The sequence below is a fragment of the Enterocloster sp. genome (assembly GCF_057861365.1).
On record NZ_DBMACH010000002.1, the window covers coordinates 1 to 56,706 of the forward strand.

Consider the following 56,706-nt stretch of genomic DNA (forward strand, 5'->3'; position numbering starts at 1 on the left):
ATTACTTTTCGCTATCTACTTCCAAAGACCGATTTTTTACTGTTTAAAAAGCAATTATTGCATATTTTTGACCGATATGAAAAGCAGAATTCAAATTTGAAATTAAATGATCTTTTTGAATATATGGGTTTTCCGATTAACTGGAAAAAGATAACAAAATTTCGCAAAATATAAGTGGAGATATTAACAAAATATTTCCACTTATATTTAAAGCTATTCTATTTGTTGCGACTTCTTCGCACTATTCAATCCATCCACCCAATTACACAAAATCACAATCGTCTCATAATTTACATTGATATATGTACGCCACCGGCTCTTCCTCCCAGCACCGTTTTACCCCTCAGATCCTGCCATTTAAAATCTTCCTCAGCCTGCCTTCCTACCAGAAAATTCCCGGCTCTCTGGGTCAGCTGGGCAAAGTTGACGGCAGGATCATCCGAACCTTCCTGATAAACATAGATGCTGGCTTCTGAACCCATAAAACCGATCTGGGCGTCTCCGGAGATTAAGGAGGTCATCACCTTGTCAGCGCCTCCGGCATTTACAAGAGTCAGATCAATGCCCTCCTCTTCAAAATAGCCCAGTTCAATGGCAGCGTACTGGGGGGCGTAGAAGATGGAGTGGGCTACTTCGCTGAGGGTGACGGCAGTCTGTCCGTCTGGGGAGAGGGAGGACTGGCAGCCAGAGAGGGACAGCGCAGCAAGGATTCCGGCTGTGAGAAGAGGCCAGAGTTTTCGGGTATGAGTTGCATACATAATGGAATCTCCTTGGATATGGTTTTATACTGTTATTGTATTGCATGTTTTGCATTAGGGTGAATCCGTTTGAGTTTCCGCATTTTGCACCGCACCCTGGGGTCTGGTGTGCAGGGCTCCGGTTTCCGGTCATAAGAAAGCCTAAGAGTCTGAAATTTTTCTAAAAACAAAAGCCATATCAAAAACTCGCTGCGCTCAAACAGGTTTGATATGGATTTTAACAAAAAATTTAATCTTCTAAGGTTTTCTAATGACCTTCAAAGTCGCCCTGCACACCAGACCCCAGGTCACATTGCAAAAAGCGGAAACTCAAGGGTGAATCCGGGCTTTTCTTACAGATGGTTATCTGGTAAAATAAAACGAATACAGCGGTTTCAACCGGCAGTTTAAATGAAAAATCAGGAGAATTTATAAAATGGAATATAAAATGATCGTCCTGGATCTGGACGGAACCCTCACAAACAGGGATAAAATTATTACTCCCAGAACGAAACAGGCTCTTATGGAAGCCCAGAAAATGGGAAAGATCGTGGTTCTGGCTTCCGGGCGGCCCACAGCAGGGATCAAGCCGCTGGCAGAGGAGCTTGAGCTTGCAGCGTACGGAAGCTATATTTTATCCTATAACGGCGGTATGATCACAAACTGCGGCACCGGGGAAGTGGTATTTTCCTCCCTGCTTCCCGTGGATTCAAATGAGAAAATCATCGGTCTGGCAGAGGAGTACGGAGTGGATATCCTGACCTATGAGGGGGAGGAGATCATCACAAACAACAAGGAATGTCCCTATGCTGTCAAGGAATCTAATATCAATCACCTGCCTCTGCGCCAGGTAGAAGACATGAAAGGCTATGTGTCCTTTCCGGTTCCAAAGTTTCTGATGCTGGATGACGGAGATTATCTGGTAACGGTGGAGCCGCGGGTAAAGGCTGCCATGGGCCGGGATTTCAGCGTCTACCGTTCAGAGCCATTTTTCCTGGAGGTTATGCCAAAGGGAATTGACAAGGCCCAGTCTTTGGGGCGGCTTTTAGAGCGGATCGGCATGAAACGGGAAGAGATGATCGCCTGTGGAGACGGCTATAATGACCTGACTATGATCCAGTATGCCGGTCTGGGAGTGGCCATGGAAAATGCGGTTCTTCCTGTGCGCAATGCAGCGGACTATATCACTGCTTCAAACAATGAGGACGGGGTGGGGCTGGTCGTAGAGAAATTTATGCTGGGAGGTTGAAATGAGGCTGCCGCAATCCCACTGGCTTTAGACGGTGGGGTAAGGCAGCGAGGTCTATGAAGCAGGAAGTTCATTGGCTTCAGACAATAGGTAGTTCACAATGCCCGCAATCTATGGTAAAATTAGGTAGAAGAAATGAAGGAGGTTTTATTACATGGAACAGTATAAGCAGGAATTTATTGAATTTATGGTAGAGAGCAATGTACTTAAGTTTGGAGATTTTACATTAAAGAGCGGACGTAAGTCCCCGTTTTTTATGAATGCAGGAGCATATGTGACAGGAACACAGCTGCGTAAGCTGGGCGAATATTATGCAAAGGCCATCCATGACAATTTTGGCCTGGATTTTGACGTGCTGTTTGGACCGGCTTATAAGGGTATCCCCTTAAGCGTGGCAACCACTATGGCGATCAGTGAGCTTTACGGAAAGGATATCCGTTATTGCTCCAACCGTAAGGAGGTAAAAGATCATGGCGATACAGGTATTCTTTTAGGAAGTCCTATTAAGGACGGAGACCGTGTGATGATCATCGAGGATGTAACCACCTCCGGTAAGTCTATCGAGGAGACCTTCCCCATCTTAAAGGCTCAGGGCGATGTGGAGATCAAGGGTCTGATCGTATCTTTAAACCGTATGGAACGTGGCAAGGGAACAAAGAGTGCTTTAGACGAGATCAAGGATCTCTATGGTTTCCCCACAGCAGCCATTGTTACCATGGCAGATGTGACCGAATACCTGTACAATAAGGAATGCGGTGGAAAAATTGTGATCAATGATACATTAAAGGCAGCCATTGACGCATACTATGCAGAGTATGGAGCGCAGGCGTGACCATTCGCTTAGAATGGAACCTGGCTGTACAAACCATGAAAGGCAGTAAAAATATGGAAAGAGTATATAAGACCATGCGCAATACCGGCGCCGGCTGTATTGCTGTGGGTATCATCATTGCAGTGATAGGACTGGCTGTGGGAATTATTTCAATCGTAAACGGTGCGCTGCTTTTAAAGCGCAAATCCGAGATTGAATTTTAACAGGCGGGCTGTGATGATCCGACATACCACCCCGCGCCAGAAGGCAGGATGGGTACTGTTTATACTGTATCTCTGCCTTCTGGCCTACTTTATGTTTTTTTCAGAATCCTTCGGACGAACGGAAACGGATCGGGAATATGCCTACAATCTGGTGCTTTTTAAAGAAATCGGCCGTTATTTCCGTTATTATGAGGTTCTCGGCTTCGGCCTTTTTATGATCAATATTGTAGGTAATATCGCAGCCTTTATCCCTTTTGGTTTCTTTCTGCCCATTATCAGCAAAAGAAGCCGCCTGTGGTATAATACAGTGATGTTCGGCTTTATATGGAGCCTGATGTTAGAAACCCTTCAGCTGATCCTGCGGGTGGGAAGCTTTGATGTGGACGATATGTTCCTGAATACGCTGGGAGCCGGTATTGGCTTTTATATTCATGGGATCGCTCATTATGTGAGGGTTCTCATCCATTACAGGAGGTGGAAGCGTTGAGACAGGTGGGAAATAAAATATCCTATGTGAGAAATCCCTTTGCAAGACAGAGCTTCTTCTGTCTGGGACTGGGAATCCTGGCACTAGGGCTGGGAACTTTCAGCATTTATCTTTCCTTAAAGGGAGCCGGACAGGGAGGATTAAATACAGGAGCCTACGGGTTTTCCAGCATTGTGGCTGCTGCGGCAGGCCTGTGGTATGGTATCCTTTCATTTACGGAGGATAACTGCAACTATATCCTGGCTAAGATCGGAATCGCCCTGGAGGGCATTCTTATTATTATCTGGGCTGTGATTCTTATCATAGGATTTACAGGACGGTAGAGTAGGAGTTTTCTATGGATTACAGAATATTATTACGGGAAGAGAATGAAGCCGTAAGGGAACGCCTGGAGCTTTCTCTGGATCGTATCCGTTCGATTAAGGAGGAGGATGCTCGTCTGCCATACGGCCTTTATTTTAAACGGACCGCCGGATTCTTAGGCATGATCCGTGAGCTTTTAACTGCCAGGGGAATTGGGGAGAAAGAACTGCCGGAGAGCTGGGAGAAGCTTTCCTTAGAGGAGCTTTCAGACTGGAATCACCGCCTTTATGAGGATATTCTCCCTGAAAATTATGGGGAGAGCTTTGCCAATCCTGATTATGCGGCAGACTGTCTGGGGAAGGAATTTGGCCCTCTTTTATCCTTTCTTTATACAGAACTCAGGGGCTGCATTGTGTATGCCTTTGAAATGCGCCTGGAATATATTGCGATTTTGTGCGAGACCTTTTTAGAGGTTTATAACCTTTTTACCCAGGCATGGGAGGAGGAAAATGAGACTCCCAGGGAGCAGGCGGTACGGGATGCGCTGTACTGGTATGTGAGCGATTATGTAGATCTGCATCTGCCATGGCGGATCAGAGAAGGGCTGGATCCTGCTTTAAGCTTTGCAGCAGATATCATTATGGATTCAGACCTGACAGATCTGCGCTATCTGTATCAGTACGGAGAGTATGTTTCTGATTCAGAGCGTAGGCTGGCAGCGTTTATGGCTTCGCTGCCGGAGGAAACCATTGAAAAAATGGCCCATACCTATACAGAAGGCTACCGCCGCGGCTTTGAGGTAATGGGCAGGGATCTTTCAAAGAAAAAGACAGTGGTAGTGGAATACCAGCTGGGATTTGAGTGCATGATCCGCCGTGCAGTGGAGCAGTTTCGCAGCCTGGGGCTGGAACCGGTCTGCTATCGTGCCGCAGTGGAGTCATTAAACCGCCGTTCAAACGGCAAAAGGGGATATTACGGTACGTCTGCCAACCGCCAGTATGATTATGACCACCGCTATGACAGCGCCCTGTATATGGGAAATGCTTTTAAGGAGCGCAAGCTGTCTATTTTAAAAACCGCTTATGAGGAATATAAAGACCTGGCAGCTATGTGTGCCGGTCCGGCTGTGGTGGAAACCTTTGGGGAAGAGGAATTTGAGCCGGTAAATAAGAAGACTGCGTTTTCTTTAAATGATCACCAGCAGGAGCTGACTCTTTCCTATGCCACTGCATCCAGGCAGATCGTGAACCAGTATATGCCCGGAGATGAGACCAGTTTTACCATCATCGCATTTCCAAGACCGGAGATCGGGCCTGATTTTGAGGAGATTTTTAAGGAAACTATCCGGATCAATACTTTGGATTACGATACCTACCAGAAAATCCAGCAGACGCTTATTGATGCATTGGATCAGGCGGAGTATGTGCGGATCACAGGACGGGAGGGTAATGAAACCGATCTGACTGTTCATCTGCACACTTTAAATGACCCTTCCAGGGAAACAAACTTTGAAAACTGTGTTTCCGATGTAAATATTCCTCTGGGGGAAGTCTTTACTTCTCCGGTATTAGAGGGAACAAAGGGCCTGCTTCATGTGAAGGAGGTCTATGTGAGGGAGTATCTCTTTAAGGATCTTCGTCTGGAGTTTGAGGATGGAAGGGTGACGGAGTTTTCCTGCAGAAATTTCGATTCAGGAAAAGAACTGGTAAAGCAGGTAATCTTAAACGGTCACAGTTGGCTTCCCTTAGGCGAGTTCGCTATTGGAACCAACACCGCAGCTTATGCCATGGCAAAAAAATACAACATCGGCAGCAAGCTTCCTATCCTGATCGCAGAAAAGACAGGGCCTCACTTTGCAGTGGGAGATACCTGCTACAGCTTTGCCGAGGATTCACCCATGTACAATCCTGACGGAAAAGAAGTGATTGCCAGGGACAATGAGATTTCCCTTTTAAGAAAAGAAGATATGTCCAGAGCCTATTTCAGCTGTCATACAGATATTACCATTCCTTATAATGAACTGGGGGATATCACGGCTGTAAAGGCAGACGGAAGTGAAATTCTGCTGATTCAGGCCGGCCAGTTTGTGTTGCCTGGAACAGAGGAATTAAACCGGGCGCTGTAATGCGCCCTTTTTTAAGCTTCTTTTTTAAAAGAATAGTATTGACGTTGCCAGAGTTTCTTAGTATTATAATTATAAGTAACATTAAGATATAAAAAGATACTTATTAGAAAAGCTAATATTTATTATTAGAAAAGGAGATTGAAACATGGCAAAAGTAGGAATTGTAATGGGCAGCGACTCAGATATGCCGGTTATGGCAAAGGCAGCGGAGATCCTGGATCAGCTGGGAATTGATTATGAGATGACGATTATCTCTGCCCACAGAGAGCCGGATATCTTCTTTCAGTGGGCAAAGAGCGCCGAGGAAAAGGGCTTTAAGGTAATTATCGCAGGAGCTGGAAAGGCAGCCCATCTGCCGGGTATGTGTGCAGCTGTATTCCCCCTTCCCGTGATCGGTATTCCTATGAAGACCTCAGACCTGGGCGGCGTAGATTCCCTTTATTCCATCGTACAGATGCCAAGCGGCATTCCCGTTGCCACTGTAGCCATCAACGGAGGAGCCAATGCAGGCATCCTTGCGGCAAAGATCCTTGCTGCTTCTGATTCAGGGCTTCTTGAAAAGCTTAAATTGTATTCCGAGGGCCTTAAAAATGATGTGGTAAAAAAGGCGGAAAAGCTGGAAAAACTGGGTTATAAAGAATACCTTGCACAGATGTAAAGGAGAGGATGAGATGATGATGGATTATAAGAAAGCCGGAGTAGATATAGAGGCGGGTTACAAGTCCGTAGAGCTGATGAAAGAGCACGTAAAGAAAACCATGCGGCCGGAGGTATTAGGCGGTCTGGGCGGATTTTCAGGGGCGTTTTCCCTGTCAAAGATTAAGGACATGGAGGATCCAGTGCTTTTATCCGGTACAGACGGATGCGGTACCAAGGTGAAGCTGGCGATCATCATGGATAAGCATAACACCATCGGTATTGATGCGGTGGCCATGTGCGTAAACGATATTGCCTGCGCCGGAGGCGAGCCTTTATTTTTCCTGGATTACATTGCCTGCGGAAAGAATTATCCTGAAAAGATTGCCGACATCGTAAAGGGAGTGGCTGAAGGGTGCTTACAGTCTGAGGCTGCCTTGATTGGAGGCGAGACGGCAGAGCATCCGGGACTGATGCCTGAGGATGATTACGATCTGGCAGGCTTTGCAGTCGGTGTCTGCGACCGGAAGGAAATGATCACAGGAGAGAGCTTAAAGGCAGGAGACGTGCTCATCGGTATGGCATCCACCGGCGTACATTCTAATGGTTTTTCACTGGTGCGCAAGGTATTTGAGCAGGAGATGACCGCAGAAGGATTAAATACCTATTATGACTGCCTGGGAAAGACTCTTGGAGAAGCCCTTTTGGCGCCTACCCGTATCTATGTAAAAGCATTAAAGAGTATTAAAAAGGCCGGAGTGGCCGTAAAGGCCTGCAGCCACATTACCGGAGGCGGTTTTTATGAAAATGTGCCCCGTATGTTAAAGGACGGCGTCCGTGCAGTGATTAAAAAGGACAGCTATGAGGTTCCGGCAATCTTTAAGCTTTTACAGGAAAAGGGAAATATTGCGGAAGAAATGATGTACAACACCTTCAATATGGGAATCGGTATGATCGTGGCAGTTGACCCGGCAGATGCAGAGAAGGCTATGGAGGCCATCCGGGCGGCCGGAGATACTCCTTATGTGATCGGCTCCATTGAAGAGAGCGAAAAGGGAGTGGCCTTATGTTAAGAACAGGGATAATGGTATCCGGCGGAGGCACTAATCTGCAGGCAATTCTGGACGCCGTTGACAGCGGGAAGATCACAGACACGGAAATCAGTGTAGTGATCAGCAACAATCCCGGCGCTTATGCCTTAGAGCGGGCCAGAACGCACGGCATTGAGGCTGTATGTATATCTCCGAAGGAGTTTGAGAGCAGGGAAGCCTTTAACAGGGCCTTTCTTGAAAAAGTAGATAAATATAAGCTGGATCTTGTCGTGCTGGCGGGCTTTTTGGTAAAAATTCCTGAGGCTATGGTGAAAAAATATGAGGGAAGGATCATCAATATCCATCCGTCCCTGATCCCATCCTTCTGCGGTGTAGGCTATTATGGACTGAAGGTTCATGAGGAAGCGCTGAGAAGAGGCGTAAAGGTCACAGGTGCAACGGTACATTATGTGGACGGCGGTATGGATACGGGGCCGATCATTCTGCAGAAGGCAGTAGAGGTGGAAAAGGGAGATACTCCTGAAATCCTGCAGAGACGGGTCATGGAGCAGGCAGAATGGATTATTCTTCCAAAAGCAATCCAGATGATCGCCCATGGGGAAGTATAGGAGAGGAAGAGTTGATATGAAGATTCTGATCATAGGAGGCGGCGGAAGAGAGCATGCCATTGCATGGAAGCTTTCAAAAAGCCCCAGAGTAGAAAAAATTTACTGTGCTCCCGGAAATGCGGGAATCGCAGAGATTGCAGAATGCGTCAATATCGGCGTGATGGAATTTGACCGGCAGGTGGCCTTTGCAAAGGAGCATGGGATTGACTTAACCGTAGTAGCTCCGGATGATCCTCTGGCAGCAGGAGCCGTAGATGCCTTTGAGGCGGCAGGACTGCGTGCCTTCGGCCCCAGAGCAAATGCAGCGATTCTGGAGGGTTCCAAGGCATTTTCAAAGGATCTGATGAAAAAATACAATATCCCCACAGCGGCTTACGAAACCTTCACAGACCCGGAGGAGGCCATCAAATACCTGGAAACTGCCAGAATGCCCATCGTATTAAAGGCAGACGGCCTGGCTCTGGGAAAAGGCGTTTTAATCTGCAGTAATCTGGAAGAAGCAAAGGAAGGGGTACGCACCCTGATGCTGGATAAGCAGTTTGGCTCTGCCGGAGACGAGATCGTAATCGAGGAATTTATGACCGGACGGGAGGTTTCCGTCTTATCCTTTGTGGATGGAAAGACCATCAAAATCATGACTTCTGCTCAGGATCACAAGCGGGCAAAGGATGGGGATCAGGGATTAAATACAGGCGGAATGGGCACATTTTCCCCAAGTCCCTTCTATACCTCCGAGGTAGATGCATTCTGCAGGGAAAAGATCTATCAGCCTACGGTGGATGCCATGAGAGCGGAGGGCAGAGAATTTAAGGGGATCATTTTCTTTGGTCTGATGCTCACTGAAGATGGCCCCAAGGTGCTGGAGTACAACGCCCGCTTCGGTGATCCGGAGACCCAGGTGGTGCTCCCAAGGATGAAAAACGATCTGGCAGATCTTTTTGAAGCCTGCATTGACGGCACTCTGGATCAGGTGGAACTGGAATTTGAGGACAATGCAGCCGTATGCGTAGTCCTGGCATCGGACGGATATCCGGAGCACTATGAAAAGGGCTATCCTATTTCCGGCCTGGAGCGTTTTAAGGATGCAGACGGATATTTTGTATTCCATGCAGGCACAAAATTAAACGATCAGGGCCAGATCGTCACAAACGGCGGCCGGGTGCTGGGCGTCACAGCCACAGGAGGCGATCTCAAAGAGGCCCGTGCCAATGCTTACAAGGCAACCGAGTGGGTGGAATTTGGGAATAAATATATGAGAAATGATATCGGTCATGCCATTGATGAGGTTTGAGGTTCGTTTGGGGGATTTGTTAATTCCCATTATAACGGAAACAAAGAGCAAAAACACATATGTCATAATAAATTGGAAAAGACCACGGACAGTCGGTAAACCCTGACTGGCTGTGGTTTTTTCTTTTCTGCAGCAAAAACATATTGTGCCGCAGCAGGTACGAAAAATGGGAAAAGTATTTTCAAACGGTCGCTTATTTCTTTTTTAATAGAAAAAGCCAAAAATCCAGAAAACGCCTGTTTCCTTTTGTGTTCCTGAACATGTGAAATTACCTCCTGAAAACGAATATAAAAAAGCCCGGATCTTCTCCGAGCCACCTAAAAGGCACCTGCGTATATAATTTTATTTTATTCCGGACATTTCTTTTCTATACTCAGTATTCTGAAATATACTCAGAACCTGTTTATGTCAGCCTGCATTGCTACCACCTCATATTTACGCTCATCGTTCGATGAAAAAATCAGAAGAAGAGTAAAAGAGAGACAATATGGCTACTTTGGAAGAAAAGTTAAGATGGGCGGAGGAAGATTTCAGGGCACAGGTCAGGGAAGAACGATTGGCGTATGCATCGCTGACCTGGCTGATCGGGAAGGTGTGTAAAAAGGCATTAAAAGGCAAGGATGCAGTCACGATTGCAAATGAGCTGGAGGAAGATGATGTGGGAAAGGTGCAGAGAATCATGGATGTGGCAAAATCGTGTGCTCCAGACTATGATGTGGAAGAAATCTATAAAAAGCTGATGGAGTAATGGGAATAGTAGTATGGGATTTTAAGGTGTTCGATTTGTCGGATCAGTTGAACATGGGATTATAGTTGTGATATAATCCTGTCAGGAATCCGTAATTTTTAACATATAAAATGGGAGTGGATAAATGAGCATGAGCGACATGGAGTTTAGAGCGGTTTTGTTAGATCAAATGAAGGACTATCTGGACGGAAGAATCACGAAAGAAGAATATTACGATCAAGCAGAACCCTTTTATACGGAATATGCAAATACTTATGAAAATCCGCTGTTTCACAAGTGCTTTATGGATACAGTACCGGAAGCCTGTTTATTTTATATTGATGAGCCTGGTCTGACTTCGGAAATAAAAGAATCAAAATTCCATGAAGCATTGCAGGAAGCGTATGTGGCATTACAGAAACTTTGATTTAGAGTCTGACGCTAATAGAATTGAATGAAATCATGAGGAGATCAGATGACACAAGAGGATATTATATTAAAATTCCGCATAGATGAATTAGAAGAGTGTTTAGATTTAATAGAAGACGAGATATCGGATAAGATAAATCATGGCCATTATAAGCAGGAAGAATCGTATATGAATCTTGTTTTAAACTGCACGGGAAAAAGTCTTTTGACTCTCCGTGAATTGATTTTATTATGTAAAAATGGTTTTCCGGATGGAGCCCTTGGCCTGGCCCGTAATTTGTTTGAACAGTTCATTATTATCTCTGTATTTGAAGCACAGTGTGAAGGTGTTGATAGAGACAGAATGGTAGAGAAATATTATGCTGATTATAATGTGCAAAGATATAAAAATTTAAAAACAATGTGCAGGTACGCAGGACAAAAAGAAAAAATGCAGGACTACGAGAACGAGCTTGCGAAATTGCGGAAACAATTTTCTGTAAGCAAATTAAAAGATTATTGGTGGTCAGGTCATTACTCTTTTACAGATATGTGCGAATATGTCATCGAACATACAGATGGAAATTACAAAACGATGGTTATAAATTTATACTTCGCATATAAGAGAGCCTGCTGTTCTTTACATGCCAGTAATTTTGGAAATACAAACAGGCTTGGTAACTGCTTAGCAACAATTGATCTCAGTCCTTTGGATGAAGGACAAGAGTATGCATTAGACTTAGCAATAAAGTCATTCATTATGGTTGTGGCAGTTATGTATAGAGAGTTAGGAATGGACTATAAGAAATCAAATAAAAAACTAAATCAACTGGCGACATTTTATCAGAGTATTACTCAAAAAGAGTGATAGAAATAGCAAGTAAAAATACTCTTTTTTAGGTTCATAAATTGGGATTTGTGGAGAGATTTCCTGAACTTTCCTTATTTTACAGGCTTTTCAGCCCATTAGATAGTGAAATGATATGTATTTTCCCTTATTTTTGCCCTTATGCGGAATCCGTAAGGGAAATAAGGGAAATTTTTGTTTAAGCGTTGCTCGCTACTTTATCAAGAAGTCTTGCGGAATCCCGTTTTGCTTTTCTTGTTGAGTGAGCGTAAATATTCATTGTGGTACTGACATCAGAATGTCCTAACAGTTCCTGTACATCTTTCGGAGCCGCCCCGTTGGAGAGCAGGTTGCTGGTGTAGGTGTGACGTAACTGGTGGAAGTGAAAATCTTCAAATCCTTCCAGCTTCTTTGACACTGACCTGCAAGCAATGCCGAGTGTACTCGGCAGTTCCAGACTACCATCCGGTCTGAGGCAGACAAAGGATATTTCTTTATAATCTGCCGGGACTTCCTGCGTTCCGTCAAGGTGATAGTATTCATAATACACCCTGTTTTTTACATGCACCTCTTTGTAGTAGTTGCGGTGGTAAAGTTCCCCGTACTGCATCCGGCTTTTCAGTTGTTCCCGTCTTGCTGCTTTCAATATTTCAGTCAGTGTATCTCCAAAATCAACAATCCTTACTTTCTTTCGCTTGGTTGTTCCAATCACATTTTTATGCTTCGTTCCGTCATAACGGATACTGCGTTTTATGGTCAGGCATTGTTCTTCAAGGTTGATGTCCTGCCATGTAAGACCACAGGTTTCCCCGATACGAAGTCCTGCATAATATGCGATCTGAATCGGCAGAATTGCAGGTGGATTTTTCTTTTCCAGATACTTGATAAGCCGCTCGTAATCCTCATGTGAAATCGGCTGTGTACCTTCTTCTACCTCATCATCAGAAAAGAGGTCAACTTCCTCTGCCTGTCGTTTCAGCTTGATATATTGCATTGGATTGAAACTGATTAACTGTTTTGGAAATACTGCAAAACGGAAAGACTGCTGTAACACTGCGGAAAAAGAATGGATATAATCTTTGCTATATCCTTTTCGCACTTTTCCATCCGGAAACTCGCCACCGAATGTAAGCAGGTCGAGAAAACTCTGTAAATGTTCAGCGGTAACTGTTTTTAACTTTCGGTCTGCAATCGGGTGTTTTTTGATACATCGGATTGCACCAAGATAATTTTCCACTGTGCCATTGCTGAGTGTTCCGGCTTTCAGTTCTTCTTCCGCCCACATATCCAGAAGTTCTCCTACCGTAAGGCTTTCTGCCCTTGCGACAAACTTCTTATTTTCATAATCTTCCAGTGCTTTGCGGAGAAGCTTTTCCGTCTCACTTTTACTTTCGGTTCCGGCGTATTCTTTCTGAACCATTTTTCCGCTTGCGTCCTCTACATAGAAGCGATAGTACCATTTCTTTCCTTTTTTTCTAACAGATCCTTTTGCCATAACCGTATGTCTCCTTTCGATATCAGACAATCGGAACTGCTGAAATGCTTCTTGCGTGTAAGTATATCACAACTCCGGTTGTCTTACTATACCGATTCAGAATCCTCATACATAACTTCGGATAAAAGATTTGCAAGCCTTTGTTCTGCCGCTTCCGGTTTCTTTGAATAGAGCCTTACAACATCTGCCATATCGTTAAATGCGTTGACAGTATGCGTGATCTCCCTGAGAAACATAATCTCATTATATTCATCTTTCGATTCAAATCCCATTACTTTAGCAATGTCCGCATCTTTGGTACTGCCTTTGTAATTTTTACAGGCGAACTGAAACGAATCCAGAAACAGTTCATATTGCTTTAACATTAACAGCAGTAAGTCTTTAGAAAAAGCGTCTTCTGTTTTATTAAGATCAAGAGGTAACTGTTTGAGAATATCGCCCATCACATCACGAATCTGCAATTCTTTCTTATCCGTAATATCAGTTTCATATTCATCGGTTTCCCCTTTGAGCCATTCAATCGATACATGAAGTGCTTCCGAAAGACCTTCCAGTACCATCTTTTTGGTATTGTCAATCGAACCATTCTCATAACGCAGGATTGTGGAAGCGGTAACTCCCATCTTCTCTGCGACATAAGGCTGTGTCAGATTTAATTCGAGACGGCGCTGTTTTGCCCTGCTGCCGATCAGCTTGCGTAGTTCTTTATCTTTCATGCTGATGTGCCTCCTTTTTCGGTATGTCATTACTATACCACGCAATAAAATATATTGCAATATGCAATTAATAGAAAAAGAATAAAATTTCATAATGCTTGACAAAGAAATATAAACACGCTATACTGACAGCACAAATTAAATTGCATAATGCAATCAATAAGGAGGTGGTCATATGACGCAAAGAAAGATCGCCTTATCTATTGAGGAAGCTGCTGATTATACGGGAATTGGCAGGAACACCCTGCGAAAGTTGGTAGAGTGGAAGAAACTTCCGGTATTGAAGGTTGGGAGAAAAGTCCTGATCAAAACAGATATGCTGGAACTTTTTATGGAAGCCAACGAGGGCAGGGACTTGAGGGATAAGGGAAATGTGAAAGCCGTCACAAGAAACGGTTCCACTTAAAAAGGCGGTTCCCGAAGAAACCGCCAAAGGTTCTATCAGACCGGAGCCATGATATACCTACACGCAAGCAGATTATACCATGTACTTCGTCTGACAGACAACAGGAAACTTATGTTTGGTAGAAAAAAGAAAGGACGATGATATTTATGGCAAGATCAACAAAGAGTTATGAGGAGCGTATGCTCCAGTTGGAAAAAAGAGAACAGGAAAGCCTTGAGAAGGCGAAACAGTACGCAGCACAGAAACGGGAACTGAAGAAACGTCAGAAAGATGTGGAAACCAAAAAACGGACACACAGGCTCTGCCAGATTGGCGGTGCGGTGGAATCCGTGCTTGGATGTGCGATTGAGGAAGAGGATATTCCAAAGCTGGTCGGCTTCTTAAAAAGGCAGGAAGCAAATGGGAAATTCTTCTCAAAGGCAATGCAGAAAGAGCCAGTTGCAAATACGGAGGAAGTGTAATGCCGGAGGGAGTGGAGTTTCCATTCCCTTCATTGCTTTTTCATGAAGGGCGCACTTATGGACAACCAGAGGTCGTCCGTATAAGTTTGCCACAGGTGGCAACCGGTCTGCGCTTACGCTTGCCGGGCTCGTTCCGTCGGCGGGGCTTTCAGCCAGACCTGCTCATGCCGCAGGAGGCACTCTTCGCCAGAGGGGCACATTCCATGCAGGCTGTTATGCACAGGGCACTCTTACGCAGAGGGTGCTCCGGCAGATACCATTTTCTTTTAGGAAAAACGTTACCTGCCGGAAATCAAAGCCGGATACGGCAGAATGGGGGAAACGGAGCATGGCGATTTTTCATTATACAGTAAAGATTGTTGGACGCAGCAAAGGAAAATCCATCATATCGGCGTCTGCTTATCTCAATGGCGATGTGATGAAAAATGAAGAAACAGGCAGGATCAGCTACTATACTTCAAAAAAAGAAGTCGTTTATACCAGCCTGCTGATGTGTGAAAATGCACCACAGGAATGGCAGAATGTACCTGCTGAAAATATCAGACGGTTCCAGAAATCTGTCCGATATAAAAGGGCAGATAACCAAAATGCTGCACTGGAAAAATTCAAACTTACTTTTCAGAAGCAGCGTTTATGGAATGAAGTCTTGAGGATAGAAAAAAGTTCAGATGCACAACTCGGCAGGTCATTTGAGTTCTCACTTCCGAAAGAATGGAGCCGACAGGAACAGATTGATTATACAACTGAATATATTCAAAAGACCTTTGTAGATAAGGGAATGTGTGCGGATTGGAGTATCCACGATAAAGGAGATGGTAATCCCCATGTGCATTTACTGGTGACGATGCGACCATTCAATTCAGACCACTCATGGGGTAACAAAGAAATCAAGGATTGGGAGTTTGTCAGAGATGAAAATGGAAATATTGTGGTGGATGAATCCCATCCGGACTGGTGGCAGGATAAAAAGAACCCTGACCGTCATGGAATCCGAATCCCCGTACTTGATGAAAATGGAGTCCAGAAAGTCGGGACAAGGAACCGCAAACAGTGGAAACGTGTATTAACCGATGCTACCGGGTGGAACAATCCGAAAAATTGTGAGCTATGGCGGAGCGAATGGGCAAACGTCTGTAATGCACATTTGAAAACGGAAAATCACATTGACCACCGTTCTTATGCAAGGCAGGGGAAATTAGAGATACCGACGATCCATGAGGGCGCGGATGCCAGAAAAATTGATGAGAAATTTCAAAATGGGCAGACACAATCAGCGTCATGGAAAGTGGTAGAAAATCAGATCATAAAAAGACAAAATGCACTGCTGGATAAAATACAGATTTCTTTCGGAAAGGTATCCGGTGCATTGACACAATGGAAGGAGCGATTGGATGACATTAGAAGAAAGCCGGGAAGTCATTCCCATGATGGAGACAATGATAAACCAGATCGAGGAACAGCAGAATCTTATGGCAGCGATGGTACAGGAATTGCAGGAACGGGACAGGCAACTCCTGTCTTTTCAGGAGCAGAACCAGAGTTTAAAAAGCTTAAACAGCGAATTATCCAGGCTGCTAAATCTTTTGCCAGATACAGAAGAACTGCTCTCACAGATCGAGCAACAGAAAACCAGAATCGAACAGTTGGAAAACGAGAATCAGCAATGGCAGGAATTAACGCAGAAGCTGAACAACGAGAACAGCTTATTGCAGAAACAGAACAGCGAATTGCTGACCTTAAACAGCAGATAGAGAAAGCGAGGGAGATCGATGAGCGAATGCAGAAACTTAGAGAACGTCGGGCAGGTGGAAGAACTTCTGCTGATGACCGAACAGATGCAGGACGAACTGGATCAGAAAGACCAGACAATCCAGGAACTAAACAGGCAGCTAAGCGAATCGCTGACCTTGAACGAGAAATTGAACAGCGAAAACAGAGCCGAGAATATCGAAGCATTGCGGACAAGATTAAGGCAAACAGAGGAACGATTGACCAGCGAGACAGACAGCAGGAAAAGAGCCGACGCAGAAGCCGTGGCATGGAAATTTAAGTATGAAAAAGCAGAGCAGGAAAAACTTTATGCACAGACACACCAAAAGACGGTAGAGGTAGCTGTTGAGAAAAAAGTGCCTTATGAGAAATGTGAAAAATGTGACCGTACTGCTTACCGGAAAGCAAAAGAAAAATGCGATAGCCGTAAAAGCCAGTTAGAAAAGAAATATAAAAATATGACGATTGGTTATGAAAGTATCTTGTTTCTACTGGCATGGTACAGCATAACAACAACACTGTTTACTGCGATTCTTTCGCCGGTTTTCCTTAACGACTGTATCGTCTTTTTCGGTGCGTTAGGAAAAGGAATGGGAAGTTTATTTCGGGAGTTTGTGACAGGTGCAGACTCTTTCGGACAGTTAAGCAGTGGAATACCTAACAGTATTCTTTCCGGGATTGTGTACTGGCTGATTGCCGGTACTGTCATGGCAATTTTATTCGTAATAACCGGGTGGCTGATAATCGGGATTGGTTATCAGGTAGGAAAAATCTACCGGAAATATTGTTGGGATATCATCAGTATCGTGGTAGCGATAACGAGTACAGCTGTTGTAATTTACTTTGGAGAATGGATTAAAAACGCTAATCCGATAAATCTTATTGTATTGCTATTACTGTCGCATATTATTTATATTGGAATCAGATGTTATGTGAAAGACTGGATGGAAGAACGAGGATATTATTAAAAGAGGACAGGGAAATTTCATAATCTTCCTGTCCTTAGTAAGGGACTATTGATTGTTTATATAAAGAAAAAGTATATAAATAAATCTTGACAATTAGTACGAACTCGGACTATAATATAAAAGTCCGGATTCGTACTAGTTTAAGGAGGAAAAAGATGAGAAAAGATAATAATATGATAATACAGTTGCAACGATATTATGCTTTATGGAAAGAATGTACAGCAATGTATGAGGAATGGTCAAAGGATCAGGGACTGTCTTCAAATGGAATTTTTGCTTTGTATTCATTTTATGAAAGTAATGGAAGATGCACGCAGAAAATGATAAGTGAAGAATGGAATATACCTAAGCAAACGGTAAATACGATACTAAAAGATTTTCAGAAAAAAGGATACATCAATATGGTATCTGATGATTCAGACAAGAGAAATAAGCTGATATGCCTCACAGAATCAGGAATGGAATATACGAAAGATATCATAGAAAAACTGCACTCAAAAGAAATATATGTAATCGAAAAAATGGGATTAGAGAATATAGAAAGTCTTAATGATAATACAGAGCTGTTTATCAGACTTTTCAAGGAAGGAGATTGTAAGAAAAATGAATCATAAATCATTATTTTTTAAATATGTTATTCCATCTATTATAGCATTTGCATTATCAGGAATATATGCGATAGTGGATGGATATTTTGTAGGCAATACCATAGGAGATGCTGGACTTTCGGCTATTAATATTGCATATCCGATTGATGCTTTGATTCAGGCTCTTGGAACAGGAATTGGTATGGGAGGAGCTGTTTATTACTCAATTAATGCAGCAGAAAAGAAAGGAAAACGGGCAGAAGAATTTATTGCTACAAGCTGGTGGCTTCTTGTAATAGTAAGTGTTATCAGTACCATAATTATTTACTCCTTTTCGTCTAAAATTTTAGGATTGCTTGGAGCAGATGGAATTATATTAACAAATGCGACAGATTATATCAAAATTATAGCACTTGGAGCAATATTGCAGATTCTTGGAACTGGAATGATGCCATTCATTAGAAATTATGGAAACTCTTTCTGGTCAATGTTTGCGATGGTTGGTGGATTCATAACCAATATTGTTCTGGATTTTATCTTTGTATGGATATATGAAATGGGCATGAAAGGTGCAGCCACAGCTACAATAGCCGGACAGGGTGTGACTGCAGCAATTGCAATCATATACGCATTATATAATAAAAAGTTTTATGTGTATGTATCCTTAAAAAATGTAAAAGAAATGTGTGGCGCTATATTCAGAGTAGGTCTTGCACCATTTGGGCTAGCATTGACTCCTAATATTTCATTGGTGTTTATAAACCGATTCTCCGCTTCTTATGGGGGAGAAAAAGCTATTGCAACTTATGCATGTGTATCCTATATTATCTGTATCATATATCTCATATTGCAGGGCGTAGGTGATGGAAGTCAACCTTTAATGAGCCGTTTTTATGGTGAGAAGGATCAAGAAAGCCTGAGAGGAGTTCAGAGAATGGCATACATTTTTGCAATAATTCTTGCTGTTTGTGGTGGAATTATCATGTATGTAAACAGAGCAAATATTGGAGGGGTTTTCGGAGCTTCTTATGAAGTAAGTATTGAGATTTCTAAAATTTTACCTATATTTTTAGTGTCATTACCATTTGTTGCGATTACCAGAATAGCGACAGCTGGATTTTATGCTACTGAAAAAAGTGGATTGTCATACATTCTTACATTCATTGAACCAGTATTGATGCTGATATTTATGCTTGTTTTACCACCTTTATTTGGTGGACAGATTATGATATGGTGGAGTACGGTATTGGCACGTGTTTTTTCAGCGATTCTGGCATTCATACTAATAAAATATTGCGAAAAGGGAGATTTGCAATATGGAATACAGAAAATTTAACAATCAGATAGTAGCAAGAATAATCTAGGTTTATCTATTGTATTTTTAAGGACAGCCTCATAGCAATAGGGCTGTCCTTTTAAAATTATGAAGCTAATTTTTAATAAATTCTAGTAGATTTTGATTGGAATAATCATAACTCTAATGAATCTTCAGCATCTACCCACATCTGTAAATTCCCATCAAGATATAACCTTGCATATTCTAATGGCTCATCGATTGCAAGCGATGTCAAAGCACAATCAGATCCAGGTGTGGTTCTTAAATTTTTTTCTGCTTCCCAACAATCAATACGGAGTATATAGCCCGTATTAGTATATACATCAATGCTGTTGCACTGTGGATTGTATTCTGCAAATATTGTTCTCATCGTATCCCATCTCCTTATCATTTAATCAATCAGTAGTAGCAAAAATTAAGAAGCATTTCAATCAGTTCACCATGTCACTTTTATTTTGTGTTATACTGTCTTATAGATTTTTCTTGCCCTTGTATTTGCCCTTATCAGAGTGCATAAACACTGATGGGACGATATAACACAAGGGAAATAATAAGGGAAAGCTCACCTGCGACAAATCCAGTGTTTTCAAGGGGTTGCGAAGAATTTAATAATAAAATATAACAGTTATTAAATTTCTTAAAACAGGTGAAATCTCAATTGGAATTGTTATTTAGGAGTGACGAATATGCTTTTTGAATTTATGCCATGGCAATTAGATGTTGATATAGAATCGACGAAGTTATTTTATGAGTCAAATGATTATTCAAAAGATAAAGCTTTGAATCAAGATTTTATTGACAGCCTTACTAAAGAACAAAAATATTTTTTTGATTCACTTGGTGTTGATTTGTTAAAAATTGAAATTGATGAGGCAGTATATGATATACCAGAAGATGGGGAAATGCCCTCTTTGAAAATTAAGCGGTTATCCGTTGATTTTCTTATGAAAGGCGAGATTTTAGCGTTACCTCAGTACCAAAAAGATTTATATACAGATGAGGAAGTATTTTGGAAAACATTTCCAGATACGGTTAAGGTCTTATCTTCTGCTGATGAAGATTATCTGAAAACTTATGATAATGGAATTGGTTCAGGTATTGTATTTAAACACCCCTGTTTCCATTATGATAATGAAATTTTCAAGGAATGGGACTGCGGATATATATTAGGAACTATTCTGATTATGCAAGATATGTAGGATTGCTTTGAAATTAGCGAGGTAATGAATTGTGAATGAAAGGGAAAAAATTATTCATTTATGGTTTGAAATGTGGCTTACAAAACAGGATTTAGGTATTGACAATATTTTTGCAGAAGATGTAATTTATATTGAAAGCTGGGGAACCCAATATGCTAATCGTCAACTCGTAAAACACTGGTTTCAGGAATGGAATACTCGTGGTAAAGTTGTTGTTTGGGAAATAAAACAATTTTTCCACAAAGAAAACCAGACGATTGTGGAATGGTATTTTAAAAATGAAATGAACAATGGGCGTATAGAGGAATTTGATGGTATTTCGTTGGTGGAATGGACAGCGGATAATAAAATAAAATCATTGAAAGAGTTCGGCTGCAATTTGAATAACTATAATCCTTATGAGCATAGCACCCAACCTGAATTTAGGGACGAAAAAACAAGTTGGTTCTAATATCGGGAATAAATAGTTCTCTTTATGAGGAGATATGAAATGGTTAAGATTCAAAGGAGAAATATAGATGGCAATTTCAAGTATAAGTGCGATTATCAACGATGATATTCATAAAGTTTGGGATATTGTTTTTGCTGTTGATAAATATAGTATGTGGCGAAGCGATTTATCGGAATAAGATTGTAGGCCACAACATTATAAATACGCCCGAACTGACATTTGATATAAATGAAGCCGATTTTGTTATTTCACAGTATGAAGATTTATTTAAGGTACTGAGTTTTCAAAATAAAAGATATGCAGGAAGTGACTGATTTGAATAATGAAAAGGCAAACTTTATTACAATATTTTTGGATGCTTTATTACCACAACATTAGATTTGAAATAAATAAATATATTTACGAGGTGGATGTTTGATAAAAGTATAAAAGATGGAAATTGCAGTCTGGAATAATCCGGGCTGCTTTTTTGTGGAGCGAAATGATTGTTACCCTAAAACCAATAAATATAGGAGCATTAGCAGATTGGGATACTGGGAATGTAACCGATATGAGTTCTATGTTTGATGGATGCTCATCTTTAACGGATTTGAACGCTCTAATAAACTGGGATACTAGTGCTGTAAATAATATGAAAGCAATGTTCAATGGAATTAGTCAGCTTACAGATACATCAGCGTTGAATGACTGGGATATTTTAAATACATCCAATTTTACCAATATGTTCTTAAATTGTCCTTCCCATCCAGAATTTACCAAACGCCCAGGCACATGGGATGGTAATGGAACTTTTATTCCAAGTGCTTAACCGAATCAAATACAATAATCTTTTTACAGGGAGCAGTATAACATGAGCTGCTCTCTGTTTTTTTAGGAAGGAAAAGTGGATAAGGAAAGTGAAAAAGTAAGAAAAAGTTTTACAATAAAAATCGTTTATGATAGAATAAAAAGATAAAAATACACATATAAGAGAGGTTTTGCCCATGGATCAGTCATGGAAACAGCCCCCAATTATTTATAATAGATATAAAAAGCTAATAGTGTCTGTAGAAGAAGCCATATCTAATCTTGGATGGGGATTTCCTCTTGCGGTCTTTTTATGCCTTGTACCAAGCTGTCGTTATTTATAATGACGGTGTGGAACGAGGCTTTTTTATTATATCAAAGGAAAAGTCTGCTTTGAGGTGTTTTTATAAGGAGAGAGCGAAATGAATAGCGAGAAGATAATGACTTTTTTACAAGAGCATTGTTATATTGCCTCGGTGCTCATCGGGACCGTGATTTTGTTTGGAGCGATCTGCAACTGGAACTGGCTCTGCGATCCCACTGGTACGCGGGATGCCTATCGCCACAGCAGAGGATACCGGCGTGTGGTTTTCTTCCTGCTGGGCGTCCTCCTGATTGTGGTAAGTATCTGGGAATTTGTGCTGAAATTGAAGTAGGAGGAGAAAGACTATGATGACTGAGAAATATCCCACCTGGCTCATCGGCCATGTGAAAGAATGGGCGGAGAAGCGTTTGCCTACCGTGACACTCTGTTCCACCACCGGCAATGAACTGCTGGAGGTTTGGTATTACGGAGATCTGCTCACGGCGAAAGGAGAGCCCCAATCCTATATTGTAGATGGCGATGTGGCTCCCGGACTGGTGGCAGCCCGTGACCCGGAAAACGGCGAGGAGTTCGTCATCTTTGACGGTGGACGGCATGGCTACGACAATATGTTCTGCGATGAACATGATCCATCTGAGCTGGAGCACCGTCCCCTCAAACGGTATGAGATCCCTGCCTCCAAACTGGTGCTGGAGCTGGGTTACAGTATCGACTATGAAGACGAAAAAGAGGACTTCGAACCGGATGAAGCGGATACCGTGGAACTGCTCAATGGTGAACGGATGCCGTGGGAACAGGTCAAGCGGGACGGCATCGACTATATCGCCCTTTACTATGTGAACGAGAAAGGAAAACCAGTTCAGATACTGGACGCGGAACTGGCATGAGTAAGGAGGCGCAGAGATGAAACTGAACTGTAAACGCATAGATTTTACATATACACCCGGTGAGGAAATCTTTACTTTTCCCAAAAACACGGGACTGCCCTTTATCTTCGATGTAGAGGAAGAACTGACCGGCGATCCTGCTGCCATGGATGCAGTGGGAGAAATGCTGGATGAGGCGGAAAAACTGGCAGAAAAGGCTAAATCCGCCATCAAAGCGGCGCTGGCGGACGAGGACAGCCGCTACCATAGCGTTGTGACATTTTTTATGGAGTTCCACCGAGACGATGTAGGCCCGGATATTGCGGCGGAACTCTTTCCGGGAACCGATCCATCCAAGCTATCCTTTGCCGAGATGGTAGACTTTTTGAAGCTCAAGCGGTTCGGCAGCCTGGTGGATGACGAGATGGAACAGCAGGTTTTCATTCTGGACCTGTCCTTCAATCCGGAGATTACTGACGAACTGATGGTGATCTACTTTGATTTGAACAAGGAGATTTTCTGTATCACCCATGAGAGCTGAGGAACGAAAAAGAGAAAAATATCTGCCCACGCTTCTGATCCAGCAGATCCGCTTGCAATGGTATAAAGACTGTCGGGGCGGAAACGCCGCCGCACAACGGAACCAGTATCCCAGAGCGATGCTGCTGCCGAAAGACTTTTTCTCTTACTATTCCTTTGGACTGCCTACACACTTTGTATCTATTTTACAGAGACCCGATGGATTTCAGATCGATAAGGATTGTCGCAGGCTGATGGAATGGAAGCCGAATGGCACAGTGCGACTTCACCCTTTTGAACTGATTCAGCAGGAGCCCGGAATCCGGGTGCGTTACCGCTATGATTGGCATATTGGTGCGATGCCGGAGCGATATACCTATAATAAGACCGGGCAAAAACAGCCCCTCAATGAGCTGGCACTGGATTTGATTCCTGGTGATTATGGTCGGGCTGTCTGCAATGGTCGGTTCCGGGACTGGGATACAGGAATCTGGTATTATGTACTGGATATTTTAAATGTGATGCCGCTTACAGAACCCACTGACTCATTGACCAGTTTTACGGACAGAGAGCCTAATAAGATATATACCCAGATTGACCGACTGTGGTGACGAAAGACAGGAGGATAACCACATGATTTCCACAAAAGATTTATCTGGCCTTCCCAATGCGGAGCGCCTGAAAAAATTCTGCAAAGGGCTGGCGGCTCTGGACATCATCATGGTGGAGGAGGAATGGAGCTTCATCCGCCACTATACCTACAACCCTGCATGGCGAAAAGGCAAGGAGGCATTCTTTGCCACCGATGGTAGCGACCAGAGTATGATTGTCCTATTCGCGCCCGAAGGCTGCGTGATTAACGGCGTGGATTCTGAACTCTACGACTGGGAGGACAAACTTCCCCGTGTCGAAGACCTGATGAATGGAATGCCCCCTGCTTTGCAAAAGCTTATGAGCAGCCGTGAGGTCAAAAAGATGAAAAGCACCTTCTGCGTCTGGACGGAAGATGGAACCACCTGGCACTGCAATCCCATGGACGGCGAGGACGCATCCAAGGATCTGCTCTCCATGGTTGATGGCAATCCACAGACCTATGTGGAGTATGGAAAGTGGTTTTACCCAGCAGACCTGCCTTTGGAGGCTGTGCGCCAGCTTGCTGATGGGGTGCCGGTAACAAAAGAACTGGTCGCTGCGTTGAACTCCAAGCGCAATGAATGGGAAGAAATCAAGGTGGGGCTGGACAAGATCGGGTATCCAAATGAACTTTGATTCGCAGCAGGCAGGAGGTGGATTGAATGATTAAAGAACGCATCCCTATCTCTGGCGATCTGGGCAGCAAGGTCAAGCAGCTGATGGAGTACGCCGGATGGTACGAAGGCCGCAGTGTGGATATTTCCACCCCAGAGCAGTATTACGCCGATCATGGTGTCCCGATGATGAAGACCACCCAGCGGTTTTACCGCAAGTATTTCGGCCTGTGCTGTGAGTGGTACTTGGCGCAGAAAAAGCTGAAATGGGCGGCTGACTTTGAGTTTGCTCTGTTCCCTTACCTGGTCAACGGGATCAAAAACCATTTGGAAGAAGCCTATTTCCGGGATATGTCCGGCTGTGAGCTGGCGGAGATCGAACAGGCTGCCGGTCAGAAGTGCCAGCCCATCGGTCACATCGGCTACTACTACCCGGCAGAGGTCTGGATCTCGGAGTACGGGAAACTGTATGCGAAATATGAGTATCAGGACGAGATCGAGTGCTTCCCCGATGCGTTTGCCCTAATCGAACGGGAACTGCGGCAGTGCAAATTTGATTCCGCTGCCATGAAAACTGTGGGGGCACTGGACGGAAAACTATGAAACAGGACTTTACTATTTGGCGCAATCAAATATTGCAGAATCCGCGGGACATTTTACCGCTAAAATTTGGAATGTCGCAGGATGAGGTCATAGAGATCTTCGGGAAGCCCGATGCCGTTTCCACCATGAGAAGCGGCGGAAAGCCTTTGATACTCAAATATTGTGACATTGAACTGCATTTCGATAGAAAATCCCCTCATGGGCTCTACTTAGTTTACAGCGATGATGAGATCGAGTTGAGCATCACAGCCGAGCACGAAGAAACGCTGCAACCAATTACCAACACAGAGCCAGTGGACAACGAATTTTTCCTTCGGGATGGAGCCGTCTATTTCTCCGGCCTATATGAAAACGGCTTGTTGAAGGGTGTTGCGCCCAAAGACTTCTGCTGCTGGCATTACTGGGGCAAATCCTCTACGGCCTGCTTTCTTGGTGGGATTCGCCTTCATGGAGCAGACCCGGCATCGTTTCGGGTGTTAAACTATGCCTATGCCATGGACAAAACAGCCGTCTACACCACCAGCGGGAGAATCCCAGATGCAGAGCTGGCAGCATTCCAGGTGTTGGACAACGGCCAGAACGATTCGGGTGCGCCCCAGGGATATGCAAAGGACAGCCGGCAGGTCTACTTCCACAACGGAGACGGCAAGGTAAAGATCATCAAGGGCGCGGAAGTTTCCTCTTTCCGCTCCTTGGGCGATACCTATTTTGCCAGGGATGAGCAACGGATCTATGCCTACGGCAAACAGCTTCCCAAAGCAGAGCTGACTTCTTGGGAACTGCTTGGGCACTGGTATTCCCGCGATGCCAAGCGGGTGTATTACCTCAACCGGGAGATTAAGGGGGCGGATCGGGACAGTTTCGCAGTCTGCACTCCTGTGGACGCGGCTCTACTTGTCGATCATCTGGCCCGTGACAAAGACCATTTTTACCAAAATGATGAGATAATGGAAGAAACGCTGTGGCTGGAACAGCTACGCAAAATGACCCAAGAACCGTAAACGGAGGAAAACGGCTATGGACTATTTGAAAATACTGCATGAAAACCCTGATTTGGCGGATGAATTTGATTCGATGTTTGACTTCTTCCTGCTGGACGAGTTATCCCCGCGGGATGACGCAGAAGGCCGATGCACCTTTTCCCTGCCCGGCATGGCCTTTGCTAGAGATGGCTCCGGCGGAGAATACCACCTGTTGGAAGATGGCTCCATTGGATATTACAGCAGCGAAGGGGAGGCAGGCCGTTTGGCCGAGAGCATGGACGATCTCTTTTCTCTGCTTGTGAGTTGCATTTGCTGGCACGACTGCTGTGACACAAAGCAGTATGTGGATTCCAAAACACTGGAGGAATATGGGCAGAGACAGCGTAACACCAATTTGGAAGATATGGATGTGGACAGCTTGCGGTGGGTGTCTGGTGCGCTCGGCATCCCTACCGGTGCGCCGCTGTCTCCGGTTCTGGAGCGGTTCCGCAAAGCAACCCAGCGTGAGCCTGTGTACCAGTGTGTTTTCCATGAGGATGATGGTAGCTTGACCGAATCATACGGTTTGATGTTTGAATGAGAAAGGAGCACTTATATGAAAACATTTGACCCCAATTATAAACTGCTGGACGAGATGTACCAGGATGATTACTATCCTGATTTTCTGGTGGACAAGGTAAAGGACGAGCTTCAGAAGGTCATCGACCTGCTGGAGAGCGGCGAAACCGACACCGAAGTGGTGCAGGAAACGCTGGATGAGGCGGTCTGCGGCATCAATGATCTCCAGGAGGAGTTTGACGAGCACGACAGCGAACTCGAAACGGTGGCACGAGAATGTATTGCGGCAACCGTGGCCTACATTCTGGAGTGGTTTGGCATTCCTATTGACACCGAAGAGGCCATCCGGGAACGGGACTGGTGATCCCTATGGCAGAAAAAGAACTGGCCGTTTGTGATGAGTGCGGCAGCCTGTTTTTCAAAGGCTCCTCACAGATGATGGGACTGTGCCCGGAATGTGCCCATATTCTCTATGGCTACCCGAATTGTGACCATCATTTCCAGAATGGCCGGTGTGTGAACTGCTACTGGGACGGCTCAAAGAGTGTGTACATCAAGAAACAGAATCAACAGGAGGAAACTGATATGCCTACAACTGAATGGCTGAACAAATACGAAGTAATCAAGAACAAACTGACCTGTAAAGATGACTTGGAGGCCCATTTCACAGAGAAAGTGATTGGGAACATGGCGGTGGATGTACTGGACATCGGCGCCGTCCATTTCCCCACCGGGCAGATCTTCGCCTGTGACCCACTGGTGGAGTTGGAGGACACTCTGCCGTTCCTTCAAATGATCCCCGCCGGAACTTATCCCGTGAAAATCTGCGTGGTGCCCAGCGAACAATACGGCGACCGCTACGCCTGCGTCAAGGTGGCGGTTTCTCAGGAAAAACCTGTCCGCTATGAGCTGGGCATGGTGGGCAACGAGGAGTTGGACGCGGCGCTGGGAGATGACGACTACTTCGGTTTCGGCGTAGACGCCGGGATGGGGTGTATTGCGGACATCCAGACCCAGGCGGCCTTCAAGGCATACTGGGCCAAGCGGCTGGAGGAGGCCCCGGACATTGACCCCTACAACGACCTGTTCTGCGACTTGATGGAGGAAAATGCCAAAGCTCACCCTAAATATCAGGGAAGCGACGGAGACTGGCTCAACTGGACAGTGCCGGACACGGACTGCAACCTGCCCATCTTCTCCTCTGGCTGGGGTGACGGTTACTATCCCGTCTACTTCGGCTACGACGCCAAGGGCGAAGTCTGCGCCGTGTATGTGCGGTTCATTGACATTGAAGCCAGTTATAAGGAGCAGGAATAAGGAGGTACATCATGGAATTACCAAAACGGGCGCGGACAGCGGACTGGGAAAACGGCGTTCTGACCTTGGACGGAGAAAAGAAATTTGAAATTCCGGAACTGACTATGGAACTCATGGAGCGGCTGGCCGGTTACACCCTGGTGGGCTTCCATGTGAAAGATTATCCGGCGACGGATGAACTGCTTATACCCTTTGCCGGACATAAAAGTATGGCTAACTTCGGCGTAGAGAACGGCTCCCTCACTGACGCCTGTTTCCCCATCTTTGACCCCATGCCCAAACTTCGCTATCTGCTGTTGGACGGCAATTCTGCCATTCACGGCAGCGGCCTGTCCGCCTTGCACGGCAGCAAGCTGGACCTTTTGACCCTTAATCGGACCGGGCTGGACGACGCCGGTCTGCTCCAGGCGGCCTCCATCCCCAAGCTCTCCCATATCCAGATCGACCATACCGCCGTTACCTATAATGGCCTGCTGGCCATCGCTGGCAACAACCGCATTGAGCCGGTGGCCCATGTGCAATTCACCAAGGAGCAGATGGAACACTTCTCCCAGCTCCAGCGAGAAAAGGCCAAAAAGCCCGTCCATCTGGATGAGCAGGCGGCGGAGGAATGCCGCAGTGTGTTGTCCGCTTTCTTTGCCGAGATGACAGAATGGGAGCGGTATATGGAGCAGGCCGGGTTTGAGGATGCCGAGGCTGTACCCCGCCTGCTGGCGATCTGGGAGAAGTATGTGAGTGAAAAGCCCCGTATGGGCTTCCGGCCCCTGGGCCTTTCGTACAGCGCCCAGGGCACCTACAACGGGGAAGAATTCCTTGACGCAGAGCAGATCACCAAAAACAAGCTCTACATCTACACCAAAGAGAAAACCACCGACTTTGACCGCCGCTTTCTTATGAAGCGCGTGGGCGAAGGCTGGAAGATTGATGCGGTGCAGGAGCGGCTGAACGGCTGGCAGCGCACGGGATTGTGAGGCATCACATGGCTTGGGAATATGAAACCTTTGGCCCAGACGGCCAATGCAAATTGTTCGGCGTAAATATCTTTGACTACCACTGGCAAACCACTGGCAAGCGGGTAAAAGTCCAAGATCCTGCCTATCACCAAAACCATACCTTTGAGGTCTGGAAGGTGGAAATCGATGGGCAGATCCACCGCTTTGCCGCCGGAGAGTTCTCCAACTGCGTGTGGGGATTTTATTTAGAGAAAGACGGATGAAAGGAGCGTGAACCCATGAAAGCCAGCGCCGGAGAGGTCTATACCGTTTACAATCAATATCTGAAACGCTACACTGCCTGCCAGGTGGCCTACGTTGCGCCGCCGGACTCGGTGAGCAAGGAGCCCTGGGCGGTGATCCTCTCTCTGGATTGGGTAGGCGACGCCCCTTTGACTGCGGAGGAACTGCCTCATCTCCGCCTGCTCTACATAGATTTCATGTACTGGTCCCGTGACCTTCATCTGCTGCGGGTGCCGATGGAGGTCACGCCCCAGTACACGCTGGTGGGTACCCTGCCACCCTTCACCGACCAGCCCTGCCGCTCCTACGGCGGCTGGAGTGACGGCTATGATGTGTATCTCCAGATCCGGTGGCAGGCCATCCCGGAGGAGCGGCGGCGGGCCTTCAAGGAGGCCGCGGAGAGCGACGGGGTGACGGAGATCGGCGGTATCCCGGTGAAGGTCAGCAGCCATCGGATCATGGACCAGTACGAGCCATTCGACTCGGCGCTGGAACTGGCGGCGCTGCCCTGCCTCTCCGACCTCAACTGCCAGCGGTGGCACCCGGATCTGCTGGAATTTCTGAGGGGGAATCCCTTTATCAGTGAGCTAACCCTGCTGAACCACGGTCAGAGGACACTTGATCTGCGGGGCACCAGCATCAGAAAGCTAATGCTGGACATGACCGGACTGGAGGAACTGTGGCTGGGTGAGGATACAGAGCAGCTCCTATTTCAGAACAAGGGGCCGGACGATTGTACCATCCATGCCCCCGAAGATGGCAGCGGTTTGACCCTCCAATTTATCGGGGAATACCGCCCGCACACGGAACTGCCAAACCTTTGGGGGCTGCATGGCATCCAGCTGAAGGACTTTGATCTGACCGCCCTTGTTGACGCCCATCCTCACTTAAAGGAGCTGCGGCTCTGGGGTGCGCCGGGAAACCTTGGGAACTTCTCCGCCGTGCAAGAGTTCCGGGAACTGACGAACCTCTCCACCTTTGATCTGTTCGGCTACGGGGCGGACGACATCCCCACCCCGGAGCAGATGCCGGAACTTCGCTGGTTCTGGATGACCAGCCTGTCGGAAGATACGGCAAAAGCGACAAAGCAGCTCTGGAAAGGCAAGCCGGGAATGGACCTGCGGATCACCAAGCCCCGGAAACCAGAGTGGCTGGCGCAAAACCTGGACAATCCCTTCCGAGGCTGGGACGGCGCGGAGCATATCCCTGCCGCCGCCGCAAAAAAGGCAGCCAGTCAATACCGCAAGACCCGTTCCCAGCTGGTGAAGCTGGCTGCCCAGTCGGACGAGGATGCCCAGGCCCAGGCGCTGGATGCCGTGGCCGCCTACACCCAGACTTTCAACAAGATGGGCTTTATCGAAACCGTGGAGCGGGACGAGATCTACATGGCTCTGCGGGATATTCTGGATGCTCTGCCAGACAGCACGCTTCAAAAAGAAGCCCTGATTGAGAAGTTTGAGGAACTTCGGGATTTTTGAGGATATGAGTTTATGAGCCGAATTGTTGATGAACCCTACTTTACATACAGTGCATACGACGCTCTCACCTCCGGCATTCAGGTGAAATGCCCCAAGTGTCATGGCACGGGCGTGGTGACCGCGGATGAGGATAACGCCTATTTCCGCTGCCTGAGCTGCGGCCATCAGGTGGCCCGTGACCGGACGATCTACCGCTATGATGTCCATAACCAGTGCAAAAACTGCGGCAGGTACTACCGGGTGGATATTGAAGATGAGGAAAGGCAGCACTTTTCCGTTCTCCATGTGGCCTGCCCCTATTGTGGGACAATCATGCCGGGAGAAGTCCATAAAACAGCGGAGGCGTTTTCATATATTGGCGAAATCAGGGATGGACGAGAACCTTATTTCGGGTTGGAACTATGGTTTTTGACTTCATTTCAGGGAAAACCTGTATGGGCACTCAACCGAGAACATCTTGCCTATCTGATCGGCTATCTCAGCGCCGACCTGCGGGAAAAGCCGCCGGGAAGAGCGAAAATGACCCAGGCTGACCATCTCCCCACCTTCATGAAAACCGCAAAGAACCGGGAGCGGATCGTGAAGCTGCTGAAGAAGCTGCAAGAGAAATGAGGAAAACAATATGGCACTACAAGATAAGAAAATCATGCCTCCCCCTTGGCTGGCCCACCGGGAGATCGAGCGATACTCCATTGGCTGGCGCATGGGCCATGGGGAGGATTACATATACCGAGACAGGGTGGCATTGGTTCAAATGAGGGAAATGGAATGATCGAGTACATCAAACTCTTTTGGGAGGATGCGCCGGAGGGAGAGCCGTCGGTAATCCTCTATGAAGTTGATACCGAAAATGAGCGGCTGGCCCTCCGCTCCATAGACATCTCTGCGGATGGCCGCACCCGCAACATACCTGACCTTTACGATGGAGCTATTGAAATTACGCCCATCCCCACCGTGGAGGAATTAAACGCCCATATCTGGGGCGAGGAGTTCCACGCCTGCGTCATAGAGAAAGCGGAATTTGAGGCCATCTGGGAAAGCTGATTTTATAGCGGAGCGTTTTGAAAAGCGAGGAATGACAATGGTTGAGATCAATCGCGTCTGGCTCAATGTGGATACAGACACCAACAAAATCACACTATTCGACCGTCCCCGTGTATCCATCCGTGTGGATGAGTACATTTGGAGTTTGATCGAAGAACATATCGTGAAGCCCCATAAGCTCATGCTCAGCGAAAAGCATAGGTATCTGCTGAAAATTTCGTTTCACCGATTTGATCCGGTGCGGCACCGATATTATCCGCTTTCCCCGTACAACGGGCCGCTTCGGGAAGGCGTCAAGTCGGACAGCGCAAACGGATGGTATCCCCGTGAGGATTTTGCAGACGCCGAGGAACGCACCACCTGGTTCTCTCCCGACAAAATCTGGACAAACTGCGGCAACAAGGTTCTGGATGTCAATATTGACGCTGCCAATGTAAGCGAGAGCATCACCCCCAGAGAATACGCAGACTTGCTGTTCGATGGGATTGGAGCAGCATTGGTGTTTAACTTCAAAAGGCTCAAGCGCGAGGAGTTTGATGGGCTGAAACCCAAGATCGACTGGAGCATGGTAGAAAGCTTCCCCTTCCCTGCATCCTTTGAGGAGCAGCAGTACATTGGGGACGAGGGCAAAATTCATGTGTATTCCTGGGATGGCCAACAGGAAACAACCCTTGTAGGTCCTTATTCTGTGCGGGAGTTATATCTGGACCATTTCGGAAAATCGTGAGGTAAGCGTATGGCAAAGGACATCAGGGAGTGCCTGCTGGAGCAGGCAAGAAAATTTCATCAGTGGCAGGAAATCACTTATCCCGGAAAAACCACCGAGGAGATTGGCGGTGAGTGGGAGGTCGATTACCCTGCGTGGAATGATATATTTGATGCCTTTTGCCATGTGTTGACCCAAATGGATGCAGAAATGGCAGACAGCTTTCTGCTGGATGAGATGGTCTATTTAATTGCCAGAGCCAACGAAGCGGAGGGATTTATACAGGAAACCACTTCCCATCCCAAATGGTTTGAGTGCCTCTGCCGCAGGGCCGCAGCCTCCAATGAGAATGAGGCCAAGTGGCAGTTTGCCGCCTATCTGCCGGAATGCTCATGTAGTCAGAAAGTCAGGGATATAATTCTGGATTTCGCAAAGGACCCCAATGAATATGTGAGCCGTCGGGCGCTTTTGGCGATGCCCGCTCTGCGTCCTGACTGTGTGGAACAGTTCGCTCCGCTGTTTTGGGAGCGCAACTGTTACTCTCCTGAACTTCAGGAATACCAGCGGATCGCCGTTCTGATTTCACTGGATGCCATCCATTCCGACCTGCTTCCACAATACTTGGAATGGGCCAAGCAGGATGGTCAGAGCTATCTGCTGGAACACGCAAAACGAATCGAAGGAGGACTTTCCATGAACGAAAAACTGTCCCGTCCCCAATTCAATCAAATGGATACCACCGAGAAGCAGGCGCTGATGGAAAGCCTGGCTGCTCGTTATACTATGACCTTTCTCGGTCTACATACCTTTGACCACTGGGGCCAGAGCTGCACCACCGGCATCTTCGAGAAAGATGGTCGGGAGTTCGTCTTTGTCCCCGGCGATACCGTCACCCTGGGCTGGGAGCAGTTTGCCGTGGGACTGAATCAGGAGAGCCGGGAGGAATTGGAGTATCTGTTCCAGGAATGGGAAATGGAGCAGGACCCGACAGAACTCATTGGAGAGAGTATGGCTCCCGTTCGGCAGGCGGCCATTGACCCCATGCTGGTGGGCCGGGAACTGGAGGAAATTAACTGGGAGCCAGTCAAAATGGACGATCCCAGGCTGACTGCCCACCCTGACTGGCTGAAGGAATTCCGTGATTTTGCTTGGAGTGACAGCAGCAGTCTTACCTTGCATCAGTCGGCCCGCATAGAACGGACAGAAGATGGATTTCATACCTGGATCTATCACTGCACAGACTACGATGCACTTCTTGCCGGGCTGGAAAAGCAGGGGCTTTCGCTGCCCACAGCGGACGAGTGGGCCTACCTGTGCGGCGGCGGATGTCGGACCCTGTTCCCATGGGGAGATGGGTTAGACTACTCCATGCGTCTACGCTGGTTTGAGGACATGGATGAGGATGAGAACCGGCCCTATGATATGGAGGAACCCAACTTCTTCGGCCTGTCCATCGCCTACGATCCCTATATGCGGGAAGTGGTGCAGTCTGATAGACTTACCACATGCGGCGGTGACGGCGGGTGCAATATCTGCGGCGGGCTGGGCCCATTTCTCGGTTTCCTACCCTGTTCGCCCCACTGTAAGCCGGAAGTGCAGGAGGACAAGGAACTAAACGGAGATTATGACTTCTACCGGCCCATTATCCGGGTGGAGAACCATGATTGACAATAGAAGCTTGATACGAAATAAAGAAAGAGAGGTGCCGACATGGGAGCATGGGGTATAAAAGCATTAGAGCGTGACGAAGGGCTGGATGTACTGGACATCCTCAAAAATGAATATGTACCGGAGCATCCGGTAATGGATCTGGGCGAGATGATTGAACTGATGAAAGAGGAAGTCATGCTGGGATCTGACTTTTCACAAATCGACTTCCTCTTTGACAATACTGCGATGGCTCTGGCGGAGCTGTATTTCCAATGGAAGGATAACGGCAAGCTGGACTACGATCATGAAGAAGCTATATGGGATAAAGTCACCGGTTTCACAGCATACAAAGAAGCCATTGCCTTCCTGCTGCGGCAGCTCACCGACATCAAAAACGAGGTGCCGGACGAGGACGGCATCCGTGAGATTGTGGATCTTTGGAAGAACGAGGATAGCGGTGAGATCGCTCCTGCGTGGTTGGAACACTTGAATCAGCTCATTGATCGACTGGATTCAGAACAGGAGGCGTGACAGATGTATATCAAAAAATACTGGGGCAACTTTATTGGCGGCTCGGATGACAGCCTGAACCTTGTGGCATTTTTGGAGGACCAGAAGCAAGAGGAGATCCCCCTCAGCGAGATTTTCGCCAAGATCGGTCTGGACAAGCAGAACTGGGACTTTCGCCAAACCGTGGAGTATCTGGAGTTCACCCACTCCAATGGCGTGGAGATGGACTTCCACTTCGCCAGTGATGTGGTCACCGATTTGGCCGCCATTCTGCTGGAGTGCAGCGTCAGCGGCAGTGTAAACCTTCAGGATCTGGACGAGTACAACACCCCCGCCCGCCGTATCCGCATCACTGCTACGCCGGAGGAGTACGACGCCATGAATAAGGCCATGGCGGACTTTGTCCAAGATCCCCTGTCCTATGACATCAGTGAGATGATGGGTAAGGATGAGATCACAGATATGGCTTATCAGGTGGAGATGCTGCGGAAAGAGCTGTACGAATCCCCCGGCCGTAACCGGAACTACCATGTAAAGGCGGAAGATGTGAAACATCTGCTCCCTGACTGGGAGGGCGCCGATGGCTGCATCGCCACCAACCGCATCACGGTAGAGGGCTGCAAGGTGGGCTACTGCTACCGGGAGGAGCCGGACGGCGGCTGGGACAGCGGCTGGCGCTTTACCGCCGGTGACGAGAGCGAGGCGTACATGGACGCCCCCAACAATGCCGGGATTTACAAACTGAATACGATCTGCAACGACGATCCCGACATCATTCCTCTGCTGCATACACTCGCTCCCTGTGCCTTTGAGCGGGATGAGAATGGTGTGTTTCAGCAGATCAAAGACTGGAAACCGGATGAGGACGAGGAGGAGACTGATATGGACATTTTGAAGCAGTGCCAGAAGTGGCATGAGGAGAGCAAACAACATAAAATTATTGATGCGCTGGAGGCCATCCCCGCCGAGGAGCGTACCCCTGAGATGGACAGCGAGTTGGCCCGCGCCTATAACAATCTGGCAGACCCACATAAGCCAACTTGCAAAGAAATGCTCAAAAAGGCCCTCGCTCTGCTAAAGCCCCATGAGGAATACTTCGAGGACGACTATTACTGGAACTTCCGCATGGGTTACTCTTACTTTTATCTGGATCAAGAGGGCCGGGCTCTGCGATACTTTGAAAAGGCATTGGAGGCCCGCCCTGGTGACGAGGACACCATGGAGCTGATCGACTGGTGCAGGAAGGGCATTTCCCTGCCGCAGTTCTCGGAGTGCTTCCGAGAGCGGACAGAGAACTGGTGGGAAACCTTTGCCGAAATGGAAGCAGAATTGCGCCAGATGATGGACGAGGACAAGGATCACATCCGTGGTGCGGAGATCGTGGCCCAAATGGAGGAAACCCTGAATCTGGTTTTTGATGAGATCTCCTTTGAACTGGGCGTGGGCGGCGAAAAGCATGAGCTGATCCTCACCCCGGAGGGCGACAAAGTCAAATTGTTCGAACTGGTCTATTTCCAGAAACACGCTCCCAAGAAGGTGTTGGAGCACTGGAATATCCTGGTGGGCCGTCAGCCCCTCCAGAATATCGGCCTGCGCACAGAGGATGGCTGGGAGATTTCCGGAGAGGATGTGCAGATCTGGCTGGAGGAGCAGGGTGAAAACAGCTTCGCCATCTCCGCCTACTGCGAAAAGCTGCTGCCTATGCTCAGGGAGGAGGAAGGCCGGGCTTGGTGGCTGCTCACCACCCTTACCGACCAGGTGCTGGGTGAGATCCCCCACATGAGATATATAGACAGCTTTGATGTGCTGGTGGAACCCAAGGCGGAGCCGTCCATTCTTATGTCTCAACTTCCTGATGCTCTGAAGGATCGGGGCCTGGAACTCTCCACCGATCCGGCAGCCTATCTGGACAGTTACATTGGCTACAAAATGGAACCCAACAAGGACCCTGATACCGACTGGCGGCTGGATGTAATTGCTGGTTCCACTAACTGTGTGCCGCTCATCAACGGCTATCTGAATGCCGACAATGATTTTATGGACGATCTCCATGCCGACGGCGCGGTGGCGGGCTTTTTCTGCTATCCCCTGGATACCCTGCGAGAGAAGGAAGGCAGTCAGAAAATCTTCGACTTCCGGGACAAGCTGGAGGAATTGTTTACCATCGGGGACGGTTCGGAAGTGCTTACTCTCACCGGCGGGGCCAGCGGCCTCTACTGCGGCTATGTGGACTTCATCGCCTGGGACATCCGAGAGGCACTGAACATGGCAAAAGAGTTCTTTGAAGGCACGGACATCCCATGGGCCATCTTCCATACCTTCCGCCGTGAAGCAGGATCTGTGCCCCTAAAACAACAAGATGATGGGCCAGAAACTGAGAATCAGGATGACGAGTTGAACGAAACGTTGAATGGTATAGACTATATCCCTTACACCCCGCAAAACGAGGAGGCATTCTTTACACAGCTGGAGCAGTGGAACGACGAGGACGAGTACACCCGCTGCATCCAGGCACTGAATGCCATCCCGGAGGACGGTCGGAACTACCGCATTTCCTACGCGCTGGCGAGGGCACTGGAAAACTACGCCATTATCGGCGATCACGATGAGGGAACCCCCAACTACAAAGGGGATAAGGCTCTGCTTCGCGCCATTGAGGTGCTGGAGTCCGTCAGAGAAGAAGGAGAGGACAAGGCGGAGTGGAATATGCGGATGGCCTACGGCTATCAGTATCTCCACGGCCAGGAGCAAAAAGCTATCCACTATGCCCAGCGGTGGGCAGAACTGGACCCAGAGGATGAAAATGCCACAGCGGTAATCCGGGAATGTAAGGCGGAGATTCGGAAATACCAGCACAGCAGGAACAAGAAGGTAAAATTCGTGCCTGGCGATACCCCTTTCGAGGACTTCGACCTTACCAACTTTTGGGATGATAATTGGTATGCACTAAAAGAGTATGTCAGTGATCTGCCTTCCGATGAACTGATCGCCAGCGTGGAGGAGGAACTGGGCTACAAGCTGCCTGCCTCCTACATCTGGCTGATGAAGCAGCACAACGGCGGCATCCCGGTGAATACCTGCTATCCCTGCGATGAGCCGACCAGTTGGGCGGAAGATCATGTGGCCATTACAGGAATTTTGGGTATTGGACGGGAAAAGAGATATTCCCTGTGTGGGGAATTGGGCAGCCAGTTTATGATCGATGAGTGGGAATATCCCGCTATCGGTGTGGCCATTTGTGACTGTCCCAGCGCCGGACACGATATGATCTTCCTGGACTACCGGACCTGCGGCCCCCAGGGAGAGCCTGCGGTGGTCCATGTGGATCAGGAGAACGACTACAAGATGACCCATCTGGCAGACAGCTTTGAGGAATTTATTTGTGGACTGGAGCATGAATCCCTCTATGATCCAGATGAAGAGGCAGGGGATCTTGACGAAGAGGATGACGCCGACGAGGAGGAAACTGACTGTAAGGGTTCCTTTGCCGGGTCTGTGCTCCTGTCCAAAGCGGAGTGGGACAAGGAACAGTTTATCCGGGATCTGAGGGAAGAATGGGGCATTGTGGATGAAGGATCAGATGGGGCAGATGAAGATGATGAGAACAGCAGCGATGCTGTGGTAATGCAAGTTGGCGGCATGATGCTGGTTGCGACACTCTTTCCTGGTCACATCCCGGATAGCGAAGCAGAGATTAACGCCGAAAATAACTATATGTGGCCAGAAGCCGTAGAAGCGGCTAAAGCGCACAAGGCCCATATCATGGTGGCAGTACTTGGCGAGGAGGAAAAACTGCTGGAACGGGGCAAGCTGTTTACTAAGGCAATGGCAGTGTGCTGTAAGCAGAAATATGTTACCGGCGTTTTTACCAGCGGTGTGGTGTTTGAACCCCGATTCTACGAGGGCTTCGCCAATATGATGAAAGAGGACGAACTGCCCATCTTCAACTGGGTCTGGTTCGGCCTGTACCGGAGCGAGGGCGGATTGAACGGCTACACTTACGGCATGGATGTGTTCGGTAAGGAGGAGATGGAGGTGCTGAACACCGACGCCGAGCCGGAGGATCTGCGGGACTTTTTGGCAAGCCTTGCCTCCTATGTGCTGGCGTGTGATGTGACGCTGAAAGATGGTGAGACCATCGGATTTTCGGCAGACGATAAGCATACCATTACCCGCAGTGCTGGTGTTTCTCTGCCAGAGGAGCAGATGACTTTGAAAATCGGATGGGAACCGTTGGATAGCGAGTCAGATGATAGTAGTGATGACGACTATGTGGTGGAAATGGATGATGCCAACGGGCATCTGGAAACCATTGAGGAAAAGGCTCTTCCAGTGGATGAGATCAACGCCTACAACCACATGGCCATTTACCTGCGCTGGTGCATGGAGCATGACCTGATGGATAAGAAATTCCTTGTGGAGTACGGAGAGGTAGTAGAAAAGGTCAAGGCTGATCCTGACAGCGTGGGTCTAAGGGAATTTATCCGAGATGAACTGGATGGTCAGCTGGTCGGCCCGCTATTCAACAAAATTGGCCGAGCATTTGCTTCCTACTACTATGGGGAGCCGGATAGTCCCTATTTCCCAAGTGACATTGACAACTACGCAATCAGCGTCATCGGGCAGGAACGCAATTACTCTGAGGAGATTCAAGACGAAGCCTATCTGTTCATTCCTTTTGACGAGGATTATTATCAGGCTATGGCAGAGGTAATTGGAGAGCGATTTGAAAACTGGAAAGGACAGAACTTTGATGAGGATACCCTGGAGCCTTCCGAGGTGGCCCAGGCTATTATGGAATATTTGGACTGCGAATGTACTTATTTTCCCGCTATGGCAGATGATGACCCCATTATGGCTGCGTATAGCTACGCTAAGCGGGACAGTTTCCATGATGGCTTTGTTCCTATCCTTATTCGAGCGGATGATGAAACATTGTTGGAGTGTCTGGTAATGAACGCTGACCCGGATCATGATGTGGACTGCTATGAATTTGACCTCAAAACGGTAGAGGAGTATCGAAAGAAGATGATAGAAGCGCCTGTAAAGGATGGGAAGGCCGTTCTGGAAGAATTGACTGGTCAGCGTAAGGAAGAAGCTGAGGACGATGACATGAATTGGGAGGAGAAAGTTCTGGGCGAGATGAAGGATGGTTATGAAAACTGCCGCTTTTCCAGCTACTGGGATTCAGATTGTCACATGACTTATCCCCTTATTCTGGCTAAAATTCCGGTAAAGAACCCTTGGGAGCTCTTCGCCTATCTACCCTTTGGAAACTGGAATGAGTGTCCGGATACGCCGGAGCTGATGGCAGTGGCAAAATACTGGTTTGAGCAGTATGGCGCCATCCCTGCTGCTATGAGCCACGATGAGTTGGAATTCCTACTCCCGACCCCTGTTCCCAAGGAGAAGGCAATGGAAGTTGCTACAGAACAATATGGTTTCTGCCCGGATATCGTGAACCAGGAGCAGGATGCCCCCACTGTGGGCAATCTGGCGGATGTCCTGTGGCAGTCTACTGCCTGGTATTTCTGGTGGGATTGATGGGAGATTGTGAACATGAACGAATACCTGAAGCAATATATTGAACTACAAAAGCAGTTTCGGGAGACAGAAGGAAATCCAGACAGTGTCCGCGCTCTCTATGCTTTCAAGGAGAAACTGGAGCAATCGGAAGACAAGCAGGAAAAGGCGGTGCTGGTGGATGTATATGATCTGCTGGACTTTAAGAAGGATGCTTATGAATTGCTCCGCCAAATTGGAAATCGCTCGAATAAAAAAATGCTCAAGCGGTTGGGAGTCTTGAAAGACTATGCGGAAAACTGGGGCAACCACTACGCCATTCCTAAGCCAAAAATGCTGGAGGAAAAGCAGAAAGAGAAGGAGTGGCAGGCCAAACTGGGCCTGCCCACCTTCCGGTATCACCCGAACCCTTTGGAAACTGGCGCTTTTGAGGAGTCCACAACAGGTGTTGTCTGTGATTGCTGTGGCAAGGAGACTCATATTTTTTATACCAATCCGTTTTTTTCCGTGGAGGATATTGCATATCTGTGCCCAGAGTGCATCGCCAACGGCGAAGCAGCCCGGAAATATGATGGTAGTTTTCAAGATGATTTCTCTCTGGATGATGGTGTAGACGATCTGGAAAAACTGGACGAGCTGATCCACCGCACCCCCGTCTACTCCGGCTGGCAGCAGGAATATTGGCGAGCTCACTGCGGCGACTACTGTGCCTTTTTGGGCTATGTGGGTGCCAGAGAACTGCGGGCACTGGGTGTGCTGGAGGAGGTGCTGGACGATCCCATGTGGGACGAGGAGCAGAAAAATATGATCCGGGAATCCGTCAATGGCGGGCACCTGCAATGCTATCTGTTCCAGTGCCTCCAATGCGGAAAGCACCTGGTCTGGATGGATTTTGATTGAGGTGGCAACATGGAGAAGAAGGATTTTCCCAAGGGAACCAAGCACCGCGAGATCTTCGTCTATACCTGTGAGCGGATCGCGGAGCCTTTGATCCCGCTGGGCTACAAATACCGCAAGAGCAAAAATGACATCTACAAAAAAGACGGCATCTTTGTGTTCTCCTTTTACTTTTCCCCCTCCATCCGCTTTGGCTCCACCACTTTTACTGCTTTCTTCGATGTGAGTTCCCCGGTAATTGCCAAGTGGCGCAGTGAGCAGGAAGGGACGGAGAAAACCTATGATGGTATCGTGGGCACCTCCATCGCCCGGCTGACCCGCCGGTATGATGACTTCCCCCGCTATGAGGTATCTACTCTGCTGGAGCGGGAACGCTCTATCCAGGAGATTTCCGGGCAGATCCAAGACTATGCACTACCGTTCTTTGCCCGGTTTTCGAATCTGCCCAAGTTGCTGGACGATGTGGAACAGGAAGGGTTCTTCCCACATCGGAAGGGGGTCGATGTCCCTAAGCGGAATCGGGAGTTCATCGAATGCTTCCGGGAGTATCTCAAAAAGACATAATAAATTACAGTAAGAAAACAAAACGGAGGAAATCGGTATGGAAGAAATCAGAAAGTTTTTATCGGAACATGAGGAACATCAGGACGAATTTTGGGAAAGCGATGCTCTGATCTGGGTGGACTGGAGAGATTTTGATGAATCTATCATCGAATACTTCAATAAAAAACTGCCTGATGAAGATAAAATTCAGTTTGAATGTGTGGAAACAGAAAAAGAACGCGGTGTTGATATTTTTATGAAAAAGAATGGTGTCAGCGCACCGATCCCCTACGCAGATGATTGTACCGACCGTGACACTACGCTGAGAAGTATTCAGGAGTATCTGTCGCCGCAGTATCAGCTCCGCTGGTATATGGGCTCGCTCGGTAGCGATACCCTTGCTTTCTGTATTTATCCCACTTCAGAATGGGAGCAGATAGAGCAGGAATTTGGCACAGAAAAAGTTTCCTACTACTTTGCACCGGTGCAGGCAAACAGTGTCATGTTCGAAATGGATATGAATGAAGTTTTTGCTTTGCTGGAGCAAAGAGGAGACGCGTAAGATTAACTTTCAGGAGGAATCACCATGTCACAGATTGCATCCTTTTATCTTCTCAAAGACGGTCAGCGGCAGAAACTGTCCAACGGCGATTGCTCCGGCGTGGTCTATATGGCCATCTGGGACTGGGGAGTTTCCCAAACAAAAGGATATTAAGAAATAACCTGTGTTTACCTGCTTGCAAATTATTGTATTTGGATAAACGAGAAAAAACTTTTTATTGACAGATATAATATCAAATATTATAATTGTTCGTAATTGAATAACTATCTTCAGGGCAGGGTGTAATTCCCTACCGGTGGTATAGCCCACGAGCCGAAAGGCATGATTTGGTGAAATTCCAAAGCCGACAGTATAGTCTGGATGAAAGAAGATGAAAGTAAGTTTATGCTTTTTTGCGTGCTCTGGAATGATTTTATATTGTTTCAGAGCATTTTCTTTAATCGCATAAATCCTCTTTTGTATGTCTTGGATAGATTTTATTCAAGGCATGTATTTTTTTGGAGGTGTAAAAATGAGCGATACAGAATACATGAAATTAGCAATAAAACTGGCAAAAAAAGGTGCTGGCTATGTCAATCCTAATCCTATGGTTGGGGCAGTAATTGTAAAAGATAATCGAATTATAGGACAGGGATACCATGAAATCTTTGGTGGATTGCATGCAGAGAGAAATGCACTAAAAAATTGTAGGGAGTCACCTGTAGGAGCAACACTTTATGTAACACTTGAACCATGCTGTCACTATGGTAAGACACCACCTTGCACAGAAGCAATTATTAAAAGTGGCATTACGAGAGTAGTCGTCGGAACTTTAGACTGTAATCCTATTGTGTCTGGAAAAGGTGTAAAGGTACTTGAGGAAAACAACATTCAAGTTGTGATAGGAATTTTAGAAATGGAGTGTCAACAGTTAATCAAAGTTTTTAGAAAATATGTTACAAGGCATATTCCTTATGTTTTTATGAAATATGCAATGACAATGGACGGGAAAATAGCAACTTATACAAATCAATCAAAATGGATAAGTGGCGAAAAGGCGAGAAAACAAGTACATCAATTCAGGCATAAGGTTACTGCGATCATGGTAGGAGTGAATACCGTTATTCAAGATGACCCTTTACTGACATGCCGATTAGAAAACGGGAAAAATCCTATTCGTATCGTATGTGATACAGATTTAAGAACACCCATTACATCAAAAATTATCAAAACAGCGAATGACATTAAAACATATATCGCTACTTCTTCTATTGATGAAAGTAAGATTGCTCTTTACAGAAAATGTGGTTGTGAAATTATTTATACGAAGAAAAAAGGTAATCATATTGACTTAATGAATTTAATGCAATGTTTAGGAAATATGCAGATAGACAGTCTACTTTTAGAGGGTGGAAGTGCAATGAATTGGAGTGCTCTTGAGCAACAGATTGTTGATGAGGTGCAAATTTATATAGCACCTAAAATATTTGGTGGGAGTGCAAAAAGCCCTGTAAGTGGTCAAGGTGTTGCTTTTCCTAATGACGCCATTATGCTCAAACCATATGCTTTTTCTCAAGTGGGAAATGATTATTTCATAGAAAGCGAAGTGATTTATCCATGTTTACAGGAATAATAGAAGAAATCGGTAAAGTAGAAAGAATACAGAAAGATACTTGTAACTGTAAACTATCCATTAAAGCTTCAAAAATATTAGAGGATATACATTTAGGCGACAGCATAGCAGTCAATGGTATCTGCCTTACAGTTACTTGTTTCACTCGACAATCTTTTACAGTTGATGTGATGAATGAAACATGGAACAGAACGGCTCTTAGCCTGTTAAGACATGGAAACCTTGTGAATTTAGAAAGAGCTATGCCTATGAATGGCAGGTTGGGCGGTCACATTGTTACGGGGCATATTGATGGGACAGGTAGAATATCGTCTGTGCGTAGAGACAAAAATGCGGTGTGGTATCAAATCAATACGCAAAGAGAAATCTTAAATCTAATTGTTGAAAAAGGTTCGATTGCTATTGACGGTATTAGTCTTACTGTCGCAAAAGTATCGAAAGCAGATTTTTCGGTATCCGTTATCCCTCATACTTTGGAGCAAACAATTCTCAAGAATAAACAAGTCGGGGATATGGTAAACCTTGAAAATGATATATTAGGGAAATATGTGCAGAAACTCATAGACAACAGCAATGAAACAGAGTTGTCGAAAGAGTTGTTATGCCGATACGGATTTTAGCAGAAAGGATAAAGGAATTATGAAATATCAAAAAATAAAAGAGGCATTGCAGGCGTTACAAGAGGGAAAACTTGTTTTGGTTATGGACGATAAAGAGAGAGAAAATGAGGGGGATTTAATTTGTTCGGCACAATTTGCGACAACAGAAAATGTTAATTTTATGGCGACTTATGCAAAAGGCTTAATCTGTATGCCTATGAGTGAAAGTCTGGCTAACAGGCTCATGCTTTCCCCTATGGTTGAAGATAATACAGATAACCATGAAACTGCCTTTACAGTTTCTATTGATTATAAGGATACTACAACAGGTATTTCTGCCGAAGAAAGAGGATTAACGGCTCGTATGTGTGTGACTGAGAATGTAAATCCCTTTGACTTTCGTAGACCGGGGCACATGTTTCCTCTGATTGCAAAGAACGGAGGTGTTTTGGAAAGAAATGGACATACAGAAGCAACGGTTGACCTATTGAGGTTGGCTGGCTTAAAAGAATGTGGCTTATGTTGCGAAATTATGAATGAAAACGGGAAAATGATGAGAACACCTGATTTAATTCAGTTTTCTCAAACGCACCATATACCTACCCTCACAATTAAAGAATTACAGGAATACAGAAAAGTATATGATTTGCTTGTAGAATGTGTTTCGGTTGTAGAAATGCCTACAAAATATGGGAATTTCAAAGCACATTGTTATATCAATAAATTGAATGGAGAACATCATGTTGCATTGGTTATGGGAGATTTGAATAATGGAAACGATGTGCTATGTCGTGTCCACTCAGAGTGCTTAACAGGAGATGTCTTTGGTTCTTTACGCTGTGATTGTGGACAGCAGTTAGATAAAGCAATGAAAATGATTGCAGAAAATGGTTCTGGTGTATTGCTTTATATGCGACAAGAGGGACGAGGTATCGGGCTTGTCAATAAACTAAAAGCCTATCATTTACAGGATAACGGTATGGATACACTTGATGCCAACCTTGCATTAGGATTTCAAGGCGATTTAAGAGAATATTATATCGGTGCACAGATTTTAAGAGATTTGGGAATAAAATCATTGCATTTACTTACAAATAATCCTGATAAAGTTTATCAGTTAGAAGATTATGGAATGAAAATTTCAAGCAGAGTACCGATTGAAATAGAAGCAAATCCTTATGATAGTTTTTATCTAAAGACAAAGAAAGACCGAATGGGACACATTTTGAATATGGAGGAAAAATAAATGAACACTTTTGAAGGAAATTTAGTAGCAGAAAATATAAAAATCGGTATTGTTGTAGCAAGATTTAATGAGTTTATAACTTCTAAGCTGTTAGCAGGTGCATTAGATAATTTGAAAAGAGAAAATGTTGGTGAAAAGGACATAGAGGTAGCTTGGGTTCCGGGAGCATTTGAAATACCTTTGATAGCGTCTAAAATGGCAAAAAGTAAAAAATATGATGCGATTATTTGTTTGGGAGCAGTTATTCGAGGTAGTACAAGCCATTATGATTATGTGTGTAGTGAGGTATCAAAAGGAATTGCTCAAATCAGTTTAAATACCGAAACACCAGTTATGTTTGGTGTTCTTACGACAGATACGATTGAACAGGCGATAGAACGAGCTGGTAGCAAAGCAGGAAATAAAGGCTCTGAATGTGCACAGGGAGCTATTGAAATGGTAAATCTAATTCGTGCATTAGAGGTATAATATGATTGGGGATTAAAAGGTAAAGCGAAAAAGCATAATAGGCGGAGTGATCCAGACACGGCGGTGGGAAAATCTCTTAGATTTTTCCACCGTTTTTAGTGGCTGGTTCACTCCGGCAGTTGAGCGAGCTTGCGAGCGAACAGTAAGCCCCCGTTATCTAACAGGGGGGTACTATTACAAAAGACAAGAGAAAAAATAAATATAAAACTGCTGATATGCAACGATTTACAAGGTTATAAGAACTTATTTCACTTCACACCCTATTTTTTCTACCCGACAGGTCTAAAACATCATATCAATAGCAAATAATGATAAGATACAAGGTGTATGCTTCTATGAGTATATGCCTTTTTTGATTGGAGGAATAAAACATGAATGATATGAAATTTATTGAAACATTAAAGCAAAAGAGAAAAGCCTGTGATTATTCGCAATCACGACTGGCACAGGAATTGCAAATCAGCAGGCAGAACTTAAATGAAATTGAAAACGGAAAAACAAAAGCCAGTAAAGAAATGAAACATATACTTCTACATTATCTTGATTATTGTAATTGTACTCAGCCTTTCACTTTAACGATTGACTACCTGCGTGTTCGTTTTCCTACCATAGACGCATTGGAAATTATAAAAAATGTACTGGCAATGAAGAGCGAATATTTTATCCATGAAGATTACGGAATGTATGGTTATGAAGAACAGTATGTCTATGAGGATATTAGTATAAATGCTTCTAAAGATAGTTCTATGGGTGTTTTATTGGAATTAAGAGGTATGGGGTGTCGGAACTTGGAATATGTTTTACAGGCAAGAGGGATAGACTGGTATTACTTTTTAAGATGTTGTATAGATTATCAAGGTGTTTTTAAACGCATAGATTTAGCGGTCAATGATATGGGCGGACTGCTGGATATAGAAATTCTAAGGGAACGCTATTATGCCAACAAGGTATGGAAACGTTCAAGAACCCATGAAGCAGTAGACAGCGGGAAATTATCGGGTACACATGGAGATACTGCAAAAACCTTTTATATCGGTTCAAAGAATAGTTCTATTTACTTTTGCCTGTATGAAAAAGAAAAGGAACAAAAAAGCAAAGGCATAAAAACAAACATTAAGAACCGCTTTGAAATTCGTTTGAAAAATGAAAAAGCAGAACAAACGATAGAACAATTTGTTTTTACAAGAAATCCCGAACAGACCATAGCAAGCCTTATCCTCACACAGATAGATTTTCCCGATTATATTTTATGGGATATATTTTTAGATAATGTAACGACCTCACTTCCGTTTATTATGACGCCTGTTGCTGTCAATATGGATAAAACAAAACGCTGGTTAGAAAGACAGGTCATGCCCTCTTTATTGATGATAAAAGAGATTGAAAAGAAAACAGGAGCAAATTATCTGGAAGAAATCGACAGACATACAAGACTAACAGAAAAGCAGGAATTAAAAATTAAACAAATGACAACAGACATAGCAGATATGATTGAGAAAGATACCGCTGTTCCACAAGGGAATGACGGTATTTTTTAATTTCTTCAAAAAATCTGCAACAAAACGGTTACTTGCGTACAGATATGGTGCAAGGAAAGGAAATCTGACTTTTTTTGAAAACAGGTCATTAAATCGGTGGTTGCTGTCCCTATATGATGTGAAAGAAGAAACGATTTTCAATTTCAACTTAACAATCCGTAGTTTCCATTCCCTATATGGAGCAAAGAAAATCTTTCATTCCATAGTTGGTAGTAATAGTGTTGCATGGGTAGTTAGGGTGTGAAAAGAAAATCAGATTTTTTCATCACCAACTTAGCAGAATGACACTTTCTTTCCCTATATGGTGCAGGAAAAGAGAAAAGTTTTGAAGATTGGTTACGCTTCTGCTCTTTTCCAACGCGGTATATAGGAAAGACGATTTTCTTCTTTCGTGTTCTTTGACAACTGAATAAAGCAATTTAATACGTTTGACAGACAGCGAGCCGTTGAAACAGATACGCCATGACCTTTTCCCTGCTAAAGTGAGCGAGCCTTATCTGTGTTCCTGTAAGAAACTTGTCCTTTCCTACCGCCATGACCTGTTCTGTCTGATAATGATACTCCCGTACAGCCACAGCTTGAGCGTTCAGAGCGTCGCACGCAATGGGTACGGCTACATAAGAACTATGCAGAGGTGGAACTCCTGTGGGCTATGACAAAAGCCGTTGAATTGCTTAGAAAAGATTTTTACAGAAAGGGGGTATGTGCTATTGCTGATATTGTAAAAACAAGGCAGGAAAAGACAGATAATAAGCGTGGCATTGGCAACAGAGGAAAAACAAAGATTGTTGTAAAAGAGCATTTTTCCGAAAAGGGAAAGACAATGGAAGAACTTCTGACGGATGTTATGCTGGAAAAAGCAAAGCAGACAATCGCATAAAATCGGTGCAGTTGTAAGAAATAGATTGAATGACAAAAAGTACCCGTGTTATACTTTACTTGCAAGCAGGTATTGTAAACACGGGTTAGTTATAAAGGAGGATAACTGACAATGAAACAACAGATTTACAATACTGCACTTTATCTTAGGTTAAGCCGAGATGATGAATTACAGGGCGAAAGTTCCAGCATTACCACACAAAGAAGTATGTTGCGTCTATATGCAAAAGAACATCATTTGAATGTGATTGATGAGTATATTGATGACGGCTGGTCGGGAACAAATTTTGAAAGACCGAGTTTCCAGAGAATGATTGAAGATATAGAGGCAGGAAAAATCAACTGTGTTGTAACGAAAGACCTTTCCCGACTTGGCAGAAATTATATTATGACAGGACAATATACAGAATTGTATTTTCCCAGCCATAATGTCCGTTACATAGCGATTGACGACGGTGTAGACAGCGAAAAAGGTGAAAGTGAGATTGCACCATTTAAAAACATCATCAATGAATGGGTGGCAAGAGATACAAGCCGTAAAGTGAAATCTGCATTTAAGACAAAATTTGCAGAGGGTGCGTATTATGGGGCTTATGCTCCGTTAGGATATAAGAAACACCCCGACATCAAAGGAAAACTGCTGGTTGATGAGGAAACAAAATGGATTGTTGAAAAAATCTTCTCCCTAGCCTATCAAGGTTACGGTAGTGCCAAAATCACAAAGGTACTGCGAGAAGAAAAAGTTCCGACAGCGTCTTGGCTGAATTTCACAAGGTACGGTACTTTTGCACATATCTTTGAGGGAAAGCTCGACAGCAAGCGTTATGAGTGGACGATTGCTCATGTCAAGGCAATCTTAAAAAGTGAAGTCTATATCGGAAACAGCGTTCATAATCGACAATCAACAGTTTCATTCAAAAGCAAGAAGAAAGTGCGTAAGCCTGAAAGTGAATGGTTTCGAGTAGAAAATACCCATGAGCCGATTATTGATAAGGAAGTATTCTATCGTGTGCAGGAACAGATAAAATCAAGGCGTAGACAGACAAAGGAAAAAGCAACGCCGATATTTGCAGGGCTTGTCAAGTGTGCGGATTGTGGCTGGTCTATGCGGTTTGCGACAAATAAGGCAAATAAAACGCCATACAGTTATTATGCTTGCAGTTACTACGGACAGTTTGGCAAAGGTACTTGTTCTATGCACTATATCCGTTATGATGTGCTGTATCAAGCCGTATTGGATCGATTGCAGTATTGGGCTAAGGCAGTACAGCAGGACGAAGAAAAGGTGTTGAATAAGATACAAAAGGCTGGCAATGCAGAGCGAATACGGGAAAAGAAGAAAAAGGCAAGTGCCTTGAAGAAAGCCGAGAGCCGACAAAATGAGATTGACCGCTTGTTTGCGAAAATGTATGAAGATAGAGCCTGTGAGAAGATAACGGAACGAAATTTCATCATGCTGTCGGGGAAATATCAAAAAGAACAGATAGAACTGGAACAGCAGATAACCAACCTAAGAGAAGAATTAAGTAAAATGGAACAGGATATGATAGGTGCTGAAAAGTGGATTGAGTTAATCAAGGAGTATTCCGTACCAAAGGAACTGACAGCACCGTTATTAAATGCAATGATAGAAAAAATCCTTATTCACGAAGCAACAACGAATGAGGATAACGAAAGAATACAGGAAATAGAGATATACTACCGATTTATTGGAAAAGTAGACTGATAAAGAGGGTTCATATCTTTAACTAAGGGAAACTGGTGAGGGCGAGCTGGATCTGGATGTCCGTTTTCCTGCTCCCCAGACGGAGGACACCCTGGACTGCACTCTGCTGGAGGGCGAGCTGGCGTCTAAACTGCTGGCAGCTCTGCGGGAGCAGGACCTCTTGGAGCTGGCTGCTGAAATTGCCCCAGGCTGGGATCTGCCCGCCAAGGTGGTGCAAAGCGGACTTGAAACGCTGCGCTCCCATCTGGAACTGGTGCGGGGCAATACAGCCCTGCTGTATGAGATGGTGTAGAAAATGATTTAGGGGATGAATAGCTATGGAGCAAAAACGCCCGGCAGATATATTTCAGGAGCTTCTGGACTACCTATGGAACGGCCTGGATCTGGAGGAAAAAGGCTGGAAGCAGCTGAAAAAAGGCGACTTCAAAAAGAAAATGAAAAACGGGCTGACCTATCAGATCTGCTTTGACCGGAGCCGCTACAACTACATAGACTACGAAATCGGCCATGGAAATGTGGAGGTGGGCTTTACCTGTATCATAAAGCAGGGAGATGATTACCTTTACTCTTTCAAAATAGAACCGACAACAGGCGGTTCATTCTTTCGGATGCTGACAGAGGATCTGTGGCTGGACACCAGGCTGCTGAACACCTTCCTGCCCCTGATTAAAGCCCACTACCTCAATTTTATTGACTGCTTTGAAGCAGACCCAGTAGGGGCGCTCCAGTCGGTCTGCGCCCCCTTTACCCAGCCAGAGGATTACAGCTGGCGCATTCATGTGGATGAGCAGATGGTGGAACGGTACGGAACACCGGAGCAGCTGGCGGAGTACCGCCATCAGGCGGAATTGCGCGGAACGCCTGAACACAAGGCAAAGAACTGGATGGGTTCGATGTTGTTCCACCTCTCCCACGCCAATGATGTGGATCAAGCTTGGGCCTCAAGCCGCACCAGAGAGGAGCTGGACCAGGTGGTGGAACCCTTTGTGCAGGCCAAGCGGCAGACAGGACAGTGGACGCAGGAGGATGAGGCGGGCTATCAGCTCTACCGGCAGGAAACAGATTCGAAGAAGCGCACCTTTCGGGTATGGTATCTCATCGCCAACCCCCGCGGCCTGCCGAAAGAGTTTGTCCAGAAAGAGCTGGAGTTTCGGTGGAAGTTGTTCCCAGAAAAGAAGGAGGAAACCAAATGAGCAATAAAGCTTTCCAGCAAAACCTGGACGACAAAAAAGGTTCCCGGCCCGGTGGTCCCTATCTCATTCAGATGCTGTTCAAAGAGCAGGTAGAAATGCCGGATAAAGAAAAAATGACTGCCGTAATGGAGAAGCACATCGGATCGACAGAGTGCTTCTGTTATGATAAGAAAATGGCCGGCTTTGCCGCACAGGAGCATATTGCAGAGTTCAAGGAGGGAAAATGCCCGGTGCAGCTGATGGTGATGAAATGCGACGAGTTCAAGGGCAAAGGCTTTGATGCCTTCCCGATGAGCCAGATGTGGGACTGCCAGGAGAACCGGGAGCGGATCTTCCGGGAGTGTAAATATCAGGTGGTAGCCACCGATATGCTGGCAGCGGCGCTTCCGGCGCTGGAGCGTGCCAATCTGGATGCCGACTTTTTGGAGGCTCTGGCGGAGCTGTACCCCACCTGTGAGGCATTCTATTTTCAGAACTGCGGCAAGCTGTTTCTGGCAGAGGATGTGCGCTCCCATCAGATTGAGGGCACGGATCGGTTCATCCGCTTTGGTGTCAATGTCCGATTCTTCAACATTGAGGGCACGGAAGATATGCTCATCGACACGGTGGGCATGAGCACCCTGTTCCTGCCTGACCTCCAGTACCACTTCCACGACATGAACCCCAACTGGGTGGTAAACCACGCCTACAATGTGGCATCGTACATATTGGAGCATGATAACCCCATTCAGGATGGGGAAACCATAGACGGCGTGGCGGATGGCCAGATGTGCCGGGAGATTCAGTGGAAGTGCCAGTATGAGGACGCCCTGATCCAGCCGCCCAGAGAAGTATTAGATATTTGTATGGGAGAATATGCTGCAGGGAGACGGTAAGAGATGAATGGAATTATAATTGTAATGGGCATTTTGCTGATTTCCATGATGATACATCTGCTTTTGAGAAGAAACTGGCTTGGATTACTTGTATTTTTCTTTGTTCTGTTTCTGATATTTGGTACAGGACATCGTACATGATACCAGAAATGAGACTTTGTTTACATGGCCAGTACCCATTTTCGAAATTTATTCAGGAAGTCTACATTTCGTAGGTTGTTCCCTGTAAGCACTGGGGGGGCTGATGACGACAAGTTCTACGGCATTCAGTCTGATTTTTTCTTGAAGCTTTTTTATGAAACAGGACAATTTTTTCCATGTTTTGTTTTTGCAGCCACACACCCATCAAAACCGAATCGTTTTACAACCAAATAATGCAGAAGTCTAAAAATGAACAGTGCCCCTCCTGAAAACCAGGAGAGGCGCTATTTTTAAAAGAAAAATGTGATCATTTCAATCAAACATAAAAATGTCCCAAAACCTAAGAGTGGACGGTATTCCAAAGAATACCACCCCAACTCTTGACAAAGAGCCAAAAAATTAGGACGCCGTCGCAACGCCGCCCATATAAAAACCGTAAAACAGTTTTTTTATACTGTCTATAGTATATGCTGTACTCATGAAAAAGTCAATCCAGAAAGAAATCTCGTTTCTGGCAAATTTCTCCCGTTTTCCGTCGTAGTACTAGGAAATTTCCGTCGTTTTCTTTTTGTCATTTTTTCATTTCTTTTCCTGCATCTCGGTTTTTCCTTTATTTACAGCAAATTTTCAATGCCCTTTTGGGGCTTTTTTTATTGAAAAAAATTTTTTTGATATATTATAATAATAGTACTCTATAACACTTTGTTCGGAGGTCGGTTATGGCATACTATTTAAGAAAAGAGAAGAAGAAAAAAGGTACCTATTTGCAGATGTATGAATCTCACTGGGATAAAGAAAAGAAACAGCCGCGTTCAAAAAGTGTCATATAAGAACGGGAAAAAGATAACTCCTGTGATAGGAATTGATAAAGAGAAGGTTAATGAGGATCTGAAGTATGCAGGATACAACCTTATGGTCACCTCAGAGTTGTATATGGAACCGCTCCAAATCTATCAGACCTACCACAGCTTATGGAAGATCGAAGAATCCTTCCGGATCACAAAGTCTTATCTGGATGCACGCCCGGTTTACGTGCACAAAAAAGAAACAATCTATGGGCATTTTTTAATCTGCTACCTTAGCTTGTTTCTTTTAAGAGTGCTTGAGATTAAAGTTTTTAAAAATCAGATTAATTCTTATGATCTGATTGATTTCATACGGGACTTCCGGATTGTCAATAAAGGAGATGGCTCTTATATTAATATTTCTCGAAACCAGACAGTAAACGAAAAAGTCAAAAAAGCTACTGGCCTAACGAATCTTGATGCTTTGTTTCTCACTGAAAAAGAAATCAACAATCTTTTTCAGAACTGTATCCTCCTGGACTCCTGAGTACTATGTTTTGAGAGAAACGACGGAAGTCAGGGTATATGATTTATTCTATCCGATTTCATATACAGGTCAAGTATTTTTGTAATTATCCCCCTTGACATCATCCGGATTATGAAGTATAAATAGTAAAAAAGCAGGAACCACATTTCAGACAGGTCTGTCTTTTTCTTATGAATTTCTTTGAAATCAAAATTTTTTCTTTATTTTCAAAATTTCCACTATTTTATTCAATTCAAAATTTTCCATTCATAAAAGTATTCTATTTCCAGGGAGGAGTCTAAAATTGAAAAAAATAATAGCCTTTTTGAAAGGAAATCTGGTATTTCTGATTCTTTTGGCTGCCATTTTGTATGGAAATCAGCGTTTTGACCGCTATCTGATCCGTACGGGTTCCATGGAACCAGAGCTGCAGACAGGGGCAATTGTGGCAGCGGATTCTCGAAGAGCGCCTGAAAAAGGGGAGATTGGCGTTTATTTTTCAAATGGAAACGCAGTGATCCATCGTGTGATTGATATTACGGAGGATGGATATTGGTTTCAGGGAGATGCGAACCCGGAGCCGGACACAGTTTGTATTTTGAAAAAGGATGTAAAGGGAACCGTAGTCTTCCGGCTGAATGCAGCGGCTCCGATCCTGAGAGAGGTATTCAGGTTGTCCGAAATAGGATGATAACACAGGTGGCTTCCTCCGGCGTTTCAGGATGCGGTCATCGTTGTTATAAAATATAATAGCCCGGTTGGGCGGAAGGAGATTTTTATGGGATTCAGCAAAAAAACGAAAGCAGCAGTTTTGGCAGGAGCAATGACGCTTGGAGCAGTCAGCGGTGCATATGCGTATTTTTCTGGCACGGCAGAAACAAAGTCCAATGTGTTTAATATTGTGGCAGGCCGGTCGGATCAGAAGGATACGGCAGGTACTATTTTGGAGCCGGGTTGGAATCCGGCAAACGCCGTGGATCTGGAGCCGGGGCAGGAGGTAACAAAGGATCCGTCTTTAAAATCAAATGTGGAATATCAATCATGGGCATTTTTACAGGTGGAGATTCCGGCAGTTACTGCACAGAAGAAGGGAGATCTTTCAGATCAGGTGTATGATGCGGTGGTTTTGAATGGGATTGATGGTGCAAAATGGGAGAAAATCAGGGAAGATATTTCCGGAGAGCCGGGGACGGACAGAGTGTATATCTACGGACTGAAAGATCCCCTGGCCCCAGGAGCGGAAACACCTAAGCTTTTTACCAGCTTTACGGTGCAGGATTTTACGAAATTAGAGGCCGTATCAGATTCTGTCAATGTATCGGGAAGCCTGATCCAGACCACAGGACAGCCTACATTGGATGCGGCTGCAGCAACACTGGGGCTAAAGTAGGAATAGGATGAGAAAGAGAAGGTTGTGTACAGTTTTGGCGATCATGTGCCTTACAGGGGCTTTTCCTGTATACGCCTCCGAAACTTCACAGGTAGCCATTGAGCTGGATGCAGAAACAGATGGGGCAGAGGAATATTTTCCCGGATCAACAGCAGGATACAGGCTGACGCTTAAAAATAAGCTGGGTCCCTCCTGGGTACGGGTAAAGTTTCGATTTTCCAGAAAAGGCCTGAATGCCCCTTTTTCAGATAAAAACCTCATGATCCTTAAAGGCTGGGAAAAGCACGGGGAATATTACTATTATACAAAAAAAGCAGAAGCCAGGACGGATATCCCTGTGACAGATGGGATTCTGATCCCGGATGCCCACTTAGTCTTAAAAGGAACGCAGGTAGAAGTGGCTGTTGATGCACAGGCTGTACAGTACAGTGCATTTCGCCCGGATTTTTCCGGAAAAAATCCATGGAAAGGGGCGGAGATTATCCATTCTGCATCCATATCCAAAGGACACGGTGGTTTTAAAGGAGGCTCAAAGTTTTATCCATACCCGTCTCCTCAGGAAAAGGCAGAATGCTCTATGGGAAAATGGGAACTGGCGGATGAGAGAAAGAGGCAGTGGAAATACGGTGACGGCAGGGGAAATTATATAAGAGATGCCTGGGTTTATACGCCCAATCCCTATGCTCCGGTAAAGAATACGTGCAGCTGGTTTCATTTTGGAAAAGACGGGATCATGACGGTTGGCTGGTATCAGGCGTCAGATGCTCTGTGGTACTATACCAGTGAAGTAAGTGATGGGAATTTGGGAATGCTGATCAAGGGATGGCACAAGGACGGGCAGGACGGCAAGTGGTATTTTCTTGACCGCAGGACAGGAATCATGCTGTCAGGCTGGCAGGAAATAGACGGAAAAAGTTATTATTTTGCCGCAGAAGAGGACATTCCCGGACAGACCTGGTTTTGGAAAACGGGACTGGGAAAATGGATCTATGAAAAGCTGGGATATAAATCATACGGCAGTATGTATATGGACGAAAGGACGCCGGATGGCTGTCTGGTAGATAAAAATGGAGTCTGGGATGGCAAAATGGGGATGGAGAAAATGGATGAGAGCAGATAGGCGATATACATTTTTAAAAAAGCTCAGATTTGGGGCAATTACAGCTCTTTTAGCAGTGCTTATGGTATTTCCGGCATATGGACAGTATGGCGGAAGCTCAGAAAAAATAAGAAATGATTTTTCAATCAGGGGCACGGGATCTTCGATTGAATACAGTCTTAATGGAGGAGCATGGAAAAAAGGATATAGTCCTCCGGTGAAATACGAAAGAGGAGAGACTGTGATTCTGCCTGAAAAGTCAGAACTGGTATATGGAGGATATAGCTTTTCAGGATGGTTTCGATCCCCTGATTTCAGTGGAGAGCCGGCTGTACAGATCGGGCCGGATGAATCAGGTGATATTTTACTGTATGCCAGATGGG

Annotated in this window: 65 protein-coding genes, 2 pseudogenes and 1 riboswitch (1 of these 68 only partly in view); of the genes and pseudogenes, 61 read left to right on the forward strand and 6 right to left on the reverse strand. The window is 45.6% G+C overall.

The features are described 5' to 3' along the window. Positions 1-305 precede the first annotated feature (305 nt). A pseudogene (locus tag ACZM6M_RS02745) lies at positions 306-758 on the reverse strand (ABC transporter substrate-binding protein); the annotation flags it as partial. A gap of 415 nt (positions 759-1,173) precedes the next feature. On the opposite strand from ACZM6M_RS02745, the gene ACZM6M_RS02750 reads away from it, so the two are divergent. The 10 genes from ACZM6M_RS02750 (at position 1,174) to purD (ending at position 9,523) form a co-directional block, all read left to right on the forward strand. Beyond that, entirely contained in the window at positions 1,174-1,986 is an 813-nt protein-coding gene (locus ACZM6M_RS02750; protein ID WP_066549853.1) for a Cof-type HAD-IIB family hydrolase, read from the forward strand. A 154-nt stretch (positions 1,987-2,140) separates the two neighbouring features. Next, a complete protein-coding gene (gene pyrE / locus ACZM6M_RS02755; protein ID WP_066549850.1) occupies positions 2,141-2,818 on the forward strand; it encodes an orotate phosphoribosyltransferase in 678 nt (225 codons plus the stop codon). 53 nt (positions 2,819-2,871) lie between these two features. Further along, positions 2,872-3,021, forward strand: coding sequence for a hypothetical protein (locus ACZM6M_RS02760; RefSeq protein ID WP_489489626.1), 150 nt, complete (start codon positions 2,872-2,874; stop codon positions 3,019-3,021). A gap of 13 nt (positions 3,022-3,034) precedes the next feature. Next, positions 3,035-3,508 (forward strand): VanZ family protein, encoded by a 474-nt coding sequence (locus tag ACZM6M_RS02765; RefSeq protein ID WP_066549846.1) that lies wholly within the window; start codon positions 3,035-3,037, stop codon positions 3,506-3,508. 5 nt (positions 3,509-3,513) lie between these two features. Beyond that, entirely contained in the window at positions 3,514-3,831 is a 318-nt protein-coding gene (locus ACZM6M_RS02770; protein WP_331624741.1) for a DUF6142 family protein, read from the forward strand. Positions 3,832-3,845: 14 nt separating this feature from the next. Beyond that, positions 3,846-5,936, forward strand: coding sequence for an aminopeptidase (locus tag ACZM6M_RS02775; protein WP_419504403.1), 2,091 nt, complete (start codon positions 3,846-3,848; stop codon positions 5,934-5,936). Positions 5,937-6,081: 145 nt separating this feature from the next. Next, complete coding sequence (purE, locus tag ACZM6M_RS02780; RefSeq protein ID WP_066549830.1) at positions 6,082-6,594, forward strand: 5-(carboxyamino)imidazole ribonucleotide mutase; 513 nt, start codon at positions 6,082-6,084, stop codon at positions 6,592-6,594. A 19-nt stretch (positions 6,595-6,613) separates the two neighbouring features. Then, positions 6,614-7,645 carry a phosphoribosylformylglycinamidine cyclo-ligase gene (purM, locus tag ACZM6M_RS02785; protein WP_419504408.1) on the forward strand — a complete coding sequence of 344 codons (1,032 nt, stop codon included), beginning with the start codon at positions 6,614-6,616 and terminating at the stop codon, positions 7,643-7,645. Further along, positions 7,639-8,232: a phosphoribosylglycinamide formyltransferase gene (gene purN, locus ACZM6M_RS02790; RefSeq protein WP_419504404.1), complete on the forward strand. Its 594-nt coding sequence runs from the start codon at positions 7,639-7,641 to the stop codon at positions 8,230-8,232. The genes purM and purN overlap by 7 nt, the downstream gene beginning before the upstream one ends. A gap of 16 nt (positions 8,233-8,248) precedes the next feature. Then, entirely contained in the window at positions 8,249-9,523 is a 1,275-nt protein-coding gene (purD, locus tag ACZM6M_RS02795; RefSeq protein WP_066549824.1) for a phosphoribosylamine--glycine ligase, read from the forward strand. A gap of 62 nt (positions 9,524-9,585) precedes the next feature. On the opposite strand, the gene ACZM6M_RS02800 is transcribed toward purD, so the two are convergent. After that, the gene (locus tag ACZM6M_RS02800; RefSeq protein WP_337934150.1) at positions 9,586-9,840 is read right to left on the reverse strand and encodes a hypothetical protein; all 255 of its coding nucleotides are present in this window, start codon (positions 9,838-9,840) and stop codon (positions 9,586-9,588) included. Between the two features lie 170 nt (positions 9,841-10,010). On the opposite strand from ACZM6M_RS02800, the gene ACZM6M_RS02805 reads away from it, so the two are divergent. From ACZM6M_RS02805 to ACZM6M_RS02815, 3 genes are all read left to right on the forward strand, one after another. Beyond that, positions 10,011-10,271 (forward strand): hypothetical protein, encoded by a 261-nt coding sequence (locus ACZM6M_RS02805; protein WP_489489630.1) that lies wholly within the window; start codon positions 10,011-10,013, stop codon positions 10,269-10,271. Between the two features lie 124 nt (positions 10,272-10,395). Next, positions 10,396-10,677, forward strand: a complete 282-nt coding sequence (locus ACZM6M_RS02810) for a hypothetical protein (RefSeq protein WP_178276282.1) — start codon at positions 10,396-10,398, stop codon at positions 10,675-10,677. Between the two features lie 48 nt (positions 10,678-10,725). Beyond that, a complete protein-coding gene (locus tag ACZM6M_RS02815) occupies positions 10,726-11,526 on the forward strand; it encodes a DUF5677 domain-containing protein (RefSeq protein WP_296039024.1) in 801 nt (266 codons plus the stop codon). A gap of 178 nt (positions 11,527-11,704) precedes the next feature. On the opposite strand, the gene ACZM6M_RS02820 is transcribed toward ACZM6M_RS02815, so the two are convergent. Together ACZM6M_RS02820 and ACZM6M_RS02825 are read right to left on the reverse strand one after the other, a co-directional pair. Further along, a complete protein-coding gene (locus tag ACZM6M_RS02820) occupies positions 11,705-13,000 on the reverse strand; it encodes a tyrosine-type recombinase/integrase (RefSeq protein ID WP_024738906.1) in 1,296 nt (431 codons plus the stop codon). An 86-nt stretch (positions 13,001-13,086) separates the two neighbouring features. Beyond that, positions 13,087-13,716 carry a helix-turn-helix domain-containing protein gene (locus ACZM6M_RS02825; RefSeq protein WP_024738907.1) on the reverse strand — a complete coding sequence of 210 codons (630 nt, stop codon included), beginning with the start codon at positions 13,714-13,716 and terminating at the stop codon, positions 13,087-13,089. Between the two features lie 175 nt (positions 13,717-13,891). Here ACZM6M_RS02825 and ACZM6M_RS02830 point away from each other — a divergent pair, with 175 nt between their 5' ends. The 6 genes from ACZM6M_RS02830 to ACZM6M_RS02855 all read left to right on the forward strand — a co-directional run bounded on the left by ACZM6M_RS02830 (position 13,892) and on the right by ACZM6M_RS02855 (position 19,244). Further along, on the forward strand, positions 13,892-14,122 hold the full coding sequence (locus ACZM6M_RS02830) for a helix-turn-helix domain-containing protein (RefSeq protein ID WP_002578307.1): 231 nt from the start codon (positions 13,892-13,894) through the stop codon (positions 14,120-14,122). 146 nt (positions 14,123-14,268) lie between these two features. Then, a complete protein-coding gene (locus tag ACZM6M_RS02835; protein WP_055247530.1) occupies positions 14,269-14,583 on the forward strand; it encodes a hypothetical protein in 315 nt (104 codons plus the stop codon). Between the two features lie 328 nt (positions 14,584-14,911). Beyond that, positions 14,912-16,633 carry a MobA/MobL family protein gene (locus ACZM6M_RS02840; RefSeq protein ID WP_055247534.1) on the forward strand — a complete coding sequence of 574 codons (1,722 nt, stop codon included), beginning with the start codon at positions 14,912-14,914 and terminating at the stop codon, positions 16,631-16,633. After that, positions 16,572-17,321, forward strand: a complete 750-nt coding sequence (locus ACZM6M_RS02845) for a DUF6040 family protein (RefSeq protein WP_009243742.1) — start codon at positions 16,572-16,574, stop codon at positions 17,319-17,321. The genes ACZM6M_RS02840 and ACZM6M_RS02845 overlap by 62 nt, the downstream gene beginning before the upstream one ends. Positions 17,322-17,476: 155 nt before the next feature. Continuing rightward, complete coding sequence (locus tag ACZM6M_RS02850) at positions 17,477-17,935, forward strand: MarR family transcriptional regulator (RefSeq protein ID WP_117964067.1); 459 nt, start codon at positions 17,477-17,479, stop codon at positions 17,933-17,935. Next, positions 17,925-19,244, forward strand: a complete 1,320-nt coding sequence (locus tag ACZM6M_RS02855; protein ID WP_065217726.1) for an MATE family efflux transporter — start codon at positions 17,925-17,927, stop codon at positions 19,242-19,244. The genes ACZM6M_RS02850 and ACZM6M_RS02855 overlap by 11 nt, the downstream gene beginning before the upstream one ends. Positions 19,245-19,377: 133 nt before the next feature. Here ACZM6M_RS02855 and ACZM6M_RS02860 read toward each other — a convergent pair whose 3' ends face one another. Beyond that, the gene (locus ACZM6M_RS02860; RefSeq protein WP_002578301.1) at positions 19,378-19,614 is read right to left on the reverse strand and encodes a DUF6061 family protein; all 237 of its coding nucleotides are present in this window, start codon (positions 19,612-19,614) and stop codon (positions 19,378-19,380) included. A 316-nt stretch (positions 19,615-19,930) separates the two neighbouring features. Here ACZM6M_RS02860 and ACZM6M_RS02865 point away from each other — a divergent pair, with 316 nt between their 5' ends. The 37 genes from ACZM6M_RS02865 (at position 19,931) to ACZM6M_RS03045 (ending at position 52,382) form a co-directional block, all read left to right on the forward strand. Next, complete coding sequence (locus ACZM6M_RS02865; RefSeq protein WP_296039021.1) at positions 19,931-20,443, forward strand: toxin-antitoxin system protein; 513 nt, start codon at positions 19,931-19,933, stop codon at positions 20,441-20,443. Positions 20,444-20,474: 31 nt separating this feature from the next. Continuing rightward, on the forward strand, positions 20,475-20,894 hold the full coding sequence (locus ACZM6M_RS02870) for a nuclear transport factor 2 family protein (protein ID WP_340277764.1): 420 nt from the start codon (positions 20,475-20,477) through the stop codon (positions 20,892-20,894). A 481-nt stretch (positions 20,895-21,375) separates the two neighbouring features. After that, a complete protein-coding gene (locus ACZM6M_RS02875; RefSeq protein WP_337433507.1) occupies positions 21,376-21,702 on the forward strand; it encodes a BspA family leucine-rich repeat surface protein in 327 nt (108 codons plus the stop codon). A 400-nt stretch (positions 21,703-22,102) separates the two neighbouring features. Further along, entirely contained in the window at positions 22,103-22,336 is a 234-nt protein-coding gene (locus ACZM6M_RS02880) for a hypothetical protein (RefSeq protein WP_489489638.1), read from the forward strand. Positions 22,337-22,349: 13 nt separating this feature from the next. After that, positions 22,350-22,892, forward strand: coding sequence for a hypothetical protein (locus ACZM6M_RS02885; RefSeq protein ID WP_337433505.1), 543 nt, complete (start codon positions 22,350-22,352; stop codon positions 22,890-22,892). A gap of 16 nt (positions 22,893-22,908) precedes the next feature. Further along, positions 22,909-23,412, forward strand: coding sequence for a DUF2004 domain-containing protein (locus tag ACZM6M_RS02890; protein WP_407407188.1), 504 nt, complete (start codon positions 22,909-22,911; stop codon positions 23,410-23,412). Continuing rightward, the gene (locus ACZM6M_RS02895; protein WP_417301804.1) at positions 23,402-24,001 is read left to right on the forward strand and encodes a hypothetical protein; all 600 of its coding nucleotides are present in this window, start codon (positions 23,402-23,404) and stop codon (positions 23,999-24,001) included. Before ACZM6M_RS02890 ends, ACZM6M_RS02895 begins: the two co-directional genes overlap by 11 nt. Next, positions 23,985-24,659 carry a hypothetical protein gene (locus tag ACZM6M_RS02900; protein WP_489489641.1) on the forward strand — a complete coding sequence of 225 codons (675 nt, stop codon included), beginning with the start codon at positions 23,985-23,987 and terminating at the stop codon, positions 24,657-24,659. The genes ACZM6M_RS02895 and ACZM6M_RS02900 overlap by 17 nt, the downstream gene beginning before the upstream one ends. Before the next feature lie 26 nt (positions 24,660-24,685). Then, positions 24,686-25,240, forward strand: coding sequence for an SUKH-3 domain-containing protein (locus ACZM6M_RS02905; RefSeq protein ID WP_489489643.1), 555 nt, complete (start codon positions 24,686-24,688; stop codon positions 25,238-25,240). 236 nt (positions 25,241-25,476) lie between these two features. After that, positions 25,477-26,241, forward strand: a complete 765-nt coding sequence (locus ACZM6M_RS02910; protein WP_489489645.1) for a DKNYY domain-containing protein — start codon at positions 25,477-25,479, stop codon at positions 26,239-26,241. A 16-nt stretch (positions 26,242-26,257) separates the two neighbouring features. Next, positions 26,258-26,803 carry a hypothetical protein gene (locus ACZM6M_RS02915; RefSeq protein ID WP_489489647.1) on the forward strand — a complete coding sequence of 182 codons (546 nt, stop codon included), beginning with the start codon at positions 26,258-26,260 and terminating at the stop codon, positions 26,801-26,803. 15 nt (positions 26,804-26,818) lie between these two features. Further along, a complete protein-coding gene (locus ACZM6M_RS02920) occupies positions 26,819-27,145 on the forward strand; it encodes a DUF5713 family protein (protein WP_489489649.1) in 327 nt (108 codons plus the stop codon). 5 nt (positions 27,146-27,150) lie between these two features. Continuing rightward, the gene (locus tag ACZM6M_RS02925; protein WP_489489651.1) at positions 27,151-28,098 is read left to right on the forward strand and encodes a DUF4241 domain-containing protein; all 948 of its coding nucleotides are present in this window, start codon (positions 27,151-27,153) and stop codon (positions 28,096-28,098) included. An 11-nt stretch (positions 28,099-28,109) separates the two neighbouring features. After that, positions 28,110-29,069, forward strand: a complete 960-nt coding sequence (locus ACZM6M_RS02930; protein WP_066549717.1) for an NTF2 fold immunity protein — start codon at positions 28,110-28,112, stop codon at positions 29,067-29,069. A gap of 8 nt (positions 29,070-29,077) precedes the next feature. Beyond that, positions 29,078-29,314, forward strand: a complete 237-nt coding sequence (locus tag ACZM6M_RS02935) for a hypothetical protein (protein WP_066549712.1) — start codon at positions 29,078-29,080, stop codon at positions 29,312-29,314. Between the two features lie 15 nt (positions 29,315-29,329). Then, positions 29,330-30,811: a hypothetical protein gene (locus ACZM6M_RS02940; protein WP_340277783.1), complete on the forward strand. Its 1,482-nt coding sequence runs from the start codon at positions 29,330-29,332 to the stop codon at positions 30,809-30,811. A 12-nt stretch (positions 30,812-30,823) separates the two neighbouring features. Continuing rightward, positions 30,824-31,423, forward strand: a complete 600-nt coding sequence (locus ACZM6M_RS02945; RefSeq protein WP_066549707.1) for a hypothetical protein — start codon at positions 30,824-30,826, stop codon at positions 31,421-31,423. Between the two features lie 10 nt (positions 31,424-31,433). Next, complete coding sequence (locus ACZM6M_RS02950; RefSeq protein WP_242963018.1) at positions 31,434-31,583, forward strand: hypothetical protein; 150 nt, start codon at positions 31,434-31,436, stop codon at positions 31,581-31,583. Further along, positions 31,580-31,855 carry a DUF6881 domain-containing protein gene (locus ACZM6M_RS02955; RefSeq protein ID WP_066549704.1) on the forward strand — a complete coding sequence of 92 codons (276 nt, stop codon included), beginning with the start codon at positions 31,580-31,582 and terminating at the stop codon, positions 31,853-31,855. The genes ACZM6M_RS02950 and ACZM6M_RS02955 overlap by 4 nt, the downstream gene beginning before the upstream one ends. A 37-nt stretch (positions 31,856-31,892) precedes the next feature. Further along, on the forward strand, positions 31,893-32,582 hold the full coding sequence (locus ACZM6M_RS02960; protein ID WP_066549702.1) for a hypothetical protein: 690 nt from the start codon (positions 31,893-31,895) through the stop codon (positions 32,580-32,582). 9 nt (positions 32,583-32,591) lie between these two features. Beyond that, complete coding sequence (locus ACZM6M_RS02965; RefSeq protein ID WP_489489656.1) at positions 32,592-34,229, forward strand: hypothetical protein; 1,638 nt, start codon at positions 32,592-32,594, stop codon at positions 34,227-34,229. Positions 34,230-34,271: 42 nt separating this feature from the next. Continuing rightward, a complete protein-coding gene (locus ACZM6M_RS02970; RefSeq protein WP_489489657.1) occupies positions 34,272-34,742 on the forward strand; it encodes a DUF4259 domain-containing protein in 471 nt (156 codons plus the stop codon). 3 nt (positions 34,743-34,745) lie between these two features. After that, complete coding sequence (locus ACZM6M_RS02975) at positions 34,746-40,265, forward strand: immunity protein Imm33 domain-containing protein (protein WP_340277791.1); 5,520 nt, start codon at positions 34,746-34,748, stop codon at positions 40,263-40,265. Between the two features lie 15 nt (positions 40,266-40,280). After that, positions 40,281-41,144 (forward strand): CbrC family protein, encoded by an 864-nt coding sequence (locus tag ACZM6M_RS02980; RefSeq protein ID WP_419042876.1) that lies wholly within the window; start codon positions 40,281-40,283, stop codon positions 41,142-41,144. A 9-nt stretch (positions 41,145-41,153) separates the two neighbouring features. Then, positions 41,154-41,705: a DUF4304 domain-containing protein gene (locus tag ACZM6M_RS02985; RefSeq protein WP_296038027.1), complete on the forward strand. Its 552-nt coding sequence runs from the start codon at positions 41,154-41,156 to the stop codon at positions 41,703-41,705. A gap of 37 nt (positions 41,706-41,742) precedes the next feature. Further along, positions 41,743-42,246: a glutathione reductase gene (locus tag ACZM6M_RS02990; protein ID WP_066549685.1), complete on the forward strand. Its 504-nt coding sequence runs from the start codon at positions 41,743-41,745 to the stop codon at positions 42,244-42,246. Positions 42,247-42,270: 24 nt separating this feature from the next. Beyond that, entirely contained in the window at positions 42,271-42,399 is a 129-nt protein-coding gene (locus tag ACZM6M_RS02995) for a hypothetical protein (protein WP_278284615.1), read from the forward strand. A gap of 108 nt (positions 42,400-42,507) precedes the next feature. Next, positions 42,508-42,622, forward strand: a riboswitch (FMN riboswitch). A gap of 135 nt (positions 42,623-42,757) precedes the next feature. Further along, a complete protein-coding gene (ribD, locus tag ACZM6M_RS03000) occupies positions 42,758-43,858 on the forward strand; it encodes a bifunctional diaminohydroxyphosphoribosylaminopyrimidine deaminase/5-amino-6-(5-phosphoribosylamino)uracil reductase RibD (protein WP_066549682.1) in 1,101 nt (366 codons plus the stop codon). Continuing rightward, positions 43,843-44,478, forward strand: coding sequence for a riboflavin synthase (ribE, locus tag ACZM6M_RS03005; protein ID WP_066549676.1), 636 nt, complete (start codon positions 43,843-43,845; stop codon positions 44,476-44,478). The genes ribD and ribE overlap by 16 nt, the downstream gene beginning before the upstream one ends. Before the next feature lie 19 nt (positions 44,479-44,497). Beyond that, positions 44,498-45,703, forward strand: a complete 1,206-nt coding sequence (locus tag ACZM6M_RS03010; RefSeq protein ID WP_066549670.1) for a bifunctional 3,4-dihydroxy-2-butanone-4-phosphate synthase/GTP cyclohydrolase II — start codon at positions 44,498-44,500, stop codon at positions 45,701-45,703. Next, positions 45,704-46,171: a 6,7-dimethyl-8-ribityllumazine synthase gene (ribH, locus tag ACZM6M_RS03015; protein WP_008394619.1), complete on the forward strand. Its 468-nt coding sequence runs from the start codon at positions 45,704-45,706 to the stop codon at positions 46,169-46,171. Between the two features lie 371 nt (positions 46,172-46,542). Continuing rightward, complete coding sequence (locus ACZM6M_RS03020) at positions 46,543-47,709, forward strand: replication initiation factor domain-containing protein (RefSeq protein ID WP_337933859.1); 1,167 nt, start codon at positions 46,543-46,545, stop codon at positions 47,707-47,709. Positions 47,710-48,361: 652 nt separating this feature from the next. Next, positions 48,362-48,589, forward strand: a complete 228-nt coding sequence (locus ACZM6M_RS03025) for a tRNA wybutosine-synthesizing protein 3-like protein (protein WP_066549665.1) — start codon at positions 48,362-48,364, stop codon at positions 48,587-48,589. 111 nt (positions 48,590-48,700) lie between these two features. Then, a complete protein-coding gene (locus ACZM6M_RS03030) occupies positions 48,701-50,314 on the forward strand; it encodes a recombinase family protein (RefSeq protein WP_489489665.1) in 1,614 nt (537 codons plus the stop codon). A 160-nt stretch (positions 50,315-50,474) separates the two neighbouring features. Then, positions 50,475-50,606: a hypothetical protein gene (locus tag ACZM6M_RS03035; protein WP_278284605.1), complete on the forward strand. Its 132-nt coding sequence runs from the start codon at positions 50,475-50,477 to the stop codon at positions 50,604-50,606. A gap of 25 nt (positions 50,607-50,631) precedes the next feature. After that, on the forward strand, positions 50,632-51,507 hold the full coding sequence (locus ACZM6M_RS03040) for a spondin (protein WP_066549657.1): 876 nt from the start codon (positions 50,632-50,634) through the stop codon (positions 51,505-51,507). Beyond that, positions 51,504-52,382, forward strand: coding sequence for a DUF4261 domain-containing protein (locus ACZM6M_RS03045; protein WP_489489668.1), 879 nt, complete (start codon positions 51,504-51,506; stop codon positions 52,380-52,382). Before ACZM6M_RS03040 ends, ACZM6M_RS03045 begins: the two co-directional genes overlap by 4 nt. A 189-nt stretch (positions 52,383-52,571) precedes the next feature. Here the strand turns inward: ACZM6M_RS03045 and ACZM6M_RS03050 are convergent, their stop codons facing one another. After that, positions 52,572-52,724 carry a DUF6718 family protein gene (locus tag ACZM6M_RS03050; RefSeq protein ID WP_417301129.1) on the reverse strand — a complete coding sequence of 51 codons (153 nt, stop codon included), beginning with the start codon at positions 52,722-52,724 and terminating at the stop codon, positions 52,572-52,574. 627 nt (positions 52,725-53,351) lie between these two features. Here ACZM6M_RS03050 and ACZM6M_RS03055 point away from each other — a divergent pair. From ACZM6M_RS03055 to ACZM6M_RS03075, 5 genes and pseudogenes are all read left to right on the forward strand, one after another. Then, a pseudogene (locus tag ACZM6M_RS03055) lies at positions 53,352-53,855 on the forward strand (IS1634 family transposase); the annotation flags it as partial. A 283-nt stretch (positions 53,856-54,138) separates the two neighbouring features. Then, entirely contained in the window at positions 54,139-54,525 is a 387-nt protein-coding gene (locus ACZM6M_RS03060) for a signal peptidase I (RefSeq protein ID WP_337932222.1), read from the forward strand. Positions 54,526-54,612: 87 nt separating this feature from the next. Further along, on the forward strand, positions 54,613-55,224 hold the full coding sequence (locus ACZM6M_RS03065; protein ID WP_489489671.1) for a hypothetical protein: 612 nt from the start codon (positions 54,613-54,615) through the stop codon (positions 55,222-55,224). A 7-nt stretch (positions 55,225-55,231) separates the two neighbouring features. Next, the gene (locus ACZM6M_RS03070; RefSeq protein ID WP_337434013.1) at positions 55,232-56,344 is read left to right on the forward strand and encodes a hypothetical protein; all 1,113 of its coding nucleotides are present in this window, start codon (positions 55,232-55,234) and stop codon (positions 56,342-56,344) included. Then, positions 56,331-56,706, forward strand: the start of a protein-coding gene (locus ACZM6M_RS03075; protein WP_337932217.1) for an InlB B-repeat-containing protein. Its footprint extends 917 nt past the window's final position; 376 of the gene's 1,293 nt are visible here — the first part of the coding sequence; it begins with the start codon at positions 56,331-56,333; the stop codon falls past the right edge of the window. Before ACZM6M_RS03070 ends, ACZM6M_RS03075 begins: the two co-directional genes overlap by 14 nt.

Bases quoted from the DNA above. Each gene is read 5' to 3' on its own strand.
- ACZM6M_RS02925 (WP_489489651.1), top strand. From the start codon at position 27,151: ATGGCAGAAAAAGAACTGGCCGTTTGTGATGAGTGCGGCAGCCTGTTT.
- purD (WP_066549824.1), top strand. From the start codon at position 8,249: ATGAAGATTCTGATCATAGGAGGCGGCGGAAGAGAGCATGCCATTGCA.
- ACZM6M_RS02990 (WP_066549685.1), top strand. From the start codon at position 41,743: ATGGAAGAAATCAGAAAGTTTTTATCGGAACATGAGGAACATCAGGAC.
- ACZM6M_RS02865 (WP_296039021.1), top strand. From the start codon at position 19,931: ATGCTTTTTGAATTTATGCCATGGCAATTAGATGTTGATATAGAATCG.
- ACZM6M_RS02835 (WP_055247530.1), top strand. From the start codon at position 14,269: ATGGCAAGATCAACAAAGAGTTATGAGGAGCGTATGCTCCAGTTGGAA.
- ACZM6M_RS02850 (WP_117964067.1), top strand. From the start codon at position 17,477: ATGAGAAAAGATAATAATATGATAATACAGTTGCAACGATATTATGCT.
- ACZM6M_RS02985 (WP_296038027.1), top strand. From the start codon at position 41,154: ATGGAGAAGAAGGATTTTCCCAAGGGAACCAAGCACCGCGAGATCTTC.
- ACZM6M_RS02840 (WP_055247534.1), top strand. From the start codon at position 14,912: ATGGCGATTTTTCATTATACAGTAAAGATTGTTGGACGCAGCAAAGGA.
- ACZM6M_RS03070 (WP_337434013.1), top strand. From the start codon at position 55,232: ATGAGAAAGAGAAGGTTGTGTACAGTTTTGGCGATCATGTGCCTTACA.
- ribE (WP_066549676.1), top strand. From the start codon at position 43,843: ATGTTTACAGGAATAATAGAAGAAATCGGTAAAGTAGAAAGAATACAG.
- ACZM6M_RS02885 (WP_337433505.1), top strand. From the start codon at position 22,350: ATGATGACTGAGAAATATCCCACCTGGCTCATCGGCCATGTGAAAGAA.
- ACZM6M_RS02995 (WP_278284615.1), top strand. From the start codon at position 42,271: ATGTCACAGATTGCATCCTTTTATCTTCTCAAAGACGGTCAGCGGCAG.
- ACZM6M_RS02810 (WP_178276282.1), top strand. From the start codon at position 10,396: ATGAGCATGAGCGACATGGAGTTTAGAGCGGTTTTGTTAGATCAAATG.
- pyrE (WP_066549850.1), top strand. From the start codon at position 2,141: ATGGAACAGTATAAGCAGGAATTTATTGAATTTATGGTAGAGAGCAAT.
- ACZM6M_RS02860 (WP_002578301.1), bottom strand. From the start codon at position 19,614: ATGAGAACAATATTTGCAGAATACAATCCACAGTGCAACAGCATTGAT.
- ribD (WP_066549682.1), top strand. From the start codon at position 42,758: ATGAGCGATACAGAATACATGAAATTAGCAATAAAACTGGCAAAAAAA.
- ACZM6M_RS02875 (WP_337433507.1), top strand. From the start codon at position 21,376: ATGATTGTTACCCTAAAACCAATAAATATAGGAGCATTAGCAGATTGG.
- ACZM6M_RS02980 (WP_419042876.1), top strand. From the start codon at position 40,281: ATGAACGAATACCTGAAGCAATATATTGAACTACAAAAGCAGTTTCGG.
- ACZM6M_RS03065 (WP_489489671.1), top strand. From the start codon at position 54,613: ATGGGATTCAGCAAAAAAACGAAAGCAGCAGTTTTGGCAGGAGCAATG.
- ACZM6M_RS02940 (WP_340277783.1), top strand. From the start codon at position 29,330: ATGAAAGCCAGCGCCGGAGAGGTCTATACCGTTTACAATCAATATCTG.
- ACZM6M_RS03045 (WP_489489668.1), top strand. From the start codon at position 51,504: ATGAGCAATAAAGCTTTCCAGCAAAACCTGGACGACAAAAAAGGTTCC.
- ACZM6M_RS02930 (WP_066549717.1), top strand. From the start codon at position 28,110: ATGGAATTACCAAAACGGGCGCGGACAGCGGACTGGGAAAACGGCGTT.
- ACZM6M_RS02920 (WP_489489649.1), top strand. From the start codon at position 26,819: ATGAAAACATTTGACCCCAATTATAAACTGCTGGACGAGATGTACCAG.
- ACZM6M_RS02955 (WP_066549704.1), top strand. From the start codon at position 31,580: ATGATCGAGTACATCAAACTCTTTTGGGAGGATGCGCCGGAGGGAGAG.
- ACZM6M_RS02750 (WP_066549853.1), top strand. From the start codon at position 1,174: ATGGAATATAAAATGATCGTCCTGGATCTGGACGGAACCCTCACAAAC.
- ACZM6M_RS03025 (WP_066549665.1), top strand. From the start codon at position 48,362: ATGACAAAAGCCGTTGAATTGCTTAGAAAAGATTTTTACAGAAAGGGG.
- ACZM6M_RS02760 (WP_489489626.1), top strand. From the start codon at position 2,872: ATGGAAAGAGTATATAAGACCATGCGCAATACCGGCGCCGGCTGTATT.
- ACZM6M_RS02950 (WP_242963018.1), top strand. From the start codon at position 31,434: ATGGCACTACAAGATAAGAAAATCATGCCTCCCCCTTGGCTGGCCCAC.
- ACZM6M_RS03040 (WP_066549657.1), top strand. From the start codon at position 50,632: ATGGAGCAAAAACGCCCGGCAGATATATTTCAGGAGCTTCTGGACTAC.
- purN (WP_419504404.1), top strand. From the start codon at position 7,639: ATGTTAAGAACAGGGATAATGGTATCCGGCGGAGGCACTAATCTGCAG.
- ACZM6M_RS02935 (WP_066549712.1), top strand. From the start codon at position 29,078: ATGGCTTGGGAATATGAAACCTTTGGCCCAGACGGCCAATGCAAATTG.
- ACZM6M_RS02945 (WP_066549707.1), top strand. From the start codon at position 30,824: ATGAGCCGAATTGTTGATGAACCCTACTTTACATACAGTGCATACGAC.
- ACZM6M_RS02820 (WP_024738906.1), bottom strand. From the start codon at position 13,000: ATGGCAAAAGGATCTGTTAGAAAAAAAGGAAAGAAATGGTACTATCGC.
- ribH (WP_008394619.1), top strand. From the start codon at position 45,704: ATGAACACTTTTGAAGGAAATTTAGTAGCAGAAAATATAAAAATCGGT.
- ACZM6M_RS02855 (WP_065217726.1), top strand. From the start codon at position 17,925: ATGAATCATAAATCATTATTTTTTAAATATGTTATTCCATCTATTATA.
- ACZM6M_RS02960 (WP_066549702.1), top strand. From the start codon at position 31,893: ATGGTTGAGATCAATCGCGTCTGGCTCAATGTGGATACAGACACCAAC.
- ACZM6M_RS02975 (WP_340277791.1), top strand. From the start codon at position 34,746: ATGTATATCAAAAAATACTGGGGCAACTTTATTGGCGGCTCGGATGAC.
- ACZM6M_RS02890 (WP_407407188.1), top strand. From the start codon at position 22,909: ATGAAACTGAACTGTAAACGCATAGATTTTACATATACACCCGGTGAG.
- purM (WP_419504408.1), top strand. From the start codon at position 6,614: ATGGATTATAAGAAAGCCGGAGTAGATATAGAGGCGGGTTACAAGTCC.
- ACZM6M_RS02895 (WP_417301804.1), top strand. From the start codon at position 23,402: ATGAGAGCTGAGGAACGAAAAAGAGAAAAATATCTGCCCACGCTTCTG.
- ACZM6M_RS02830 (WP_002578307.1), top strand. From the start codon at position 13,892: ATGACGCAAAGAAAGATCGCCTTATCTATTGAGGAAGCTGCTGATTAT.
- ACZM6M_RS02815 (WP_296039024.1), top strand. From the start codon at position 10,726: ATGACACAAGAGGATATTATATTAAAATTCCGCATAGATGAATTAGAA.
- ACZM6M_RS02905 (WP_489489643.1), top strand. From the start codon at position 24,686: ATGATTAAAGAACGCATCCCTATCTCTGGCGATCTGGGCAGCAAGGTC.
- ACZM6M_RS03010 (WP_066549670.1), top strand. From the start codon at position 44,498: ATGAAATATCAAAAAATAAAAGAGGCATTGCAGGCGTTACAAGAGGGA.
- ACZM6M_RS03020 (WP_337933859.1), top strand. From the start codon at position 46,543: ATGAATGATATGAAATTTATTGAAACATTAAAGCAAAAGAGAAAAGCC.
- ACZM6M_RS02805 (WP_489489630.1), top strand. From the start codon at position 10,011: ATGGCTACTTTGGAAGAAAAGTTAAGATGGGCGGAGGAAGATTTCAGG.
- ACZM6M_RS02880 (WP_489489638.1), top strand. From the start codon at position 22,103: ATGAATAGCGAGAAGATAATGACTTTTTTACAAGAGCATTGTTATATT.
- purE (WP_066549830.1), top strand. From the start codon at position 6,082: ATGGCAAAAGTAGGAATTGTAATGGGCAGCGACTCAGATATGCCGGTT.
- ACZM6M_RS02765 (WP_066549846.1), top strand. From the start codon at position 3,035: ATGATCCGACATACCACCCCGCGCCAGAAGGCAGGATGGGTACTGTTT.
- ACZM6M_RS02965 (WP_489489656.1), top strand. From the start codon at position 32,592: ATGGCAAAGGACATCAGGGAGTGCCTGCTGGAGCAGGCAAGAAAATTT.
- ACZM6M_RS02775 (WP_419504403.1), top strand. From the start codon at position 3,846: ATGGATTACAGAATATTATTACGGGAAGAGAATGAAGCCGTAAGGGAA.
- ACZM6M_RS02825 (WP_024738907.1), bottom strand. From the start codon at position 13,716: ATGAAAGATAAAGAACTACGCAAGCTGATCGGCAGCAGGGCAAAACAG.
- ACZM6M_RS02970 (WP_489489657.1), top strand. From the start codon at position 34,272: ATGGGAGCATGGGGTATAAAAGCATTAGAGCGTGACGAAGGGCTGGAT.
- ACZM6M_RS03030 (WP_489489665.1), top strand. From the start codon at position 48,701: ATGAAACAACAGATTTACAATACTGCACTTTATCTTAGGTTAAGCCGA.
- ACZM6M_RS02915 (WP_489489647.1), top strand. From the start codon at position 26,258: ATGGACTATTTGAAAATACTGCATGAAAACCCTGATTTGGCGGATGAA.